This window comes from Polyangium sp. 15x6 (genome assembly GCF_029960785.1).
In the GTDB taxonomy this organism is placed as follows: domain Bacteria; phylum Myxococcota_A; class Polyangia; order Polyangiales; family Polyangiaceae; genus Polyangium.
The window spans coordinates 1-57361 of sequence record NZ_JASBQE010000076.1 but is presented as its reverse complement, the minus strand read 5'-3'; the positions used below and the strand labels follow the sequence as shown (position 1 = coordinate 57361).

37 protein-coding genes are annotated in these 57361 nt (G+C 69.5%); 25 read left to right on the top strand and 12 right to left on the bottom strand.

What is annotated here, in order from left to right:
- Window positions 1-255 precede the first annotated feature (255 nt).
- Window positions 256-1266, top strand: coding sequence for a hypothetical protein (locus tag QHF83_RS38240; RefSeq protein ID WP_282423000.1), 1011 nt, complete (start codon window positions 256-258; stop codon window positions 1264-1266).
- Window positions 1267-1279: 13 nt separating this feature from the next.
- On the opposite strand, the gene QHF83_RS38235 is transcribed toward QHF83_RS38240, so the two are convergent.
- Window positions 1280-1909: a hypothetical protein gene (locus QHF83_RS38235; protein WP_282423001.1), complete on the bottom strand. Its 630-nt coding sequence runs from the start codon at window positions 1907-1909 to the stop codon at window positions 1280-1282.
- Window positions 1910-2028: 119 nt separating this feature from the next.
- Complete coding sequence (locus QHF83_RS38230; protein ID WP_282422999.1) at window positions 2029-4410, bottom strand: exo-beta-N-acetylmuramidase NamZ domain-containing protein; 2382 nt, start codon at window positions 4408-4410, stop codon at window positions 2029-2031.
- A 52-nt stretch (window positions 4411-4462) separates the two neighbouring features.
- Between QHF83_RS38230 and QHF83_RS38225 the strand changes: the two genes are divergently transcribed.
- Both QHF83_RS38225 and QHF83_RS38220 read left to right on the top strand, forming a co-directional pair.
- A complete protein-coding gene (locus tag QHF83_RS38225; RefSeq protein WP_282422998.1) occupies window positions 4463-6013 on the top strand; it encodes an alkaline phosphatase D family protein in 1551 nt (516 codons plus the stop codon).
- A gap of 86 nt (window positions 6014-6099) precedes the next feature.
- Window positions 6100-6546: a hypothetical protein gene (locus QHF83_RS38220; protein ID WP_282422997.1), complete on the top strand. Its 447-nt coding sequence runs from the start codon at window positions 6100-6102 to the stop codon at window positions 6544-6546.
- A gap of 1 nt (window position 6547) precedes the next feature.
- Here QHF83_RS38220 and QHF83_RS38215 read toward each other — a convergent pair whose 3' ends face one another.
- Together QHF83_RS38215 and QHF83_RS38210 are read right to left on the bottom strand one after the other, a co-directional pair.
- Entirely contained in the window at window positions 6548-7540 is a 993-nt protein-coding gene (locus QHF83_RS38215; protein WP_282422996.1) for an OmpA family protein, read from the bottom strand.
- 65 nt (window positions 7541-7605) lie between these two features.
- Complete coding sequence (locus QHF83_RS38210) at window positions 7606-8457, bottom strand: hypothetical protein (protein ID WP_282422995.1); 852 nt, start codon at window positions 8455-8457, stop codon at window positions 7606-7608.
- Between the two features lie 211 nt (window positions 8458-8668).
- Here QHF83_RS38210 and QHF83_RS38205 point away from each other — a divergent pair, with 211 nt between their 5' ends.
- From QHF83_RS38205 to QHF83_RS38195, 3 genes are all read left to right on the top strand, one after another.
- Window positions 8669-9091, top strand: coding sequence for a hypothetical protein (locus QHF83_RS38205; RefSeq protein ID WP_282422994.1), 423 nt, complete (start codon window positions 8669-8671; stop codon window positions 9089-9091).
- A gap of 26 nt (window positions 9092-9117) precedes the next feature.
- The gene (locus tag QHF83_RS38200; protein WP_282422993.1) at window positions 9118-9963 is read left to right on the top strand and encodes a DnaJ C-terminal domain-containing protein; all 846 of its coding nucleotides are present in this window, start codon (window positions 9118-9120) and stop codon (window positions 9961-9963) included.
- A 214-nt stretch (window positions 9964-10177) separates the two neighbouring features.
- The gene (locus QHF83_RS38195) at window positions 10178-14608 is read left to right on the top strand and encodes a M36 family metallopeptidase (RefSeq protein ID WP_282422992.1); all 4431 of its coding nucleotides are present in this window, start codon (window positions 10178-10180) and stop codon (window positions 14606-14608) included.
- A gap of 110 nt (window positions 14609-14718) precedes the next feature.
- Here the strand turns inward: QHF83_RS38195 and QHF83_RS38190 are convergent, their stop codons facing one another.
- Entirely contained in the window at window positions 14719-16368 is a 1650-nt protein-coding gene (locus tag QHF83_RS38190) for a hypothetical protein (protein ID WP_282422991.1), read from the bottom strand.
- A gap of 167 nt (window positions 16369-16535) precedes the next feature.
- On the opposite strand from QHF83_RS38190, the gene QHF83_RS38185 reads away from it, so the two are divergent.
- Window positions 16536-17981, top strand: coding sequence for a haloacid dehalogenase-like hydrolase (locus tag QHF83_RS38185; protein WP_282422990.1), 1446 nt, complete (start codon window positions 16536-16538; stop codon window positions 17979-17981).
- A 50-nt stretch (window positions 17982-18031) separates the two neighbouring features.
- On the opposite strand, the gene QHF83_RS38180 is transcribed toward QHF83_RS38185, so the two are convergent.
- The 5 genes from QHF83_RS38180 to QHF83_RS38160 form a co-directional block, all read right to left on the bottom strand.
- Entirely contained in the window at window positions 18032-19027 is a 996-nt protein-coding gene (locus QHF83_RS38180) for a formylglycine-generating enzyme family protein (RefSeq protein WP_282422989.1), read from the bottom strand.
- Window positions 19028-19043: 16 nt separating this feature from the next.
- Window positions 19044-24041 (bottom strand): tetratricopeptide repeat protein, encoded by a 4998-nt coding sequence (locus QHF83_RS38175; protein WP_282422988.1) that lies wholly within the window; start codon window positions 24039-24041, stop codon window positions 19044-19046.
- 32 nt (window positions 24042-24073) lie between these two features.
- Window positions 24074-28816 carry a tetratricopeptide repeat protein gene (locus tag QHF83_RS38170; RefSeq protein ID WP_282422987.1) on the bottom strand — a complete coding sequence of 1581 codons (4743 nt, stop codon included), beginning with the start codon at window positions 28814-28816 and terminating at the stop codon, window positions 24074-24076.
- Window positions 28817-29071: 255 nt separating this feature from the next.
- Entirely contained in the window at window positions 29072-29368 is a 297-nt protein-coding gene (locus QHF83_RS38165) for a polyhydroxyalkanoic acid system family protein (protein WP_282422986.1), read from the bottom strand.
- Between the two features lie 25 nt (window positions 29369-29393).
- The gene (locus tag QHF83_RS38160; RefSeq protein WP_282422985.1) at window positions 29394-29981 is read right to left on the bottom strand and encodes a peptidylprolyl isomerase; all 588 of its coding nucleotides are present in this window, start codon (window positions 29979-29981) and stop codon (window positions 29394-29396) included.
- A 185-nt stretch (window positions 29982-30166) separates the two neighbouring features.
- Between QHF83_RS38160 and QHF83_RS38155 the strand changes: the two genes are divergently transcribed.
- Complete coding sequence (locus QHF83_RS38155) at window positions 30167-34537, top strand: tetratricopeptide repeat protein (protein WP_282422984.1); 4371 nt, start codon at window positions 30167-30169, stop codon at window positions 34535-34537.
- A gap of 13 nt (window positions 34538-34550) precedes the next feature.
- Here QHF83_RS38155 and QHF83_RS38150 read toward each other — a convergent pair whose 3' ends face one another.
- A complete protein-coding gene (locus QHF83_RS38150; RefSeq protein WP_282422983.1) occupies window positions 34551-35045 on the bottom strand; it encodes a DUF2085 domain-containing protein in 495 nt (164 codons plus the stop codon).
- Between the two features lie 214 nt (window positions 35046-35259).
- Between QHF83_RS38150 and QHF83_RS38145 the strand changes: the two genes are divergently transcribed.
- Both QHF83_RS38145 and QHF83_RS38140 read left to right on the top strand, forming a co-directional pair.
- On the top strand, window positions 35260-36351 hold the full coding sequence (locus QHF83_RS38145) for a hypothetical protein (RefSeq protein ID WP_282422982.1): 1092 nt from the start codon (window positions 35260-35262) through the stop codon (window positions 36349-36351).
- Entirely contained in the window at window positions 36351-37019 is a 669-nt protein-coding gene (locus tag QHF83_RS38140; RefSeq protein ID WP_282422981.1) for a hypothetical protein, read from the top strand. Before QHF83_RS38145 ends, QHF83_RS38140 begins: the two co-directional genes overlap by 1 nt.
- A gap of 24 nt (window positions 37020-37043) precedes the next feature.
- On the opposite strand, the gene QHF83_RS38135 is transcribed toward QHF83_RS38140, so the two are convergent.
- The gene (locus QHF83_RS38135) at window positions 37044-37874 is read right to left on the bottom strand and encodes a hypothetical protein (RefSeq protein ID WP_282422980.1); all 831 of its coding nucleotides are present in this window, start codon (window positions 37872-37874) and stop codon (window positions 37044-37046) included.
- Window positions 37875-37934: 60 nt separating this feature from the next.
- Here QHF83_RS38135 and QHF83_RS38130 point away from each other — a divergent pair, with 60 nt between their 5' ends.
- From QHF83_RS38130 to QHF83_RS38060, 15 genes are all read left to right on the top strand, one after another.
- On the top strand, window positions 37935-38336 hold the full coding sequence (locus tag QHF83_RS38130; RefSeq protein ID WP_282422979.1) for an HNH endonuclease: 402 nt from the start codon (window positions 37935-37937) through the stop codon (window positions 38334-38336).
- Between the two features lie 90 nt (window positions 38337-38426).
- Window positions 38427-39296 carry an SMI1/KNR4 family protein gene (locus QHF83_RS38125; protein ID WP_282422978.1) on the top strand — a complete coding sequence of 290 codons (870 nt, stop codon included), beginning with the start codon at window positions 38427-38429 and terminating at the stop codon, window positions 39294-39296.
- A gap of 444 nt (window positions 39297-39740) precedes the next feature.
- Entirely contained in the window at window positions 39741-40241 is a 501-nt protein-coding gene (locus QHF83_RS38120; RefSeq protein WP_282422977.1) for a hypothetical protein, read from the top strand.
- 182 nt (window positions 40242-40423) lie between these two features.
- A complete protein-coding gene (locus QHF83_RS38115) occupies window positions 40424-40888 on the top strand; it encodes a hypothetical protein (RefSeq protein WP_282422976.1) in 465 nt (154 codons plus the stop codon).
- Between the two features lies 1 nt (window position 40889).
- On the top strand, window positions 40890-42218 hold the full coding sequence (tssK, locus tag QHF83_RS38110; RefSeq protein WP_282422975.1) for a type VI secretion system baseplate subunit TssK: 1329 nt from the start codon (window positions 40890-40892) through the stop codon (window positions 42216-42218).
- A gap of 7 nt (window positions 42219-42225) precedes the next feature.
- A complete protein-coding gene (locus QHF83_RS38105; RefSeq protein ID WP_282422974.1) occupies window positions 42226-42981 on the top strand; it encodes a DotU family type IV/VI secretion system protein in 756 nt (251 codons plus the stop codon).
- Entirely contained in the window at window positions 42978-47024 is a 4047-nt protein-coding gene (locus tag QHF83_RS38100) for a type VI secretion system protein (RefSeq protein WP_282422973.1), read from the top strand. Before QHF83_RS38105 ends, QHF83_RS38100 begins: the two co-directional genes overlap by 4 nt.
- Window positions 47025-47038: 14 nt before the next feature.
- Complete coding sequence (gene tssA, locus QHF83_RS38095; protein ID WP_282422972.1) at window positions 47039-48118, top strand: type VI secretion system protein TssA; 1080 nt, start codon at window positions 47039-47041, stop codon at window positions 48116-48118.
- Window positions 48119-48291: 173 nt separating this feature from the next.
- Window positions 48292-48792, top strand: a complete 501-nt coding sequence (gene tssB, locus QHF83_RS38090; protein ID WP_282422971.1) for a type VI secretion system contractile sheath small subunit — start codon at window positions 48292-48294, stop codon at window positions 48790-48792.
- A gap of 20 nt (window positions 48793-48812) precedes the next feature.
- Window positions 48813-50315 (top strand): type VI secretion system contractile sheath large subunit, encoded by a 1503-nt coding sequence (gene tssC, locus QHF83_RS38085; protein WP_282422970.1) that lies wholly within the window; start codon window positions 48813-48815, stop codon window positions 50313-50315.
- Between the two features lie 103 nt (window positions 50316-50418).
- Window positions 50419-50913, top strand: a complete 495-nt coding sequence (locus QHF83_RS38080; RefSeq protein WP_282422969.1) for a type VI secretion system tube protein Hcp — start codon at window positions 50419-50421, stop codon at window positions 50911-50913.
- Between the two features lie 36 nt (window positions 50914-50949).
- The gene (gene tssE, locus QHF83_RS38075; RefSeq protein ID WP_282422968.1) at window positions 50950-51426 is read left to right on the top strand and encodes a type VI secretion system baseplate subunit TssE; all 477 of its coding nucleotides are present in this window, start codon (window positions 50950-50952) and stop codon (window positions 51424-51426) included.
- Window positions 51423-53231, top strand: a complete 1809-nt coding sequence (tssF, locus tag QHF83_RS38070; RefSeq protein WP_282422967.1) for a type VI secretion system baseplate subunit TssF — start codon at window positions 51423-51425, stop codon at window positions 53229-53231. The genes tssE and tssF overlap by 4 nt, the downstream gene beginning before the upstream one ends.
- Window positions 53195-54250 (top strand): type VI secretion system baseplate subunit TssG, encoded by a 1056-nt coding sequence (gene tssG / locus QHF83_RS38065; protein ID WP_282422966.1) that lies wholly within the window; start codon window positions 53195-53197, stop codon window positions 54248-54250. Before tssF ends, tssG begins: the two co-directional genes overlap by 37 nt.
- A gap of 398 nt (window positions 54251-54648) precedes the next feature.
- A partial coding sequence (locus QHF83_RS38060) for a hypothetical protein (protein ID WP_282422965.1) occupies window positions 54649-57361 on the top strand: 2713 nt, incomplete at its 3' end.

Genomic DNA, 57361 nt, shown 5'->3' with positions numbered 1-57361 from the left:
GGCGCGGTCTCGCTCGGCGCGGCAGCGCTCGGCGCGGGCGCGGCGGCGGGCGCGGCGCTCGCGGCTTCGGGCGCGGGGGGCGACGGGTCTTTGCTGCAAGCCGCGAGGAGCAGGAGGGCCGCGGGGCCGAGGAGGCGAGGGGAGAAGGTCGCGCGTCGCATGGTCGTGGGCATTGTCGCAGAGAGCGGGCGCACGTGTCGAGGTGTGCGATCGATGGTTTTCGGATGTCGCGATTCCGCGTATCTTGCCGGGCAAATGAAAACGATCGAAGCTCGAATCCACGAGGCCGCGTGGCGCCCGGCGCGCGCGCTCGCGCATCCCGCGTGGTGGGTCGCGCTCGCCGTGCTCGCGGTGAACGATCACGTTTTGAAGGGCAGCGGCCTGGTCCCCGGGCTCGTGACGGGCAAGCTGAGCGACGCGGCGGGGCTGTTCCTCGCGCCCGCGCTGCTCGCGACGCTCGTCCGCGCGCGCGGGCGGCGCGCCGTGATCGGCTGTCACGTGGCCGTGGCCGTGGTGTTCGCGGCGCTCGAGCTCTCGGGAGGCCTCGCCGCGGCGTGGGACGCGGCGCTCGGGGCGCTCGGTTTGCCTTTCCAAACCTGGGCGGATCCGACGGATCTCTTCGCGCTTCCTTTCGTGGCGCTCGGCTACCGGGTGCTCGCGCCGTCGATGCGGGAGGTTCGACCAGACAAACCGCGGCGTCCTCTGCGTCCGATCGAGCTCGTGGCGGCCGCCGTGGGGCTCGTGTTCTGCATGGCGACGTCGGTGGCGCGGCTCCCTCAGGTGCGGCTGACGGGTCCGCGGGGCATGGTCCTCGCGGACGTGTTCGTGCACGTGCCTTCGGAGGAGCCGGAGATGCACGTGATGGTCCGACGCCCGAAGGCCCCGCTCGATTGTGATGCCGTGCTCGCGGATCCGAGCCGGCTCCGGCCGGAGACGTTCGACGAGAAGCGCGGCGGCGTGGGGGTCGTGTTCGCGGGGGAAAACCAGGCGATCGCCCCGTCGGAGAAGTGGGGCGTCGAGCCCGAGCAGCGTTGCAACGCGGCGATGATCCGAGCGGAGAAGAGCGGGGTCTTCTCGTCGGCGGAGCTACCGTGGACCTACGTCTTCTGGGAGACGGGAAAGATTCCGATGCGGCCGATCCCCGCGACGCCCGAGAAAGGCGAGGCGCTGCTGGACGGGGCGCTCGTGCTGCGCGTGAAAAAGGGAGTGATCGAGCTCCGTCCGCAGGGGCCGGTGTGGATCCGGCGCGCGGACGGAGCTCTTTAGCAGCCTGCTGACGTCAAACGGAACCGTACATCGCGGCGAACGCCGCGGCTTCGCCCCGCAGCAGGATGTCGATGCGCGAGCTCGTGTTCGCGGAGGTGTGCAGCTTGCCATTGCGCACGTCGAGCACGGCGGGCACGTATTCGGGGTGGCCCTCGCAGAGACCGCGTGAAAGAAGCGCGAGGATCACCGCGGTGCGGCGCGGCGTGAGCGGCTCGCTGCGGAAATAGAGCTTGATCAGATGCGGTTTGCCCGAGATGACGAGCCCGAGCTCGGGGTTCACGTCGATCTCGAGCGCGCCGAGCGAGAGGCCCGCGCGCGGGGGCTCGAAGAAATTCATCGGGCCCTCGGCGAGGAACGCGCGATATCCGGCGACGACGAGCGGATAATGCTTCTGCCGCTTCTCGTCGTCCTGCGCGCGCGCGACGTCCGAAAGCGTGGAGGCCGGGAGGCCGCTTTTGTGCATCTCGACGATGGCTTCCCGGATCGGACGATAAAAGTCCGTGCTGAGCTCGTCCTTGCGCTCCTTGTACTCGCGCACGCCGGTGAGCTTGGGCGTCCCGGACTTCAGAACGAAATCGACGAAGTACGTCAGCGAGACCTTGTCCATCGGATCCTCCTCTGCCGCGGAGGCGCTCTCGGCCATCACCGTCACGCGCCGTCCGTGTCGTTTCCAGATGATAACACGGAACCTCCGTCCGTCACGGTTTTTCATCTTATGCCGTGATGAACAATGTCCGGGCCGTTCCGAGGACGAAAAATGTCCTACCGATTGTCCTTGTCGAACTCGGGGTAGAGCAGGTGGGGCCGGCGGCGCTCCGAAAAAGCCTTGAGATCCTGCTCATAGAGCGCGACGAGATGCGAGAGGTCCTCGCCGCGGACGAGCGCCTCGTGGACGCGGGCGCTGCCGAGCAAGGTGAGGACGCCGGCGGGCTTCCATTCCTCGGGATACAGCCTGCGCAAAGCGACCGCAATCGCGAGTCCCACGCGGACGGGCTCGATCTTCGCGGGATCGGTGACGTCGAGGGCGACGCCTTCGCAAGGCACGCCGGCGTGGGTGCTCGACGTGGGGGTGAAGCGGATCGGGGAGAATCGCACGCCGGGGAGGCCGAAACGCGCGAGCTCGGCGGCGAAGCGCGCGCCGGAGAGGAAGGGCGCGCCCACGCGCTCGAAGGGCTTTTCGGTGCCGCGCCCGACGCTGACGTTCGTCAATTCGAGCAGGCCCACGCCGGGATAGAGCAGGGCCTCGGTGATGCTGCGCAGATTGGGCGAGGGGTTGATCCAGGGGAGGCCCGTCTTGTCGAAGCGGAAGGAACGATCCCAGCCTTCGAGGGGCACGACGTGGAGATCGGCGCCGAGCTTCTTTTCGGCGTCGAAGAGCCGCGCGAGCTCGCCGACGGTCATGCCGTGGCGCACGGGGATCGAATGGTACGCGACGAACGAGGCGCGGCCGGGGTCGACGAGCGGGCCCTCCACGACGATTCCGCCGAGCGGATTCGGCCGATCGAGCACGACGAAGCGGAAGCGGCGTTTCGCGGCCTCTTCGAGCGCATATCCCATCGTGCTGATGTACGTGTAAAACCGGGTCCCCGCGTCCTGCAGGTCGAAGACGAGCGTGTCGAGTCCGGCGAGCATGGCGTCCGTGGGGCGGCGATCGGTGCCGTAGAGGCTATGGATGGGCAATCCCGTGCGGGCGTCTTTTCCGCCGGGGACGAGGGCATCCTTGTCGGCGCCGAGGCCGTGCTCGGGGCTGAAGATGGCTTTGAGCTCGAACGATTTCGAGGCGGCGAGGACGTCGATCGTGCGCTCGCCGCGCGCGTCCTTGCCCGTGTGATTCGTGATGAGGCCGATCTTGCGCCCGGCGAGGACGCCGAAACCGCGCGCTTCGAGGACGTCGATGCCGACGCGGACGCGGGCGGCGGGCGGGCCTTGGGGGATCGCGGCCGCGGCATTCGCGACGTCGCGGCGCAGGCGCGCGGCGTCGCCTTTGCCGTCCGGGTGGAGGCGGCTCGCGAGCAGGACGACGGCGTCGCCGCGGCGGACGTCGAGCCAGAAGGCCGTGCCCGTGAAGCCGGTATGCCCGACCCCGCCGAAGAGCGAGCCGAGGGCGAGGCTGCGGGACGAAGGTTTGTCGGGGCTGCCTTCGGGGAGCGGCAAGGGCTCGAGCGCGGTCATGGCCCGGACCGAAGTTTCCGCGAGGATCCGGCGTCCCTCGAATTCGCCGCCGCCGAGGAGCATCCGGACGAACCGGCCGAGATCGTCGGCGGTGGAGAAGAGCCCCGCATGCCCGGCCACGCCGCCGAGGGCGCGGGCGCGCGGGTCGTGGACCTCGCCGAGGAGCAGTTCGTCCGCGACGCGCTCGGTGGGCGCCGCGCGCGCGGCGAGCCGGGGCCCGGGGCGGAAGGTGGTGTCCATCATGCCGAGGGGCTCGAAGAGGTTTTTCCGGGCGAACTCGTCGAGGGGCTCACCCGAGGCGCGACGGATGATTTCGCCGAGGAGGATGTAGCCGAGGTCGCTGTAGACGTGGGCCTCGCCGGGAGGGTGGAGGAGCTTGGTTTTCTGGATGCGGGCGAGGGCGCGGGCTTCGCCGTCGGCGTACGAGGTGATCGCGTCGCCGGCGGGGAGGCCGGAGGTATGGAGCAGGAGGTGGCGGATGGTGACGCGCTCGCGATCGTCGTCGGTGAAATCGGGGAGCCATTTCTGCGCGGGATCGTCGAGGCGCAGGGAATTGCGTTCGACGAGGAGGAGGATGGAGCTCGCCGTGGCAATGGGCTTCGTGAGGCTGGCGAGGTCGAAGACGGTGCCGAGGGCCATCGGCGAGGGGGAAGGTTCCTTCGCGCGGAGGCCGTAAGCTTTGCGGAGGACGACGTGGTGCGCTTTGACGACGAGGAGAACGGCGCCCGGGACTTCGCCGCGATCGACGGCGCCGCGGATGGCTGCGTCGAGGCGAGCTTCGGCGTCGGGGGGGAAGGTGGGAAGGGCGGGGGCGGATGCGGAGGCGGGAATGGTGGCGGAAGCGGGAGCGGATGCGGATGCGGGAGCGGTTGTGGCCGTTCGGTTCTCTTCGGGGCGCGGAGGTTCGGTGCAGGCGGCGCACAGGGTGAGCGCGAGGGTCAGAGCTTCGAGGTTGCGGGCCGCGCTACCCATGTTCGGATGTTAGCATGGTGCCCCCGCCTCGGTTTATCCTCGCGAACACACCATGCCGACCCCTCCTCGCACGCTCCTCCTCCCCCGACGCGATTTCCTCCTCGGCTCCCTCTCCGCCCTCGCGCTCCCCTCCTGCGCCGGGCAGTGTGGCTCGCCCGGCGTGGTGACGCCCGAGTCCGCGCGGCCGACGCTTCCGTTTGGCGTGCAGACCGGCGATCCCACGGCGTCGGGCGTCGTGCTCTGGAGCAAGACGGATCGGCCGGCGCGACTTTTCGTGGAATGGGGGACCGACGAGCGGCTCAGCGACGCGCGGAAGCTCGAAGGGCCCGTGGCCACGGCGGAGAACGATTTCACGGCGCGCGTGGAGCTCACGGGGCTGCCGGCCGGGAAACGGATCCATTATCGCGTGGTCTTCGAGGCGGACGACGCGGGGCACGCGCGGAGCGAGCCGGCCGTGGGGTCGCTCCGCGCGCCGCCGGGGCCAGGGGAGGATGTGAAGATCGTGTGGTCGGGGGATACGGCGGGGCAAGGGTTCGGGATCGACGTGGACCGCGGCGGCATGAAGACGTACGCGTCGATCGCGCGGCTCGCGCCGGATCTGTTCATTCATTCGGGGGACCGGATCTACGCGGACAATCCCTTGCCGGAGGTGATCGAGCTCGACGATGGGTCCGTCTGGAAAAACCTCGTGACGCCGGCGAAATCGAAGGTGGCCGAGACGCTGGAGGAGTTCCGGGGGAATTTCGCGTACAACTTCCTCGACGAGCACGTGCGGCGGCTGCACGCGGCCGTGCCGACGATCGTGCAATGGGACGATCACGAGGTGCGCAACAACTGGTTCCCGGGGCAGGTCCTTTCGGATCCGAGGTACAAGGAGCGGCGGGCGTCGGTGCTCGCGGCGTTCGCGAAGCAGGCCATGTTCGAGTATGCGCCGATGCGGCAAGGGCACGTTCATCGGGTGCTGTCGTACGGGCCGCGCGTGGATGTTTTCGTGCTCGACGCGCGGAGCTTTCGAGGATCGAATGGGCCGAATCGCGAGGAGAAGGAGCCCGCCGTCATCCTCGGGCAAGAGCAGGTCGCGTGGCTCGAGGAGGCGCTCGCGCGGTCCCGGGCGACGTGGAAGATCATCGCCTGCGACCAGCCGATCGGGCTCGTGATCCCGGATGGCCCCACGGCGCAGGAGGGGTTCGCGAACGGGGAGGGGCCGCCGCTCGGGCGGGAGCTGGAGATTGCTTCGATTCTGTCGTTCCTTCAGGAGAAACGGATCCGGAACGTCCTGTGGATCACGGCGGACGTGCATTACGCAGCGGCGCACCATTACGATCCTTCGCGGGCGAAGTTCGCGAAGTTCGATCCGTTCTGGGAGCTCGTCGCCGGGCCTTTGCATGCAGGTACGTTCGGGCCGGCGCCGCTCGACGAGACGTTCGGGCCAGAGGTGAAATTCCAGAATCGAAAGCAGGGGGATCCGCCGATCGGACCCGCCGGGGGAAAACAGTCGTTCGGGGTGCTCGCGATCGACGGGAAAAGCGGGCGGCTCCGCGCGTCGCTGCACGACGGCGACGGAAACGAGATGTGGAGCGTGGAGATCGAGGCGGAGAGCTGACGCGGTTCCTCCCCTACGCATTTTCTCCACCCGCGTCGGGCAGCCTCTGATCGACGAATGCGCGCGACGATCTAGCCTCGGCTGCCATGCAGAAAATCTTGGCCGGATTGGTCATCGCGCTCGGAATCGGATCCGTCGCGGCTTGCGACGACGTCGACGTGAGCGGCGAGGGCGGAACCGACGGACGAGGCGAGAGCGCGAATTCGATCGTAGCGCCGCCCGAGACGGGCGAAGGTGGAGGCTGCGGATCCGGTGAACCCGGCGGATCCGGTGAGCCAGGCGGTGAAGGCGGGGGCGAAGCGGGTTCGCTTTCGTGCGTCGTCGACGACTTTTGCCACGAATCGTCCGGCGGCAATTGCTCCTGCAGTGGCACGTGCAACGGCCAATCCGTCAGGATCGTTTGTGGATGGGCGACGGGCGAGGCGAGATGCTATTGCTTCGTCGATGGGGTCGAGATCGGGATGTGCACGCACCCGAACGGCGGGTATTCGTGTGGGCTCGACACCACGTGCTGCAACCCGTTCTTCGATTAGGCTAGAGCGCCTTCCACCCGAATGTGACCGCGCCTTGCGGCAATCGCGGCGGGTCGAGGGCGAGGATGTAATCGACGCGGCGGTTTTTCGCCTCGGCGACCTCGTCCCCCGTCTTGACGATCGGGCTGTGCTCGCCGAACCCTTCCCACGCGACCGGGATCTTCAGGCCGCGGCCGCGGAACCAGGCGGCGATCGCGCGCGCGCGCTTGCGCGAGAGCGTGAGGTTGTGCTCGGGGCTGCCCACCGTGTCCGTGTGACCCGCGATGAAGAGCGAGATGCCCTTCAAATCCTGGTGCTTCGTGAGCGCGGCCTTGACCTTGTCGAGGCTCGCTTCGAGCTTCGGCACCTCGGAGTCGCGGATCTTGTCCGAGTCGGTCTCGAAATTGACCTCCTCGTGGTCGATCTTCACGTTCCACGGCGTGATCGCCACCCCGACGTAGCTGCCCTCGGTGTCGTGGCCCCAGACCTCGATGCGCGAGACCGTCTCGGCACGGATCGGGCTCCAGTCGATCGCGAGCACCGTGCCCGGCGCCGCGCCGTCGAAGGCCTTCGCCGCGTTCGCGAGGATCTTGCCGGATTCGCCGATGACCTGGAGCTCGACCTTGCACGCGGCCCGCGTGAGCTTGACCTCGAGCTTGTGGCCTTCGAGGTCGACGCGGGAGCGATCCACGCTGATCTCGAGCTTCTTTTTCGGGCCCGCGGCCGCGCCGGCCTTGGGCTCGCACGTGATCGACGGCGCCTTCGGGGCCTCCGCGAGCTCCGTCGGCGCGGGTTTGTCCGGGGCAGGCTCGGTCTTCGCCTCCTCGGGTGGAGGCGGCTTCGGGGCCTCGTCCGTGTTCGCGGGCGGCGAAGCGGGGGGCGTGGAGGAGGGGGCCTCGGCGGTGGGGGCCTCGGTCGGGGTCTCGGGGGTCGTCTGGGCGCCCGCGCCGCCGCAGCCGCAGGCGAGCGCCAGCAGCAAAAGGGGCGCGATCGACGAGGTTCGGAAGATCGCCATGGAGAACGTCTACCAAAACCCGGAGGGCGACTCCAGGCTTTCGTGGACGTCCCCGGCGGCGCGGATCACCTGGGCCAGCGGACGTCGAGGACGACCCGGCGGCCATTGCGGAAGAGCTCGAAGACGGCGCCGCCCTTTTCGCGGGAGGACGCGTAGCCGCTCAGCGCGCGGTCGGGGCTATCGATGCCGAATCCATTGATGGAGACGAGGACGTCGCCCGGCTGGACGCCCGCGAGGGATTCGATCGCGTCGGGGCCGAGGCGAGAGTAGCGCACGCCGACGGTCTTTCCGCCCTTCTGGACCGGGCTGATGCGCGTGCGGAGGTCGCTGCCGCCGTCGAAGACGTTCTTGCCGAGGTTCGTCCGGACGAGGAAGATGTCGAGGCCCGCCTCGCGGAGCTTCTGGACCCGCGCGAGCAAGGCGTCCGGATCGTGGACCTCGGGGTGGAGCGCGGCAAGGACGCTCGTGAACGCCGGGACGTTCGTGTCGTCGAAGGAGTTCTCTTCGCGCGGCGGAGGCGGGGCCGGGAGCGCGGCGGTTTGCTTGGGCGGCGCGGGCGTCCTGGGTTTGCCCCTGGACTTCGCGCGGTGCTGTTCGGCGAGGAACGACCCGAGCATGGCGAGGTGCTGGCTCGTCTCGACGACGACGAGCGTATTGAACGACAGAATGCCCACGGAGAGGACGGCGAGCGCGACGGGCAGCCAGCGGAGGACGGCCTTGGCGCGCCGCGGGGCGGGTTTTTCGGCGCTGGCGCGCGCGACGACGCGGCAAGCTTTGCGGAGGCAAGGGTCGCAGGCTTCGACGCCCGCGCCGCTGGGGACGAACGGCTCTTCGCAGAGCGCGCAGATGTGTGTTTGCTCGACGTGAGGGCCAGCGCAGGTGGGGCACGAGGGGGTGCGGTAAGGCTCGGTCGACATGGAGCGGGGGGATATCAAGTTCGGTGCCAGGCCGGGACGAGCGCGTTTTGCAGAGAAACACGCGCCCGGTGCGTCGGGATCGCGACAATCCGGCGTGAGGCGCGGCAGGGCGCTGCCAAAATGACAAGCGTTTCCGGAGCGGCAGGATTCCGACCATGGCGGGCGTTCCGACGGAATTGACGCGTTGTGCCCCGCGCGGTAGTCGTTCGGGATGGAGCTTCTCCCGGTCGACAAGGCCGAAACCACGACGACGGCGCGAGCGACGGTGCGGCTGTGGCGGCCCGCACGGCGGGTGCTGGTGACGCAGGTGACGGGTTATCTCGACGATCAGTGCGCGACGTTGATCGAGGCGGTGGCGCGCAGGGTCGCCGCCGAGGGGGGGCGCCTCATGGGCTTTCACGACTGGGAGGAGATGACCGATTACGATGCGCGGGCCCGCGCGCGCCTGACCGAGATGGCGCGCGACATGGGGAAAGGGAACGAGGGGGCCCATTTTCTCGTGCGGTCGAAGCTCGTGGCGCTCGGCATCGAGGCGGCGAGCGTGGTGATGTCGGGCGTGCGCGTGCACCATACCCGCGCAGACTTCGAGGCCGCGCTGCGCGAATGCATTCAGCAGCGAGGCCGCACGGCGTGAGCTTCGCAAAGGCTTCGTGAGTCGATATGGGGGCCGAGGACGGTAAAAAGGGGGAGCCCGAGGGCTTCGGGCCGATCGAGGATCAATTCCAGGCGATCTTCGAAGATTTCTTCCGCCATCCGGCGGTGGGTTCAGGGCGGGATCGTCGCATTCCGATGCTCGTGTCGCTGGAGGAGGCGGCCTCGGGCGCGAGCAAGGTGATCAAGGCGACGTTCGAGGCGCGTTGCGCGGCCTGCAAAGGGAGCGGCGTTTTTCAGGGCGATCCGCCCGGCTTTTCGTGCCCCGTATGTCTGGGCAAACAGCGTGTATTGCAGGAACGGACGCTGACGGTGAAGGTGCCGGCGGGGATCGACGAGGGGCAGGTCCTCAGGCTCGCGGGGCAAGGTGACGAGGCGCCGCTCGGCGTCGGGCGACCCGGGGATTTGATGGTCGAGGTGATCGTGGCGCCGCACCCGCGCCTGCGTCGCCATGGCGTGGACCTGTTCGTCGAGGTGCAGATCGACGCGGAGACCGCGCGGCGCGGGGGGCGCGTGAAGGTGCCGGTGCTCGACGGCGAGCGCACGGTCGGGGTGCCCGCGGGGACGGTGACCGGGGCCGAGCTGCGGCTCGCGGGGTTTGGCGCCGTGCGCCTCGGCGCCGAGGCCGTGCCCATTCCCGCGGAGGTAACGGCCGATCCATATCGTTCACGGAGCGTCGGGGACCACCGCGGTGACCAGATTGTCACGTTCGTCGTGGGTGAATCTTTCGTGGACGGGAACGACGAGGCGGTCGAGGTGCGACGCGCCGCGCGGAATCAGGGGATCGTTCGCACCGTGATGCTCGCGGCGGCGCTGATCGCGGCGGTGATCGGGGCGCTCGTCCTCGGGCGCTAGCGTCACCGGGGATCCAGGCGCGCGAGCACGGAAACGGCGGGGCGGGATACGCGCTCGGGCGAGCCTGGAACGGCTTCCCTTCCGTGCGGGAACGGGGTACAGGGGTGTACGCGGCGCGACGAGCGCCCAATCCTTGTCCGATATCACCAAAACCGTACATCGCTCGCGGCGCCTGCCTGCGGGATCACCACGAAGATTCTGGCGTGGAGGAATCATGAAGCGCTCTGCTCGATATGCCACGGCTCTGATCACGCTGCTCGCCGGCTCCGCGGCGCGCGCGGGTGACCTGGATCTGCCGAATTACCATGCGTACGACGACGCCCCGGCCGTCGAGGTGAGCCCGCTGCAAAGCCTGCACGAGACCGGCGTCGGCGGCGTGACGGGCGTGGACGAGAAGCGCGGCGTGCCGACGTTCTTCTGGGCCCCGAAGGGCGGCTGGAAGGCGCCGGGCGCGCAGACGGCGACGCCGGCGGCGTCGGCGCGGCTCTACCTCGAGCACTACGCGTACCTCTACGGCGTCGGCAAGAGGGCGATCGACGCGGCCGTGCCCGTGGTGGTGAACGACGTGACGGGCGGGGGCATCATCGTGGTGTTCCGCCAGAACGTCGACGGGATCGAGGTCTTCCAGAACGACGTGAAGGTGCTGATGACGCGGAGCCGCGAGCTCGTGGCGATCGGCGGCAACCTGCACCCGTCGGCGACGCCGGGCATGAAGCGCGGCAAGAACTTCAAGCTCGACGCCGCCACGGCCGTCTCCCGCGCGTTCAACGATTTCTTCGCGACGAAGGTGCCCGCGAGCTCGTTCAGGGACAAGAAGAAGCCCGAGCACGGGTATGCCTTCTACGACCTCGTCGATTCGGCCGAGACGGCGCACATCGAGCTGACGCGGCCGGCGCGCATCAAGAAGGTCTATTTCCCGATGCCGGATCGGCTGGTGTCGGCGTATTACGTCGAGATCTGGGGCGGCCAGAAGGGCCTGCACAACGACGAGCTCTACGCCTACGTGATCGCCGCGGACGACGGGCGGCTGCTCATGCGCGCGGACCGGACGCACGACGCGGCGTTCTCGTACCGCGTCTGGTCGGACGGCGCGCCGAAGTACACGCCGACCGAGGGCCCGATGGCCGACTACGCGCCGCACCCGACGGGCGTGCCCGACGGCTCGGCGCCTGCGTTCATCTCGCCGATCCTGGTCACGATCGACGGCTTCAACACGAACCCGCAAGGGACGTTCGATCCGTGGCTGCCCGCGGGCGCGACGGAGACGTCGGGCAACAACGTCGACGCGTACGCCGATCACCAGGATCCGCAGGGCCTCTCCGCCGGTGAATATCGCGCGAACGTGACGGCGCCGGGCGTCTTCGATCGCGTCTACGACACGGCGCAGAACCCCGACGTCACGCAGGATCAGGTGAAGGCGGCGATCACGCAGCTCTTCTTCCTGAACAACTACCTGCACGATTACTGGTACGACTCGGGGTTCAACGAGGCCGCGGGCAACGCGCAGGTGAACAACTACGGCCGCGGCGGCTTCGGCAACGACGCGATCCTGGCCGAGGCGCAGGACGGATATCACAACGCGACGCCTTCGCTCGACAACGCGAACATGAGCACGCCGTCCGACGGCACCCAGCCGCGGATGCAGATGTTCGTCTGGAGCGGCCCGCCGAACGCGAGCCTGACGGTGAACCCGGGCGGCGCGACGTACCCGACCGGCGTCGCGAGCTTCGGTCTGCAGACGTTCAACACGACGGCGGAGGTCGCGCTCGCGGTCGACAACTCCACGGACACGACGAATGACACGCCGGGCACGTTCAACGACGCCTGCCAGGCGCTCGTGGGCAACTACGCCGGGAAGATCGTGCTCGCGGACCGCGGCTCGTGCGATTTCAACGTGAAGGCGGACAACGCCGAGAACGCCGGCGCGGCGGGCATCATCATCGCGAACCACCTGACGCCCGGCCTGCCGCCGAGCCCGATGGGCGAATCGAACCCGCCCATCCCGGTCGGCATCGGGGCGCTCGGCGTCACGAAGGACGTGGGCGCGGCCCTGAAGGAGGCCCTCCAGAGCGGTCCGGTCACGGCCACGATGTTCCGCGCCGACAACACGAAGCGCGACGGGACGATCGACAACGGCGTCGCCGCGCACGAGTGGGGTCACTACATCCACAATCGCCTCGTCGCGGTGAACTCGATCCAGGCCCGCGGCATGGGCGAGGGCTGGGGCGATACCGTGGCGCTCCACACGCTCATTCGCGAGGGCGATGATCCGAATGGCGTGTACGCGACGGCGGTGTACGGCGGCGCGACGTTCGGCGACAGCGCGTACTTCGGGATCCGGCGGTATCCGTACACGACCGACTTCACGAAGAACGCGCTCACGTTCAAGCACATCCAGGCCGGTGAGGCGCTCCCGACCGGCATGCCGACGCAGCCGCTCGCCGCCGAGAACGAAGAGGTGCACAACACCGGCGAGATCTGGGCGACGATGGTGCTCGAGGGGTACGCGAAGCTCCTCGAGGACGCATACACGGCGACGCCGCGCCACACGTTCGACGAGGCCAAGCGCAAGATGGCCAATTACCTGACCGGCGGCATGCAGCTCGCCCCGGCGAACCCGACGTTCACCGAGCAGCGCGACGGCATCCTGGCGACGGCGATCGCGGCGAACGTGGACGACTTCGCGGATCTCGCGGCCGGCTTCACCATCCGCGGCGCCGGTTCCTGCGCGGTCTCGCCGCCGCGCAACTCGACCGACAACGTGGGCGTGATCGAGAGCTACGAGGCGGCGCCGCAGCCGGTGCTCGTCTCGGTGGACTTCGACGACAGCGTGCTGTCCTGCGATAACGACGGCATCCTCGACAACAGCGAGATCGGCAAGGTCACCGTCGAGGTGCGCAATCAGGGCTGGGGGCCGCTCGTCGGCGGTACGGTCACGGTGAGCTCGACGAACCCGAACGTGTCGTTCCCGAACGGCGCGTCCGCGGTGCTGCCGTCGACGAACATCCTCGCGTCGAGCACGACGACGGTGCAGATCGCGCTCGCGGACTCGGTCGCGTCGGTCACGGACCTGCAGCTCAAGGTCGACGTGGCCGCGCCCGGGTCCTGCTCGCCGACGATCAGCGACACGAGCGTGCGCAAGGCCCATTTCGACAGCATCCCGAACGCGGCGACGCAGGAGCTCTGGGAGAGCAACATCGAGACCTGGACGGCGAAGAACGCGTCGGGCCCGAGCGACAAGTGGGCGCGGATCCGGCCGCTCACGACGTCGTCGAACGTGCTCGCCCACGGCGAGGCGAACGCGGGCGTCTCCGACGAGCGTTACGAGTCGCCCGACTTCGTGGTGGGCAGCGGCAACCTGACGATGTCGCTCGTGCACCGCTACCAGTTCGAGCGGAGCGGGACGCCGGCCACGAACTGGGACGGCGGCATCATCGAGCTGAGCCAGGACGGCGGCCAGACGTGGGTCAACATCAACACGTACGCGAACCTCGGCACGGTCTACAACGGCAACATCGGCACCGCGGCCGCCGGTAATCCGCTCTTCGGCCAGAAGGGTTTCACCGGGCAGAGCACGGGTTTCGCGAACGGCACGAACATCACGACGAGCATCAACCTCGGCAATCAGTTCGTCGGCAAGACCATCAAGATCCGCTTCCGCATCGGCACGGACGAGGAGGTCGGCACCCAGGGCTGGTTCATCGAGAGCCTGACCGTCAACGGTCTCGCGAACAAGCCGTTCTCGAGCATCGTGTCGGATCAGGGGTCCTGCGGCGAACCGAACGAGCCGCCGGTCGCGGACGCCGGTCCGGATCAGATCGTGGCGAACGGTGAGACCGTGATGCTCGACGCGTCGGGGAGCTCGGATCCCGATAACGATCCGCTGACGTACACCTGGAAGCAGACGGGCGGGACTGCCGTGACGCTGGACACGCCGAACAGCGTCAGCACCCAGTTTGTCGCGATAAACCAAGGCATCAATCTTCATGCGCTCATGTTCGAGCTGACCGTGAGCGACGGCCAGGCGTCGGCGACGGATAAGGTCACCGTGATCGTGCAGCCGTCGGGCGGGACGAGCAGCAGCTCGACCGGTGTCGGCGGTATGGGCGGCGCTGGTGGTGCCGGTGGAATGGGCGGCGCCGGCGGTGAAGGCGGCATGGGCACCGGCGGTATGGGCGGTGCTGGTGGCGCTGGTGGAATGGGCGGTGCCGGTGGCGCCGGCGGTGAAGGCGGCATGGGCACCGGCGGCATGGGCGGTGCTGGTGGCGCTGGCGGAATGGGCGGTGCCGGCGGCGAAGGTGGCATCGGCGGTGCCGGTGGCGTCGGCGGCGAAGGTGGTTTCGGCGGCGAAGGTGGCATCGGCGGCGCCGGTGGCATGGGCGGCGAGGGTGGTGCCGGCGGTGGCATCAGCGCCGGCGGCGCTGGCGGCGAGGGCGGCGAGGGTGGCTCCGGCTCCACCGTCACCACCGTCACCACGGGCGCCGGTGGCGCCGGTGGCGACGATGAGCCGATCGTCGTCGGCGGTTGCGGTTGCTCGGTGCCGGGCGACGAGGCGCCGGCGCGCGGCGTGGGCGCCGTGGGCGGCTTCCTCGCGATGGTGGGCGCCTTCCTGGCCAAGCGCCGCCGCAGCAGCAAGCGGTCCTGAGACCCCGAAAGGCCGAGGCGCGAGCTCCTCGCGCCCCGGAAAACCCGCCCGCGTCGTCCTCGCGACGGCGCGGGCGGCGTCTTTTTGTGGTTTGCGATCTCAGGGTTGCATCAATGCGAGGCCGGTCGGCGCGCGACGACCTCCAGCGCGCCCTCGAACGGCGCGCGCTGGGCCGCGAGGGCGCGGACGAGGTCGTTCATCGAGGGCAGGTCGTCGGCGACGAAGACGAATCGATACACGCCGGGGCTTTTTTGCGTCGAATAGACGAAGGCGCGCGTGCGCCGGGCCTCGGCGGTGATGGCGGCGACCGCGGCGGCGCCGATCGGGCCCTCGAAGCGGGCGAGGTCGGCGATCTCGGCGTGTGTCACGAAAAACGCGCCGCCCCAGTGGGGGCGCGAGGCGAAGAGGTTCAGGGTCTCGGGGGCGCGCATGGCGTCGGAGGCGGTGGATCCGCCGAGCGAGGAGGCCATCGCGGCGCCGTCGAAGGCGTGGAAGGCCGGCCACAGGCCGGGCGCGACGACGGCGACGAGGGGGCGGGCGTGCGCGAGGGGCGGCAGGCCGTCGGGGAAGGCTTCGTGGACGGCGGCGAGGAAGCCGGGGGCGAAGCCGGGGTCGTGCAAGCTCTTTCCTTCGGCGAGGCGGGCGTCGAGGAAGGGGAGCACGGCCTTGGCGACGCGGTCGATCGTGGGCTCGGCATAAAGGCCCATCGGCGCTTCGAGCTTTTTCGACAAACCGGGCGGATCGAGGCGCCCCATGGCCTTCGCGGTGCCGAGCGCGGTGGCGAGGGCCTCGTCGAGGACCGCATAAGAAGCCGGGGCGAGCGGGTCGTTCGTCTCGACGAACGATCGGGAGAGGGCGGCGAGCCGCTCGTCGGTGGCGGCGGCGTGCAGGTGGTGGAGCATTTCGTGGACGACGACGGGGGCGCGGTCCTCGGGTTTGGCGCCGGCCGGCATCTCGATGACGGCGTGGCCGCCGATCTGGCGGGCGGCGTCGACGGAGCGGTGGGCCGGCCGGGCCATGAGGTGGAAATGGAGCGGGGCGCCCTCGGGGAGATCGGCCTTGTAAAACCCGACGAGCGCCTCGACGTGGCCCGTGATGCCCTCGCGCTGGAAGAGGGCGGCGAGGTTCTCGGCGGACTCTTCGCAATGGGCACGGCCCTCGCGCTCCCAGTATCGATCGAATCGAGGGCGGAAATGGTCGATGAGGGCCTGGGCGCGCTGGGCGTCGGCGGGCGTGGTGACGAGGCCGAGGAAACGGACGTGCTCGTCGGGCGTGCGAGCGACGAGGCCGGCGATGGAGAGGCGCGCGGCGACGGTGCGATCGGCGTGGGGCAAGGGGAGGGGCGCGGCGGGGGCCTTCGGATGGAGCTCGATGCGGCCTCTCCAGGATTCGCGGCTCTTGCGAAAAGCTTCGAGGGTGCGGCGGTCCTCGTCGTCCCAGCCGAGCTCGTCCTGCCAGAGAGCCTCGTACGCGGCGCGGGAGCAGGGGTGCCGGCCGGCCATGCAATCGAGCTGGTAGACGAGGTTCGGGAGGGGATCGGCGTGGAAGACGAGGCGGAGCTTCGTGCCGCGGGCTTCACGCTCGAACGAGGAGCTTTGCGTGGCCGCGGGCTTCATGGCGTCCGCGGCGGGCGCGGGCTCGAGGAGCGGGGCGCTCGTTTGCGAAACGGGCTTCGGCGAGGCGGAGCACGCGGCGAAGCCGAGGAGCGCGAAGCGGACGAGGGATCGGGGCGCGAATCGAGGGGCCGGGGGCAAGGCCATGGAGGTCGGAGCGTGGATCGAATCGAGCAGACGCGCTCGCGCCTCGGAGCGGCTTTTGCGTGTGGAAATGGCGAATGGATCACCGTGTTACCATGATGTCGTGAAAATGGTGTTCGCGGGATTCGAGCTTTCCGTGGTAGGGTGATCTCAGAAAGGGGATCCTTGCCATGATCAAGATTCGATCTTTTCTTCCCGTCGCGCTCCTCGTGGGGATGGCGACGCTCTCGGCGGCTTGCACGGACGAGGGAGAGAACGGCTCCGGAGGCAACGGGGGAGCAGGCGCGACCGGCGGCACGGGCGGTACGGGCGGCACCGGTGGAATGGGCGGCGCGGGTGGAATGGGCGGCATCGGTGGAATGGGCGGCGCCGGCGGGATGGGCGGCGCGGGTGGCGCGGGTGGCTCGATGGCCGCGCCCGACCTGGATCCGAATCTGATGTGGTACGGGCAGAATCGCGAGGCGCTCGACAAGATGATCGACGAGGTCGGGGTGAACAGCGCGTCGTACGATCCGGCGCAGAAGCCCGTCGCGATTTTCGACTGGGACAACACGGTCATCAAGAACGACGTGGGGGATCTCGTGTTCTTCTGGCTCGTGAAGAACGACAAGATCATGCAGCCGCCGAACAAGGACTGGCGCACGACGAGCCGTTTCCTGACGAATGAAGCGCAAAACGCGCTGGACAAGGCGTGCGGAGCGCTGGTCGACGCGGGGATGCCGCTGCCGACGAGCACGAACGCGGAATGCGCGGACGAGATCCTCGCGGTGTATACGACGGGGAAGACGGTGGGCGCGAAGGCGGCGTTCGAGGCGTGGAACTATCGCACGATGGAGCCCGCGTACGCCTGGGCTGCGCAGGTGCAGGCGGGATACACGCCGGCCGAGATGAAGGCATTCGCGAACACGGCGATCGAAGAGGGGCTCGCCGCGGCGGAGGGGACGAAGCAGACGATCGGGACGACGTCGGTCAATGCTTACGTGCGGATCTACGAGCAGATCAGCGATCTGATCGACGTGATGCAGAAGAACGGGCTCGACGTGTGGGTGATTTCAGCGTCGGCGCAGCCGAACGTGGAGGCGTTCGCGGAGCGCGTGAACATTGGCGCGGAGCACGTGATCGCCATCCGGAACCTGCTCGACGGGGCCGGAAAGCTGACGTACGACTTCGAAGGCTGCGGGTCGGTGGTGGATGGATCGGGGAACGGCGCGAATCCCGTCGGCAATACGATGATCACGTACATCGAGGGCAAACGCTGCTGGATGAACAAGGTGATCTACGGGGTGACCGGGGCCGACGCGGAGAAGCCGAACGCGGACATGAAGAAGCGGCCGGTGTTCGGCGCGGGCGATTCGGATACGGATATCTCGTTCCTGCACGACGCGACGGTGCTGAAGCTCGCGATCAACCGGAACAAGAACGAGATCATGTGCAACGCGTACGCGAACTACATGAACAAGTGGCTCGTGAACCCGATGTTCATCCTGCCAAACCCGCAGAAGGCCGCGCCGTACCCGTGTGCGACGACGGGCTGCAAGGATGCGGCGGGCGCCTCCGTTTCGTGCATGAGCGAGGTGGGTGAGGTGATCCCGGATCAGATGGATACGGTGTTCTGATCGCGGAAACGTGAAGGGGAGGGCTCCGCGCGGGGCCCTCCCCCAGGCGTTCACGGGTTCCGGACGCAACGAAAGCCGAGCCCGGGGACCTCGTAGGTGTGAATGGCGGCGCCGCGGAAGGCGGTCTGGATGCCGAGGTTCGAGCGATTCCAGCCGCCTCCGCGCACGACGTGGACGAGCACGCCGCGCTTTTGCACGTGGGGATCCGTGACAGGGCCTTCGCCATATTTGGCGTAGGTGTCGTCGCACCACTCCCAGACGTTGCCCGCGAGGTCGTGGAGCGTGCCGGTGGGCCAGCTTCGCGCGCCCTTCGGATGCGAACGGACGGGCGAGGTGCCGCCGCCGTGGCAGCCGGAGTCGCCGCCGGGCGAGACGAGGACGCCAATCGTGAAATCGGCGTGCTCGCAGGTGGGGTCGTCGTTGCCCCAGGGCCATTTGCGTCCGTCGCCGCCGGTCGCCGCCCATTCCCATTGCGCTTCGGTGGGGAGGTCTTTGCCTTGGGCCTTGCAATACTTCTTCGCCTTGTCCCAGGAGACCTCGTTGGCGGGGTGATCGGGGCGGCGAGGGTAGTTCGCAAAGACTTCGAGGCTCTTCGGCGGGTCGCAGGCCTTCGCGTCGACGCATGGTTTCATGGCGCCGACGGTGACCTCGGTCTCGTCCATGCAAAATGGGCGGGTGAGGACGACGCGGTGCGGGCGATCGGAGTCGGGCTGGTGTCCCTTGCGGAGGCGGCGCGCGCCGCCATTCAAGGTGAAACCTTTGCCCATGACGAACCCGTCGGGGCCGGTTTTCGGGATGTAAACCTCGCCCGCCGGGCAATGCGGGACGCACGCGCCCGTGGCCTCGTCGCAGCGCTCGATCGATGCGCAGGTGATGCCGGCGCAGCGGGAAGGTTCAGGCGGGGGCGCAGCCGAGGGGAGGGGAGAGGGCGCCGGCGGCGGAACGGCCGCAGACGCGGACGGGGTGGGCGCGGGAGAGGCGTCCGGGGAGGAGCAGGCGGCGGCCCCGAGGAGGGCCGCCGCGGCGAGGAGCAGGCGCGAGGCCAAGCGCGGCCGGATGGGATCAGTCGAGGCCGAGGCGCGCGCGGGCGTCGGCGTACGCGTCGCTCACCGAGAAGACGATGAGCTCGCGGGCCTCGGCGTTGCGGCCGATCCAGGTGAGGCGCTCCTTGCCGGACGCCGGAGGCTGGTTCGTGTGGCCGCCGGCCCAGGCAATGCCCGTGAGCGCGATGTTGGGATCACCGACCGCGAGCAAGCCCGCGCGCGCACCCCAGCCGTTCACCGCGGTGTTGAGGGTCGAGGCGCGGTTGCCGATGTTGGCGATGACGTCCGTCGCGAGCGTGCGCACCTGCGGGTCGAGGCTCGCCGGGAGCGCCTTGGCGACGCGCGCCGAAGCATCGTTGAGCTTGGCCGGGTCGACACCTTGCGGGGCAAACCCAGGGCTCAGCGCCTTGAGGTACGCGGCGAGCAGCGGCCAGAGGTCGATCGGCGCGGTGCGCGCGAAGGCCGTGGCATTCGCCTGGACGACCTTGAGCGCGCGGTGAACGAGGAACGTGCGGACCGCCTCGTTCGGCGAGGCCACGAGCGGCGCGCCGAGCACGATCGTCGGCGGATGCGCGCTCGCGGCGACGCACACCGCGCCGAGCGTGGACGATTGCAGCACCTTGAGGTCCTCGATCCCGTAGGCGCGCGCGAGCTCCTTGATCTCCTCGGCGAGGTGCGCCTGCGGGGGCGGGAAGGGCGTCGCGCGGACCGACGTGACGTCGAACGGCACGGCGGTGTCGAGCATCGGCCCGGTGCGCTGCAGGAGGTCGCGGAACGCAGGCGTCATCACGTCGGGCGCGACGAGCTCGTCGAGCGAGAGGTCGCCGGCCGCCGCGCCCGCGCCCGGTAGATCGACCGCGCCGCCGTCGAGGGCCGACACGCTGCCACGCGCGATGCGCGCGACCTCGGGACGGCCGCGAAGATCGGCGACGGTGGCGACGGTGCTGAAGAGGTACGGCTCGAAGCGGCCGGTGCCGAGCGCGCGGCGCGCGTCGGCGACGGCACGATCGAGCAGGACGTTCGCAGCCTGCGCCTGATCGGTGCGCTGGTAGAAGCTCGCGAGCGCGCCGAGCGCGACGTCGTCCTTGGGCCAGGTCTTGCGCGCCTGGAGCAAGGTCTGCTCGGCCTTCTTGAGGTCGCCCATCGCCTCGTAGATCTCGGCGAGCTGCGTCGTGCGACGGCACTTCGCCTCGGGCTCCTCGACGTTGTTGATGAGGATCGTCTGCTGCTCGAGGGCCTTCGCCGTGTCGCCGAGGTTCTTGTAGAGGTCGACGAGGCGCTCGCGTGCGGGCTCGTTGCTCGCGAAGCGCTTCAAGACCTCCTGGTAGGAGAGCTCGGCGCGCTCGGCGTTCGGCAAGGGGCCGTTGTAGAGGTCGCCGAGGCGCATGTAGAGCTCGGCCTGACGCTCGGGCTCCGCGACGAGGCGCGCGAGTCGGATCCAGGCCTGCTCCGCGCCGCCCCAGTCGTCTTCCTTCGCGCAGACGTCGGCAAACGCCGTCAGAGCCTCGACGTGGTCGGGGTTCTGATCGAGCGCCGCCGCGAGGGCCTGCTTCGCCGCCGCCGCATCGCCGACGTCGGCGAGCGCGCGGCCACGCAGGACCTCCATCTCGACACGCTCGGCCGGATCGGTGACGGCGTCGAGGCGACGTTCGAGGAGCGCGGCGAGCTCGGCCCGCGCGCCGCTCGCGACGTAGATCGCCTGCAAGCGCTGGAAGACGTCGAGGTACGAGGGATCGACCGCGAAGACGCTCTCGAAGGCGCCGCGCGCGCGCTCGGTCTCGCTCGTCTTGTCGGCCCAGAGGACCGCGGCGAGGTAGAGGTTGCGCACGCGCTCCTCGGCCGTCGCGCTGGTCTGCGCGGCAGCTTCGAGCGCGGTCGCGGCCCCGACGAAGTCTCCGCTCTCCTCGAGGGCGCGGGCGCGCTCGAGGTGCACCACGAGGTGACCAGGCACGAGCTCGATCGCCTTCTCGAGGAGCTCGCGGGCCTTCTCGGTTTGCCCCGCGCGCGTCGCGGACTCGGCGGCGCGCAGCGAGAGCGTGGCGATCTCGGAGGCGCGCTCGGTCCGGTTCGCGAGCTCGAGGTCGGCTTCGAGCGCCGTCGCCTCGTCGCCGCGCGCGCGGGCATGCGCCGCCGTCTGGCGGAGCGCCCAGAGCCCGCGAGGCTCGTTGCGATAGGCGATCTCGACCGGCTCGCGCGTCTCGTCCCAGCCGTGGATGCGGAGGCGGAGGCGCGCGGAGAGGTGCGCGTGCGCGATGGCCTCGGGGCCTTCGAGCGTCCTCGCGAGCGTGAAGACGACCGGCTCGAGCTCCTCGTCGCGGCCGCCCGCGATGAGGGCGCTCGCGACGCGGCGGAGCGTCGGCAGGTGCGTGGGCGTCTCTTCGAGGATCGTGCGGCGCCAGAGCAGGCCGCTCGCCGCGTCGCCGCGACCGACCTCGTCGAGCTCGGCGAGGCGCTCGTACGCCTGGAGCCGCTCGACGGAATCCTCCGTCGCGCGGGCGTACTGCAGGAGGCCGTCGACGAGATCACTCGTGCCATGGCCCGCGAGCGCAGCGCGGTACGCGCAGAGCGGCGCGAGGAGCGTCTCGCCCGCGGCGATGGCTTGCCGCGAGAGGGCCGCGGCCTTCTCGAGGTCGCCGTCGCGCTCGTACTCGAGCGCGGCTTCGAGCGAGAAGCGCGCGGCGTCGGAGCCCGTGGAGGCGGCCGCTCGCTCGGCGCGCCACGCCGCGCGATCCGCGGGGCGCTCCGGTGAGAGGCGCTCGTAGAGCTCCCGCAGGCCGATGTCGTCGGGCCGCGCCGTGAGCGCCTGCGCGAGCAGGCCCGCCGCGTGCGCGGCGCCTTCCGGCGTGATGAGGGCTTCGCGCACGAAGTCGCGGGCTTGCTCGATCGGATCCTCGCTCGCCTGACGGCGGAGGTGGAGCCACTCGATGAGGCCGTCGCGATCACCCACGCCGCGCGCCGTGCGCTCGCCGAGGTGCACGGAGAGCGGGAGGCGCGCGTCGATCTCGGCCGCGCCGCGGAGGAGTTTGTCGCGCTCGTCGTCGATCGAGGTGTCGGGGACCTCGACCTCGAGCAAGCGGATCGCCGCCTCCGTGAGCAAGAGCGCGGCGCGCGTGCCCGGCTCGATCGACTGCGCGAGGCCGGCGAGGACGCTCGACGCGGTGGCAGCATCGGCGCCCGTCGCGCGAGCGCGCGCGGCGCCTTCGTGGGCCGGATCGGACTGACGCGCGCGATCGTACCCTTCGGCCGCGAGCTCGGCGTCGCCCGCGAGCTCGGCGAGGAGCGCGCTCGCCAGCGCGCTGTCGCGATCCCCGTCCTGCTCACCACGCCACGCGGCGACGGCACGGGCGACATTCGCGCCGGCCTTCGACTCGAGGTCGAGCTCGAGCTTGAGCGCGCGGCCCGTGCCGCTGCCTTCGGCGTGCTCGGTGTAGCCGAGGATCGCCGCCGCGAGGGCTTCGCTCTCGCCGAGGGGCTTGCCGTCGGGGCGTGCGTCGGCGAGGGCGCGGCCAAGCGCCGCGGAAGTACGCGCGCTCGGGCTGCCTGCGCTGATGACGCTGCTCGAAGGCGCGTCGGCTTCGCGGGAGGCCGCGCTCGCCGCCGCGAGCAGCGGCGAGAGCTCGTCGTCGCCCGCGGCCGCGTCGACGGCCTGCTCGAAGAGCTCGCGCGAGCCTCCGGTGAGCGCCGTCAAGGAGAGGCGGTCGGCGGCCGAGAACGCGATCGTGTCGCTGCCCTCGACGGCCGCGCGCGCCGCGGCGGCGTCGCCGAGCTCGATCGCGCGGGCCGCGAGGGCGCGCCGCGCGTCGGCGTCGTGCGTGCCGTCGAGCGCGCCGCGCAGGGCCTCGATCGAGCCCGGGCGCGTGTCCTTGCGCGCGGCCGCGAGCATGCCCGCGAGCCAGCCCGCGCCGCCCTTGAGGGAGGCGGTGCTGCGCAGGCGCCCGAGGCTCGACACCGCGAGGGACACGTCGCCCGCTTCGAGTGCGGCGCGCGCGCGGAGGAGCGCGTCGTACGCGGAGACGACACCGCGGACGCTGCGCGGCACCACGCCGCGGTGGATCGCGACCTGCGTGAATGCGTCGCGCAGCGCCGAGAGCTCGCTCGTCTCCGGCGCGCGGACCTTCGTGAAGGCGTCATCGGCGCTGCCGAGCGCCTCGCAGAAGCGCTGCACGTGCGGGCGCGGATCCGTGTGCAGCGAACGCTGCGCGAGATCCATGCGCTTCTGCGCGCCTTCCTCGTCCTCCTGGCGGATGCGCAGGACCTCGGCGCCGAGCACGGCGGCGTGTGCACGCGCGGCCGGCGTCGGCGCGATGCGCGCCTCGGTGTCGAGCACCTCGATCGTGCCTTGCCAGTCCTGATCACGCGCGAGGAGGCCGCGGATCTGGCGATGCGCGAGCGGAGAGCTCGGCGCGAGCTCGCGCGCCTCGGCCGCGATCGCGCGCGCCGTCTGCTCCTCGCCCGCCATCACGTAGATCTCGGACACCGCCACGAGCGCTCGCGCGCGCGCGGCCTTGTCCTCCATCGCCTCGGCTTCGGCGCGCAGCCACGCGGCCCGCTCGGCCCACGCGTCACGCTGCTGCGTGCGCACGAGGTGCGCGCTCGCGTCCTGCTCGTCGTCGAACTTGGGCGCTCCCGCGACGGGCGCGCGCTCGCGTCGCGACGGCGCGATCGGGACGTCGTCCTGGGCTTCCACCTCGGCCACGACCCCGGCCACCGGCGTCTCCACGACGGAAGGTCCTGCGGGCGTCACCGCGTCGTGGGCGCTCGCGTCCGCGGCCGGCGGCGTCGTCGTCTCGTCGACGAGGGCCTCCACGAGCCCATCGTCCTCGGGCCTCGTGGGCATCTCGTGCCGCACGTCCTCCTTCATGCGCGCGGTCACCTCGCCGATCTCGGGCTCGCTGCTGGAGTTCCGCAGCGACGCCATCAGCTCGTCGGGCACGTGCGCCATGATGGTCGCAGCGTCGTCGTCGTCGTCGTCGATCGCGTCCTCTACGAGGTCGATCTCGTCTTGGGGCTCGCTCACGGGATCTTGATCCTTTGCTCCAGAGTCGTGGCTCACCGGACACCCATGCCGAGCTTCTTGCGCAGCTCGAGGTAGCTGGGGGAAAGCACGAACGAGAGAAGGCGACGCGAGCGCTCGCTCTCGGTGACCACCGAGCCGAGCTGATCACGCGGCACGCTCAAGATGTCGCTCAGAACGATCGAGACGTCGCCGGCGGCGATCACCGCCATGCGATCCAGGCTGCGCCGCGCCGCGTTCGTCCACGCGCGCGCGTCCTGCTTGCTCGACACGACCTTCTGGCAGACCTCGCCGATGCTCTTGCGGATCTTGCGCGAGATCTCCTTGTGCACCGCGCGCTGGATCTCGCCGTAGACCGCGTAGCCGGGGTTAGCGACCTTGATGTCCACCTCGTTGCACGCCGCGATGACCACGGACGCGACCGTGGCCTCGTCGCGCGTGCGGAGCGAGGTGATCCCGCGCCGCAGGGCGAAGACCGTGCGCGCGATGGCCGAGCGGGCCGCCGCGTCGAGCGGCGTCGTGATCCCGGACCCGACGACGATCGCGGGCACCTCGCCGGCGACGCCGTGCACGCCCTTCGGCTCGGGGCCGCCCACGTAGAGCTCGAAGTCGCCCTCGAAGCCCACCGCGCCCATCCACTCGGCGACCGCCACGCGCAGCGGGTGGCCGCCGCGCGAGTCGACGCGCTCCTTCTTGCCGACGTTCAGCGAGCCGAGCGTCGGGCCGAGCGCGAGCGTCACCGTCTCGGCCATGAGCACGAAGAGCTCCGCGATCGGGCCGTTGTCCTCCGGATCGGCGACCTCGGCCATGGCCTTCGCGTCGAGCACGATCTGCGGCCGCGTCGCGACGCGACCGTCGATCCGTTTGAGCTCCGTCGAGATCGCGTCGTCGTCGCGACCGAGCGAGACGAGGCAGCCGAGCGTCGCCTGGCGGAGCGCCGCGTCCTGCCCGGCCTGCGCGATCTTCGCGAGCCGCTCGACGCGGTCTGCGTCGCACGGATCCTCCGAGAGCTTCTGCACGAGCACGCTCTTCGCGCGGCCGAGCAGGCGCTGGCGGAGCGACGCCTCGTAGCTCGTGGTGAGCACGAGATCGAGCGCCTCGCCGTCGTCCGGCGACTCGTCGAGCAGCTTCACGACCGCGCTCTCGGCCTTGAGCGGATCGTTCAGCTTGTCGCGCCAGATGGCCATCGCGAGCCGCGAGGCCTCCATGCGCCCCTCGCGCTTGTCGCGCTCTTGCATGAGCTGCTCGAGGATCGACGTCGCGCGCGACCACGCGCCCGTCTTCGCCGCGACGCGCGCGAGGCGCTCGCGCACGGGCGGCGTGGACAGGCCCGCCTCGTGCAGACCCACGAGCACCTTGAGCGCCTTCTCCGGGGCGTTCAGCTTGTTCTCGTAGATGTCCACCGCCGCGACGCCGGACATCAGCCGCTGCTGCGCCGGCGCCTCGCCGATGCCCGAGAGCCGGCCGAGCAGGTCCGCCGCCTCGGCGAACTTGCCCATCGTGATCGAGATCTCGCCGGCGAGCGCGAGCGCGCCGACGTGATCGGGCTCGAGCATCGTGACGTTCTCGAGCGCCGAGAGCGCGCCCTCGCGATCGCCCTTCTTGCGGAGCACGCGCGCGCGCTCCCAGAAGAGCTTGCCGATCTCCGCCTCGTCGTCAGCCACGTCGAGGCGCCGCCCGATGATGTCGAGCAGCTTGTCGTCCTCGTTGCGCGAACGCACGCGGCGGAAGAGTTTGTCGAAGGCGATCGAACGGCTCGGATCCCGATCGAACGCGCGGGCGAACGAGATCTCCGCGTCGTCGTGCGCGTCGGTGTGCTCGAGCAGGATGATGCCCGCGGACTCCCAGAACGCCGCGCCGCGCGTGTCGTCCTTGCTGAGTGCGCCGAGCTGCGCGAGCGCGAGCGCCGTGGAGACGTGGTCGCCGAGCGCCTCGCTCGCCGCGCGCACGCCTTCCCACGACACGATGTCGTCCTGACGGTGCTCGACGGCCGCGCGGAAGGTGGCGAGCGCCGCCTCCACGTTGCCCGCCGCGAGCTCCGACCAGCCGGAGAGCGCCGACGCATCGCTGCCCGCCTCCTCGCCGAGCGCCCCGCCCACGTTCTGCAGGGCGAAGGCGCGGCGGCGCGGATCGCAGCCGGGCATCGCGAGCTCCAGGTTCGCGAGGCGCGTCGCGTCCGACGTGCCGGCGAGCAAGGGCTGCGGCGTGCTCGGCTGATCCAGCATCGCCACGAGCGCGGCCGATGCTTCCATCGCCGACCACGGCTCGTCGTCGAGGAACGATCCCACCGCGCTGCGCGCGGCCACCTCGGCCTCGCGATCCTTCGCGGCGAGCGACGCCCCGAGCCACTCGAGCGCGGCGTAGAGCTTCGGCTCCGCGTCCGCCCAGGCCGCCGCGCGCGACACCGCCGCGCCCGGGTCCTGATCGACCGCGCGCGCGAGGCGATACCGCTCCGCGCGGGCGATCGCCGTCGCCTCGTCGCCCTGGTCTTCCAGACGATCGAGCGCGCGATCGATCGCCCCCCGATCGCTCTGCGCCTCGGGCCACGTGAGCCGCGCGAGCCCTGCTGCGACCGTGATGTCGCCCGAGCCCTCGGCCTCCGCCGTCTCCAGCGCCGTGAGCGCCTCGGCGCGATCACCTGCCTCGCCCTGGCCAACCTCCAGGCCGAAGCGCTCGATCGCGATGCTCGCCGGATCCGCGCCCGCCTCCGCTGCCGTGAGCAGCGCGCGGCGACGACCGTCGAGGCTGTCGGGATCGGCCCCGCGCAGCGCCCACGCGAGCAGCGCCGCGGCCGCCTTCGAAGCGCTGTCGCGCGCCTGCTCGATGAGCTTGATCGTCTTCTGCCGATCGCCGATCCGCCACGTGAGAAGCGCGGCTTCCAGGTAGAGCGCGGCGCCGAGATCGATGTCCTCGGTCGCCGTCGCGCACGCCGACAGGATGTTCGACGCGGACGCGAGGTCCCCCGCGCGGCGCTCGAGGTCCGCGAGGAAGAGCGCGACCACCTCGTCCGACGGCTGCGCCTCGTGCAGCTCGCGCAGACGCGCGCGCGCCGCATCCAGGTCACCCGCGCGCGTGCTGCGCAGCGCAGCGACCACCCAGAGGCCCCGCGCGAGGCTCGGGTCCGTCTCGACCTTCGCGAGCTCCTCGATCGTCGCCGCGATCGGGCGGAACACGCTCACCTCGCCCGGCGCTGCCTGCTTCGCGCCGAGCGCGTAGGCCGCGAGCACGCGGCCGAGCCACGTCGAGGCATCGCCGTCGAGCGTCGCGAGCTTCGAGAACGCCTCGGCCGCGCCGTCCGCGTCGCCCCGCAGCGCGCGGCTCCGGCCGAGCTCGAACCAGAGGCTCGCCTCTTCGCCCGGCTCCGCGCCGCTCGCCACGAGCTCCGCCGTCACCTGCTCGTACCACGCCGCGTCGCCTCGAACCGAGGCGAGCGTGCGCGCGATCCGCGCGAGCAGCGGCGCCGGCGTGCCGAGCGCCGCGGCCCGACCGAGCGCCGCCTTCGCGGCGTCCGAGTCTCCGGCCTGGCAAGCCCACACGTAGGCCGCGATGATCTCCGCGCGCGCCTTCGCCTCGTTCGTCGGGCACGACGCGCCAGAGGCTTCGAGCGATCGCGCGAGCGCCGCCGGATCCTGCGCGTCGCTCAAGAGGTCGAGCTCGAGCGCGCGCGCCATGATCGACGCCGGGTCCGCTTCGAGCCCGCTGCGCAACGCGGCGAGCGCGCCGTCCCGGTCGTTGTCGAGCATCGCCGCCTCGGCGATGCGCAGCCAGAGCGCCGCCGCGGCCGGGCCCGGCGTGCCGCGCGCGAGCTCGGCCCGCGCGAGATCGGCTGCGCCCTTCGCGTCGCCGTTCGTCTCCAGCGATGCGAGCCGCGAGCGCGCGATGAGCGACGACTGCGGCAGCTGCTCGGCGGCCCGCGCGAGCAGCTTCACCCAGCCTTCTTGATCACCCGCGCGCCGCTTCAGCTCTGCCGCGCGCAGCCACGCGTCGGCCGCGTACTCGGCGCGCCGCGCGTAGCGGGGCACGCCGCTCGCGTCGCCGCGCTCCGTGTCTTCGAGCGCCTCCTCGATGAGCTGCGCTTGACCTTCGAGGGCCCGCGCGAGCGCCGTCGGGTTGTCCTCCCGCGCTGCGATCGCTTCGAGCGTCACCTGCGACCGGAAACGGCCCTGACCATCCAGCGCGGCGGCGGCGTCGATCAGATCGTAGGCGCGCTGCGTGTCGCCGGCCTTCGCCGACAGCTCCGCGAGCTCGATGAACAGAAACGCCTTCCACGTCGGGTCGGACGCGAGCTCGGCGCGCGCCTCGATGGCGCGCATGCGGCCGGGCAGATCGCCGTCCTTCGCTGCGATGAGCTCGAGCTCGAGCCACGGCGTCGGGTCCTCGGGGCTCGCGCCGACGGCCTCTTCGAGCGCTTCTTTTGCGCCCGGAAGATTCTGCTCGTAGTCCTGCAGGAACGCGGCGCGCTCCCAGAACGCGCGGGCGCGCTCCTCCGGGGTCACGGAGGCGCGCGTCAGCGCTTCGAGCAGCTTCCCGAGGTTCTTGATGGACTTGCGTCGGGTCAAGATCCGGACGAGAGCCTCGAGCGACTCGCGGTTCTGCGGATCCGCGTTGAAGGCGGCGAGGTAGTCCCGCGCGGCGGACGGCTCCTCCCCGTGCTTCTCTTCGAGGACGCCGCACTCGTGCAGGAGCAGCGCTTGGAGCGCGTTGTCCTCCTGCGAGGCGTGCTCGGACCGTAAACGATTGAGGAAGGCCGCCGCATCCTCGGCCTGCCCCGTGGGCATGGGTGTCTCTACCGTCATTGGGCTCGACGCGCCTCCCGCGGAGACGGGTTTCTGGTCCATTGCATGCTGCGTGGGGAGACTAGCCAAACGGTGCGTCGGGAGTAAAGCGTGCTCGCGACGGATCGCGACGATCGCGCGCCCTGCCGCGATGCGGGGGTATTCCCGTGCGGCACGGGTTCGACGCGGCCGGCCCCGATCGTGGGCGAGAGCCCCGCCCGCGGACCCCGGTCCTCCCGGCCTTGCCTGCTCGCTCGCTCAGGCCTTGCCGAGCATCGCGTCGAGCTTCTCGTGCAGCTTCGACTCGACCACGGGGCGCATCGCGCGGAGCAGGAGCGGCAGCTCCACCCGGATCCGCACGGCCTCCGCGGTCACGCGCACCGACCCCCGCGTCCCCTTCGCCGGCCCGCTCGGTGCGTCGAGCCGGAGCTCGTCGCCCTCCCAGCGCCAGCGCACCCCGCGGCGTTGCTCCAGCCGCCGCGCCAGATCCTCGGCGCGCCGTCGCGCCGCGTCCTCGCTCATGCCGTGGGGCCTCAGGATGTCGATCTGCGCCATCGCGTCCGTCCCCTTCGTCTCGTGCCTACTCGATCCGCGTCACGATCCAGTAGCCGCGCGGCGTGTCGACGACCTCGCTCACCGCGCCCTTGGCCAGGCTGAAGAGAACATACTCCGGCGCGGGCTCCAAAATTCCGCGCGGCAGCCGCCCCGCGTTCTCCATCGAACCCTTGTCGCCCTTCGCCACCGCCGCCTTGAAGTCCGTCTTCGCCTCCTCGGCGAGCTGCTTCGCGAGCGTCAGCGCCTCCTCACGCGGCCGCGCGTTCGGCAATGCGCCCTGCGCGCCCTTGTACTGCACGAGGATCACCCCGAACACGACCGACTTCGGCGCCTCGCCCGCGAGCGCCGGCGGCGCCTCGCCCGTGAGGAGCAACGTCCCGCCCGCGTCGACCGGACCTCCCGGCTCCACCTCGCTGCCGGGCTCGCCGCTCGCGCCTGCGTCCGACGGCTCCGCGCCTGCGTCCGCCGTCGCCGCGCCCGCGTCGCTCGGCGCGCCTGCGTCGGCCGTCGCCGTCTCGGTGGACGAGCTTCCGCCGCGACCGCGCGGGACGACGACGAGCGCGATGGCCCCGAGGACCAACACGGCGAAGAGGAAGGCGGTCGCTTTCTGCATGAGGCGAGCGCGTTAGCACATTTCCCCGGCCCAGCGGAAGCGAGAGGACGAATCCGCGCCGCTCGGCCGCCCGCTCGACCCTTGCTCGCCGCCCACCGCGTTGTCGCAAAAGAGCCGCGAAGCCTCAAACCCTGGTAGAAGTGAGCAACGCGGAACCATCGCGCGCCCCAGGGCCCCTCGAAGGCATGAGCATGGTCAAGGTCGAGTGCGACTCGTGTAAGTCGCCGTACCAGGTGGAGGAACGACGGATCCCGGCGACGGGGCTCAAGATGCGCTGCTCGAAGTGCGGCACGAGCCTCTTGGTTCGCAAGCCCGCGGAGCCGGCGGAGGGCGAAGAGATCGATCTCCCCTCGCCGGTCGCGCCGCGCGCGAAAGCCGGCTCGGAGCCGCTGCTCCCTCGACCCGTGGCGGGCAAGGCGCCGGCCGCTCCGCTCGCGCCGAAGCCGCCCGTGCTCCCCGCCCAGCCGAAGCCCGCCGCGCCCGCGAAGCCTGCCGCGCCCGCGAAGCCCATCGCGCCCGCTCGGAAGCCCGCTGAAGCCACGGAGCTCGATCTGTGGGGTGAAGTCGACGATCCTGGGTTCGGCGAGATCGATCTTCCCTCGCCCGCGAAGCCCACGGTCCGGCAGATGCCGGTCGCCTCGCCCGCGGCCGAAGAGGAAGAGCTCGCGGATCTGCCGGTGCCCGCGAAGCCCACGGTCCGGCAGATGCCCGCGGCGGCCGTGAACGAGTTCCCCCTCGATGATGAAGAGGAGGAGGACGCGGCGCTCGCGGCGATCGAGCTGCCCCCCGGGATACCCTCGACCAAGCCGACGGTCCGGCAGATGAAGGCCGTCGCGGCGCCGGCGTCGTCGCTCGAAGTGGATCTGCCGTCACCGTCGCCCTCGCCCACGCGCTCGGCCGCGGCCAAGCCCGGCCCTCCGAAGCCGGAAGACAAACCGACCGCACCCGCGCGCCCCGCGGCCAAGGGCTTCGGCGAGATCGACCTGCCCTCGCCCGCGCGCCCCGCCGCGCCGAAGCCGCCGCCGCCGAAGCCGGACGAAAAGCTCGCCGCGCCCACGCGTCCCGTCGCGAAGAGCGCGCCCGAACCGGAGATCGATCTGCCGAGCCCGGCGGCGCGCCCCGTGAAGAAGAGCACGCCCGAGCTCGATCTGCCGGCCCCCGCGCGCCCCGCGCCCGCGGCGAAGGGCTTCGGCGAGATCGATCTCCCCGCGCCGGCGCGGCCCGCCGCCGCGCGCCCCGCGCCGCCCGCGGCAAAGGGCTTCGGCGAGATCGATCTCCCCGCGCCGGCCCGTGCTCCCGCGAAGAACGAGCCCGCTGCTCCCCCCGCGCCGGCCTCGCCCGGCCCGAAGCACCGCTCCTCCGGCGCGATGACGGCGCTGCGCGGAAAACCCTTGAGCAGCTTCGACCTGCCCGCCGTCTCCGCCGACGCCGACCTCGGCAACTTCGGCGAAATCGAGCTCCCCGCGCCCGATCTCGTCGGCTTCGGCGAGCTCGACCTGCCAGCGCCCGAAGGCCCGCCGTTCGGCGACCTCGAGCTCCCCCTGCCGCCGCCCGCGGCCTCCGCGACCCGGAACGACACGACCCGCCGGATGGATCCTGGCGCGACCGTCCCGTCCGCCGCGATCGCGGCCTTTGATCCGGGCGACCTCGGCGAGCTCGAGTTTCCCCTCGCGAGCGACCCTCCACCTCCGCCCGCCGCCGCGCCCGCACCACCGCCGCGCGCCATTCAGCCCTCGACGCCCAGCTTCGAGCTCGACGACGCGGCCTTCGACGCCGCGTTCGCCGATCCCCCGCCGAACAAAACCGCGGCCGCGCCCAAGGCCACGCCGCAGCCGCCGAACAGCACGCGCGCCGCGGCCCCCGTCTCCAAGCCGGGCGAGGAGTTTTCCCTCGAGCCGGCCATCGACCTCGCGGCGAGCGCGCCGATCAGCGTGGGCGCGCCGACCCAGCGCGCCGAGGTCCCCGCCGCCGCCGCGCCCCGCGCGCCCCAGCCGCCTCCGGATGACAGCGCGGGCATCGGGGACGAGGTCGACCTCGCGCCGGGCGAGTCCGACGGGGCCGACGCGCTCGCCAAGCGCGACAAGGCCCCGAAGAGCATCGCGAGACCCCCGAGTGAACAGCGTCCCCGCGGCCGTGGCCGCGTCTACGGCGTCGGCGCGGCCGTCCTCATCGCCATCGGCGGCGGCGCGCTCGCCCTCCTGCCCGACATCGGCCCGTTCGGCGTGCACGCCGTGAGTGATCTCGTGAACGCCTCCGCGCATGCCGAGGCGCTCACCGGGCTCGAAAAGAACACGCAGGCCACGCTCGACGAGGACACCGCCGCAGCCGCCGCGCGCGCGCTCGACGCCGCCAAGGCCGCGCAGGCCTCGCGCCCGCGCCACCGCGCGACGGCCGCGTACGCCGCATACGTCGCCTTCTCGCGGAGCCTCCGCCATGGCCGCCGCGGCGACGACGAGACCCTCGGCAAGCAGCTCCTCGGACAGACCGAGAGCCCGAGCCGCGAGCGCACCCTCGCGGTCGCCGCGCAACACGCGCTCGCCGGCCGCCTCGATCCGGCCCGCCGCCTCGCCAAGGACGCGCTCGATGCCGACGCGAACGACATCGACGCCGCCGTCCTGATCGGCGAGATCGAGCTCGCCTCCGGCGCGACTGCCGACGCGCTCGTCGCGTGGAAGCGCGCCGCCTCCATCCGCAAGGGCGCCCGCTCCCTTCATGGCCTCGCCCGCGCCGAGCTCGCCAAAGGCGACGCCGCGAGCGCCGAAAAGACCGCCCGCGCCGCGCTCGAAGCCTCCCCCAAGCATGCCGGCGCGCGCACCTTGCTCGCCTCGATCCTCGGCCGCGACCCTGCAAAAGAAACCGAGGCCCTCGACCTCCTCGGCAAGGTCACCGCCGACGGCGACATTCGCGCCTCTGCCAGCGAACGCGAGCTCGTCGACGCCTACCTCGAAATCGGCCGCATCCACCTCGGCCGCTCCCGCATCACCGCGGCCGAGCAGGCCTTCGCCGCGGCGCTCAAGATCGACCCGCGCAGCGCGGCCGCGCTCATCGGCGACGGCGAGCTGTTTTATCGATCGAGCCGCTTCTCCCAGGCCCTCCTCCGCTTCGAGGAGGCCATGCGTGTCGACGAGACCAGCCTCCCGGCCCGCGTCGGCGCCACGAAGACCCTCCTCGCGCTCGAGCGCCTCAAGGACGCCAAGACCCTCGCCGAAAAGCTCCGCGCCGACAAACCCGACATCGCCGCCTCCGCTTATTGGCTCGGCCGCGTCGAGGATGCGCTCGGGAGCAAGAAGGAAGCCGAGGCCCTCTACGCCGAGGCCATCAAGCTCGGCGGCGTGCAGACCGAGGCCGTCGAGGCCTACGTCGCGCTCGCCTCGCTCCTCTCGGCGGCCGGCCGCAATGACGAGGCGCAGGCCAAGCTCGCCGACGCCAGCGCCAAGTTCCCTGATCTCCCGGCGCTCCACCGCGCCAAGGGCGAGGTCTTCTCGCAGGCGGGCCGTTATGCCGAGGCGCGCACCGAATTCGAGGCCGCGCTCGCCAAGGCGGACGACCTCGGCACGCGCTTTCGCCTCGGCGTCACGCTCCGTCGCATGGGCTCGTTCGAGGAATCGCAGAAGGTCTTCGACCAGATCGCGACCATCGACAAGGAATTCCCGGGCCTCTCGCTGGAGCGCGGCCTGCTGTACGAGGAGACGGGCCAGAGCGAGCGCGCGCTCGAGATGTATGCGGCGGCGCTCGAGAAGGCGCCGAACGACATCGACCTCAAGATGCGCGTCGGCTCGGCGCAGGTCATGGCGGGCCACGCGGCGCAGGCCGAGCCCATTCTGCGCGACGTGTTGAAGGAGCGCGCGAGCTCCTCGGATGCGAACCATTTCCTCGGCCGAGCCCTCCTCTTGAAGGGCGGCACGACGGCGGCGGCCGATGCGATCCGCTTCCTCGAGCGGGCCACGGAGATCGACGGCAATCGCGCCGAATATTACCTTTACGTCGGCTGGGCGGCGAACGTCCTCGGCCAGTTCCCGAAGGCCGAGGCGGCCTTGAAGCGCGCGCTCGAGCTCGACCGCGAGCTCGCGGACGCCTACTGGCAACGCGGCGTCTTGCTCCACAAGCAAGGCCGCACGATCGACGCCCTCGCGGACCTGGAAATCGCCTTGCAGAAGCGCCCCTCCCGGCACGAGGCGCACGCCACGATGGCGCTTTGTTACCAGGAGCTCGGCCGCTGGCCGGAGGCGCAGACGGCGTGGCAAAAGGCGATCACCGGCAATGGCTCGGTCGCCGAGTGGCATTACCGGCTCGGGAAGATCTTCGAATCGAACGGGAACAAGCTCGCGGCGACGCCGGAGCTCGACAAGGCCGTGGAGCTGCTCTTGCAGAAGGGCGGGCCGGCGGAGAGCTGGCACGCCGACGCGTATTTCCTCCACGGCGAGGCGATGCGCACCACGGGGCAAAAGGACAAGGCCGTGAAGAGCTATCTCAAATTCAAGGAGGTGGCGGCGATGGATCACGCGTACCGCATCGACGTGGATCGGGCGCTTCTGTCGCTGGGGCACGGGCCGTAGAGAACGGAGCTGCCTACGCAGAAGGCTGGCCACGCTCGCGCCGCAGCATGTCCACACACGCGGCGGCGATCGTGTATCCGAAGGAAAAGCCGGTCGCGAGCCGCGCCGCGTGGCATCCCGGGTACAGCCCGGCGCCCCGAGCCACCACATCGGCCAGCATGGCCAGGCTGGCCGCGATCATCCAGAGCCGCCACGCGCCTGGGGAGAGCGCTGGCCGCGCGACGAGCGCGCCCGCGGCGGCGCCGGCGAAGATCCCGGCGCATCGGCTGCAGACGGGCATTGCCACGCCCGCCAGCGTGAGCGTGCGCTCGGGGATTCGATGGCATATCGCCCCGAACGCCGCGTCGAGCAGGGCGCCCGCCTCGCCGAGCGGCAGCCACGCGCGTGCGGGCGAAAGGAGCCACGGCGAGAGGCCCACCACGACGAAAGCGGCCCGGGGGATGCTCCATCTGCGCATGGCATTCTCGCCGATCTCCTTCTCGAAGGAGGTCGTTTTTTCGCGTATCACGCCCATCCTCCCCGCGCGATACGGCGGCGCATGGCTCCTGCGTCGGGCGGCAATGCATCCATGCAGGGATGCATCGATCGCCGAAGCAACTGCTCTGGACGGCCGGCTTGCGGCCCTAGGCGCGCGGCTCAACGTTCGGTCGTGACGGAATGGGGCGGCGGCGGGGCAAATCGCCCTTCGTGGCTCCATGGGACAGCACACGAGGAGGATCACGATGACAATCCAATCGAGAAAGCCGTCGTTGCCGCGCGTGGCCGAAGCACGCCCGAGCGCGGACCGGGAGCATCGATGGACGATCTCGCTGGGCTTGATGCTCGCGGGGCTGTCGCTCGTGGCCTGCAAGTATGGGGAGCGAGCGGCTGCGAAGGGCCAGTGCCCGCCCGGGGAGATCTGCTCGGATCAGACGCCGAACGGCCTGGCATTCGCGGGCGCGGGCACATTCAACAATGCGGAAAAGGAGACCCTCCTCCCCACGGCCCTCGGGGGCATACAGACGGTGAACGTCTACTACCCGGAGTCGCCCTATGCGCACTACGTGTCCGCCTTCGAGCCGAAGCTCGTCGATTCCAGGGTCGTCGCGTTCGAATCGAGTGGTCCCGCCACGATCGTCCTACGAGGTGTCGCCGAGGGGAATACCTTGCTGCGGCTCCTCGAACCGGGGACGACGAAGCTGCTCGACAGGGTCTTGGTCTCGGCCATGCCGGTCGCGCGTGTCGCCCTGCTCCCGCGGGAGCTCGAGAACGAGGACCCGGACAACGCGAATTGGGCGGTGCTCGTCGGAAACACGGCGGCGATCGGCATTCTGCTCTTCGACGCGAACGACCGCCAGGTCGTCGACGAGGCGCTCGAGGTGCGCGCCCATGCGGCCGACGTCTCGCGGCATGCGTGGGACATCTACGGGGTCCGGGTGGCCTCCGAGGAAAGGGTGACGCTCGCGGTACGGTCAGGCGGCCGTTTCTATTCGGCCGACGTTCGGGGCGCCAAGTCGATCGATGATATCGTCGAGCAAACCCAGGAGACTTCGGAGAGGCCCATCACGGTCTGGCCCGGATCGACCGGCACGATGCTCTGCTTCCGTGCAAAATCGGGAGACACCACCGTCGTTGGGGCGACGTGGAGGTTTTGGCCGTCCGAGCTCGTCACGATCGAGCGCCCGGATGCGTCGGAACCGCCCTCCTGGCAGTCGCCGAGCTGCGTGAAGCTCGTTGCGAAGGAGGCCGGGCGCGCGTCGCTCCGTGTCAAGGCGGGCGACCACGAAGAGACGTTCGCCCTCGAGGTCCCCGAAACAGGCGCGGAGACGCGGTGATGAAGACATTTCTCCCGGTGCTCGTCGTGCTCGGCGCGACGACGACGACCTCGCTCGCGCTGGCGCAATTGAACCTGCAGTTCTGGTGCGCCGACCGGCAGCACGGGAACACCGGCTATCACGCCACCTTCTCCGCCGACGGCTCGTTCGGGCTGAACATCGAGGGCCGCGAGCCTGTCCGCCGTGGGACCTATTCGTTCACGGGAGATCGCGTGAGCATGACGGTCCCGTATGCGGATTCATCGAGGCCTCCATGGTCGGAGACCTCGGAGGCGCTGGAAATGCATTGGGGGATCCCCATCGCGTTCCGGACGCCGAGCCTGTCGTGCCATGTGGTGAGGCACCACCACGGCCCGGGGATGGGGACACGCTCCCTCGAATGCGAGAGCACCTACTTTTCCCATTCAGGTGTCTCCTTCTTGCGCGAGAACACCTTCAGCTTCTTCGATCACCACCACGTTCGGCGCTTCAGCTCGTCGTATGTGAGCACGTCATCGGCCCCGGGTACGGACATCTCCAGCACGAGCACGGGGATCTACTTCATCGAAGGCGACCGGATCTTCATGGCCTTCGGGAGAGAGGAGGACGCGGAGGACCGCTACCTGACCGGCACGATCAACGCCGATGGCAGCATCACCGTCGATCAGCCCAGCACCACGTGCAGATGACGCGGCCCTTCCGTTCGAACGGGGTCATTGCACCACGAGCGTGACCGCCCGGTTCGGGCCCCGGCGTGTGCCCACGCCGAGCACGTACGTCCGACCCGCGTCCACGCCGCCTTTCCACTGGGAGCCGCAGCTCTGCGAGACCAGCTCCCATCCCGACGGCGTCCGCTCGTACAATCCGATGGTGGGCTCGAACTCGGCGTCGGCGAAAGCCGCGACGAAGATCTGGTCCGATTCCGTGGGCGTGAACGAATACCAGATGGTGCCATAGACCTCGCATAGGGGCGGCTCGTCGAGGCTGATCGTGGTGCGTGACATCTCGACGGCATCGACGAACGGCAAGCCCTCGATCACGGTCGCGTCGCGGAGAGCGTCATTGCTCGCGGCACGGGCTCGTTCGACGCCGAGCTGCAGGTCGCCGCCGGGCGCCCTGCCGCTCGACCCGACCATGATGTAATACGTCTGCCCCGCCTCCGCGGTGAACATCGCGACCGACGTGGGGTGGACGGCGTTGTCGTCGCACCGGATCTCCGTGAGGCGCCCCTCCGTCATCGTGTAAATCGACACCACCGTGTCGAAGTCGCTGCCGATCGTATGCACGGTGAGCGGGAGGCTCGCGCTCGTCGGCGCGGTGACGCGGAACCAGACTGAATGTCCCACGAAGCCCCAGCATTCCGGGTCGCCCGGGGCCGTCGTCGCGTCGCGCGTATCGAGCCTCCTGTGAGATGGGAAGTCCCTGATTTCGGTGGCGTTGCGGATGTCGTCGTTCGGCGGCGCCGCGGCGCGCGCCTCCCGCGGGCCGAAGGACAGGACCATCGAAGCGAGCAGAGCGATCAGGCTGTACATCATCCGATTCATCGAGCATCCCTCCCTGCGTCCTCGCGCGGTGGCAAAGGGCGTTCCTTCAGGGCGAACCCGATGAGGCCGCTCGAGGCGCCGTCACGCTTGCCCCAGGTACAGGCGTATTTCCTCCACGGCGAGGCGATGCGCACGACGGGGCACAAGGACAAAGCCGTGAAGAGCTACCTCCGATTCAAGGAGGTGGCGGCGATGGCCCCCAAGACCGGCGTGCCCTTCGATGCCGAGGGGTATCCCGACTTCAAGGCTGCCGGGGTCGTGAAGAGGGAGGTAAAGATCACCCAGACGGGGGACAGGCGTGAGGATATCAAACGCGCGAACCAGGCAGCGAACTACAAATTGACGCCGAAAGACCATACGTGGCACCATCACCAGGACGGGAAGACGATGCAGCTCGTGCACAGGGACATTCATGGGGCCACGGGCCACACCGGCGGGGTCGCCACGCAAGGAAGACCATGACATCGTAGTCAAAGACCGCGGAAAACCCCGCGCGAGCAGTCCGGTCCCGCACGTATTCAGCGATTCCCGCAGATATAGTGAGGGCTCCCAATGACCACACCGTCCATCGATATACCAGAGCGTCTTTTCGAGGTTCCCGTCTATTTGCCCTATCTTCAGCCGACGCTCACGCCGCGCGCGATCGAGAAAGCCGAGGCCCAGCTCGGCGTGAAGCTGCCGGCCGCCTACCTCGCGGCGCTCCGCGTACAGAACGGGGGCTACTTGCGCCTGTCGGACCACCCTTCGCGCCTCGCGCCTTTCGACTGGCTCGCCGGCATCGGCCCGCGCTTCCCGTCGATTCTCGAACACGACTGGGAGGAGTTGAAGGCATTCATGCGCGAGAACAAGATCAAGAAGCCGCGCCGCCTCGACGACCTCGTGTCGTTCTGCGGAGACGGGCACTACCATTATTGCTTCGACGATCGGAAGCGCGGGCGCGAGAGCGAACCATGCATCACGTACATTGATGTGGAATGCTTCGATGTCGACAAGGTCCTCGCCCCCGACTTCCTTACGTTCCTGCACGAGCTACGGGCTGAGCAGGAGCCTGCTTACGGTATCAGCACATCCCAGCCGATCGAAGCGGTGGCGGCGGCGTTGGCGGACGCGAGCGGATGCCCACTCGAAGATCAGGGCGATCAGTCATATGGCTATCGTGCATTCTATTTCGACCTCCCGGTGGCTGATGACAAACAGGGGGCGTGGCTCACCCCGAACCGCGTCAAACGAGGCTTCGTGCGGCAGGAGGATCCCGAATACGCCAAGCTCGCCGCGCGGATGACCGGGGTTGCGCTTCGCTATCCTGAGCACGCCGACTGCGATTATTTCATTTCGACGAAGGTCGACACGGAGGCTTGGCGAGGTTTCACTCGTGCGCTCTCGTCGTTGCCCTATGAATCACGAGCCATCGTACTCGAATGACCATGCCTTGCCCCAGGGCAAGCGGCGAGATCGGCGGGCTTTGGCTCACGTGCCTGCTCCGCATCGGTTGCACACCTCAGCTACCCAGCGGGTCGTCCTCAGCGAGCCGGCAGGCCGCCCTCGTCCTTCCGCAGGCCGTCGTCATCTACGCGGCAAGCCGTCCTCGTCCTTCCGTAGGCCGTTCTCATCTACGCAGCAGGCCGTCCTCGTCCTTCCGCAGGCCGTCGTCACCTACGCAGCAGGCCGTCCTCGTCCTTCCGTAGGCTGTCATCACCTACGCGGCAGGCCATTCTCAGCCTCCGAGAGCCTGTCCTCATGCTCCGAGAGCCCATCCTCGTCCTCCCGCAGGCTGCCCTCAGCCTCCGCCCATGACGAGATCGTGCTGCCTCTGAAGGAAATATTCATCGCCGGCGTCTCTCGCGCACCCCTAACCGGAGGTGCTCGATGACGACTGCTACGTATCACCCTTATGCAGGCCCCCTCGACGTGACCCTTGCCGACGTGAAGGACGACCTCGTCGACCTCACCGCTGGAGCCTCCAAGGGCTTCCGTGGCGTCCAGCCCGGGATCGAGGGCGTCTGCGACGAGCTCGCGGGCTCCGTCGCCGCGTTCGGCGACGCCGTCGGCATCTCCCCCAAGCTCTACGAGCGGTTCGTCGCCGAGACGATGAGCATCGATGCCCTCGCCCAGAAGGAGGCCATCCTCGAAAAGATGCTCGAGGCCACCCGCGAGTCCCGCCGCCTCAAGACCCACCAGCGCGAGAACACCATCGCCCAGATCGTCGACGTCGCGAAATCCACCGCCCAGCGCACCCGTGACAAGGCCATCCTCGCCCCCTTCGAGAAGACCATCCGCTACAACGCCCAGACCGCGCTCAAGGGCGCGAAGACCCGCCGCAAGAACCAGGCTGCGAAATCGGAAGCCCCGTCAAGCTCCGAGACGTGAGTCCCGCCCATCCTCCCTCTGCCTGCCCCGTCCCCCCTCGGCCATCCCACAGCCGTCCCGCCTAACCCATCGATTCCGTTCTCGTCTGTAGCCAGCCTTCGCGAGTTTGTAGACCCGTCCCGCACGATCGCTCTACCCTTACGGGACTCATGGGCTCGTGTAGGCACGCTCGGGGCGGAGCGATGGGCAGGGCGCGATGGATCGCGGCGCTCCTCCTTGCCTTGCCCTTGGGCCTCGGGTGCTCGTCGGGGCCTCCGGCGACTCGGTTTCTCGTCGAGGTCGCAATCACCGCCAAGGCGAACCGGAATTCGCCCGTCCCCCTGACCCTCGTCGCGGTGCAGGACGCGAAGCTCTTCGACCAGATCATCAAGCTCACCGCCAAGCAGTGGTACGAGCAGCGCGAGCAGATGCGCCGGGATTTCCCGAGCGGCACCGCGTTCACCGAGTGGGATTGGGAATTCGTCCCGGGCCAGGCCCCCCCGCCCATGGTCGTCGAGGTCTCGGGCCAGGCCGTCGGCGCCGTCATCTTTGCAAACTACCGCTCGCCCGGCGATCATCGCTTTCGTATTGGCCCGCAACGCCGGATGCGGGTCGACCTCGGCGACGACGACCTCGTCGTGAGCCCCCTCGATGCTCCGGAGGAATGACATGCGCGCCGACGAGATTCCGCTCGCGATTCAATGGCACGACGGGATGCTCCTGTCGCCGCAGCACTTCCAGGAGGCCGATCGCAGGTCCGAACGCCTGCTCGCCTATCACCTCCAGCAAGCCTCGCCGTACCACCACGGCATCGTCACGCTGAAGCTCGCCGAAGGCACGCTCGGCAGCGGCCTTCTCCGCGTCCAGCAGATCGAAGCCATCATGCCCGATGGCACCCTCGTCCATCACGCCGGGGGCAAACACGACCTCTCCGTCGACCTCCGCCCCCAGGCCGCGCTCGTCCGCGACGCACCCGCCACCGTCTTCCTCGCCGTCCCGCGCGCGCAGGCCGCCGTCTCCGCCTCCGCCGCCGACCTCGCGCGCAACCGCTCCGCTGAAGGCGCGCCCGTCGTCGACGAGCACACCGGCGAAGATCCCCTCGAGATCCCGCGCATCGCGCCGAGCGTCCGCCTCCTCGTCGCGGCCGAACCTCCGCCGCGCCTCGTCTGTTTGCCCATCGCGCAGGTCCGCCTCGAAGGCGAGGCGTTCGTCGCGACCGACTACATCCCGCCCACCCTCGGCGTCGCCCCGGGCTCGCCCCTCGACGAGATGTGTCAACGCCTTGCCGGTCGCCTGCGCGAGAAGGCCATGCGCCTCGCCGAGAAGGCGAACTTCCTCTCACGCACCACCGATCGCGAGCTCATCGGCGAGATCCGCCGACAGATCCAGTGCCTCGTCGCTGCGCTCCCTCCGTTCGAGGCCGTCCTCTACTCCGAGCGCCCGCATCCGTTCTCCCTGTTCGTCACGCTCACCGGCCTCGTCGGCCAGATCTCCTCGCTCGCGCGCACGCCCGTGCCGCCGCTCCTGCCGAAGTACCGGCACGACGACCTCCGCGCGACCTTCGAGAATGCCCGCGATCACATCTTCCGCATGGTCGACGAGGGCATCATCGAGTCGTTCACGGCCTACCCGTTCGACCTCAAGGAAGGCAAGTACAACGTCCTCTTCCAGCGCGAGTTCCGCACGCGCGCCGTCGTCCTCGCCGTCCGCGCCCAGCGCGGCGTGCGCGAGGACCAGCTCCTCAACTGGATGAACGGCGCGCTCATCGGCGCCCCGGGGCGCCTGCGCACCATGCAGGAGAGCCGCATCCTCGGCGCGGGCCGAAAGCGCGTCGAGCGCCACGGCGACCTCGTGGCCACGCCCGGCACCTTGCTCTTCGAGCTCGAAGAGCAGAGCGTCTACCTCGACCCGGGCGAGCCGCTCACCTTGTGCAACACGGCCGATCCGACGGGCCAGAGCGGCCCGTCCGAGGCGGTCCTCTACGTGAAGAGCGGGTAGGGGCGCGATGGCTGCTTCTCCGGGACGTTCTGCCCTCGGCCCCAAGCAGGCCGCCCTGCGTGACAACCGCGTCCTCGTCGACGCGTTCTGCAATTTCCACGCGGACGTCGTCACGCAGAAGCGCGTCGTCGTCGCCTCGGGCGGCGTCCTGCCGCACGACGCCGTCCAGCAGCGCCTCCTCGACGCCTTCGAACAGCAGGCCGGCAAGATCCAGAGCTCGCTCCCCGAGCACGAGCGCCGCCTCTTCGAGGAGACCCGCTACATCATGATCGCCATGGCCGACGAGGTCTTCCTCCACCTCGACTGGTTCGGCAAGGAGTACTGGGCAGACAAACCGCTCGAGTCGATCGTCTTTCAGACCCGCGACTCGGGGGATCGTTTCTTCAACCGCATCGACGACGCCCTCAACGGACGAACCATGGCGTCGTCGCAGCTCCTCACGGTCTACCTCACGGCCCTCGCCCTCGGCTTCCGCGGCCGATACGCGCCCCTCGGCACCGGCGAGCCCGAGACCTACCGCGCGCGCATCGTCGACTTCCTCGCCCGCACCGATCCCGAGATCGTCCGCGGCGAAGACCTCTGCCCCCAGGCGCACGAGTACACCGCGGCCGACACACCCCAGAAGCGTTTGCCCTCCCTCTCCCGAGGCATCCTGCCGTTCCTCGTCGTCATCCTCGGCTGGATCATCATCGGTGAGATCCTCTGGCTCTATCGCACGGCCGAGCTCGACACGGTGCTCGACCGCATCGAGGACGCCACGTGACCGTCGGCACCCTCCTCAAGATCCTCGGCGGCCTGATCGCGCTCGCGGTCGTTGGCGTCGGCATCTACGCGTTCGTCCTCGCGCAGAAGAAAAAAGCGCAGAAGGCCGCGGAGCTCGCCAAGCGCGACGGCAGCCCCGATCCCATCGCCGAGATCCGCGCCTCCGTAGCCAAGGCCAAAGCGGCGCTCGTCAAGAAGGTCCAGGACAAGACCGCGCGCGAGGAGATGCCGCGGTACCTCGTCCTCGGCGAACCCTCGTCCGGAAAAACCACGCTCCTCGGCGGCACCGGCCTCAGCGTCCAGCTCACCGAGGGCGGCGATCCCGCGCCCGGCGACACCGCGGCCGTCAACCTCTGGATGCTCGGCAAGGCCCTCGTCGTCGACGTCGCCGGCCGCCTCCTCTTCGGCGAAGGCGGCACACCCGCGCCCGATCCGCCGTATCGCGCCCTGCTCCAGGAGCTCAAGCGCCTCCACCCCGATCGCCCCATCGACGGCATCCTCCTCGCGGTCCCGTGCGCCGAGATCATGCAGACCGCGCGCTCCACGCCCGCCGAGCGCAAGCGCAAGGCCACGACCCTGCGCGCCGCCATCTCCTTGGCGCAGCAGACCCTCGGCATGAACGTCCCGGTCTACGTGATCGTCACGCAGACCGATCGCCTCGCCGGCTTCCGCAGCCTCGGCACGGAGGTCGCGCCGACCCGCCGCGACGACATCCTCGGTTGGTCGAGCCCGCACCCGCCCTTCACCGACGGCTCCGAGGACTGGGCCGCCGAAGCGCTCGGCACGGTCCGCGATGCGCTCCTCCGTTACCAGGCGCGGCGCTTCGCCGGCCCCTCCGCCGTCCGCGCGCCCGACGACTTTTTCCTTTTCCCGAGCGAGATCGAGTCGCTCACCGACGGCCTGCACACCTACGTCGACCCCGTCTTCCTCGAAGGCGCCGGCCAGGACACGCTCACCCTGCGCGGCATCTACTTCTGCGGCCTCGCCGATCCGCCCGGCCCCCCGCAGCTCACGGCCCCGGGCGCCACGCCCGCCGCGCTCGCGCCTCCGCCCGCGGCCGCGGGTGCGTCGGGCAAGGTCCTCTTCTCGAAGGATCTCTTCGAGCACAAAGTGTTCGCCGAGCGAAACCTCGGCCAGCCCGCGGCCGCCGCGCTCCGGAGCCGCCGGCGTATCAACCTCGCGCTCCAGATCGTGGCGTGTTGCCTCGGCGGCGCCTTCCTCGCGGCCCTCTGGATCGACGCCTCGCGCCTCGAGCGCCACACGAACGCGCTGATGCCGTTCCTCCGCGAGGTGCAGAGCAGCGTCCTTTCGGCGAAGAGCGAGGCCCCGGGCACCGAGGCGAGCTTCGACGCCAAGAAGCTCCGCGCCAAGGCCCTGATCGAAAAACTCGAGACGATCGAAGAGCCGCGCCGCCTGCGCTCCCCGCTGAACCCCTCCTCCTGGTGGGGACGCCTCGACCGCCGCGTCGACCAGGCGTTCGTCGTCGCCCTCGAGAGTGTCCTCGTCGACACCTTCCGCGCCGGCCTCGACGCGGAGGCCGTGCACCTCTTGCGCCCGCTCCCGCCGCAGCCCCCGCCCGACGCGTTTTTCCCCCTCAGCGTCGAGAAGAGCCAGGAGTACATCCAGCTCGAGACGTGGCTGCGCGAGCTCACCGCGTTCGAGGCCCACGTCGCGCGCCACGACGGCCTGCTCGGCGAGCTGCCCAAGGACGCCACGCCCGACGCGCGCATGCAGAGCGTCGCCGACCTCTCGGATTACCTCCTCGGCTACAAGACCTCGCCCACGATCGCGGTCGACTATTACCGCACCGCCCTCGCCCGCGGCGCGCGCCGCCAGCCCATTGACATCGCCCCGCGCCGCGATCCGGCCCGCGAGAAGGCGACGGCGCTCTTCAAGGGCCTGCAGGATCGTGTCCTCGAAGCCTACAGCGACGCCGTCGTCCGCGCCGACGTCGAGCAGCTCGTGCAGAGCTTGAAGGACCTCGAGACGAAGGGCGCCGACTACACCGTGCAGGACCTCTGGACGCTCCGCGACGCGATCGCGCGCGTCGAAGCGCACCTCGGCGCGCCCACGCTCTCCTGGGTCTCGGGCGAGGCGCTCCCGCCGAACGAGGGCATCGCGAACCTGCTCAAGACCGTCAAGAACTCGCGCCTGCTCGGCCCCGACGTCGAGGCGTCCTTGCGCGGCGGCGTCGACGCGCGCCTGCTCGACCTCAAGACCTACGTCGCGAGCGCGGGCGCGCCCCTCTCCGGGCCCATCCTGGAGCGCAAGGGCGGCGTCCTCTTGATGCGCCTGTCGCCCTTCATCCTCGGGCTCAAGGCGCCCATCGACGCGCTCCGCCAGCAGACGTTCATGACGGCCGAGGAGGAGAAGACCCTCACGCCCGACGTCGATCGATCCCGCGTCGACTGGGACGCCGAGGTCCTCAAGGAGGCCGCGCGCCTGCCCAAGGACTACGAGGCCTTCCTCCAGGGCGGCGTCCTCAAGACGGTCGACTCCCGCATCCGCAACACCATCTCGGACCTCACGCTCCGCCAGGTCAAGGCGAACACCCTCGGCGCCGTCGCCCGCGCCGCGCGCCCGGCCACGCCGCTGTCCGGCAACAACAATCGCCAGTTCGAGAACGTCCGCGCCGACGCCGGCAACCTCGGCCAGGCGATGGCGCCCATTCGCGAGATGATCAGCGCGTTCGTGCGCCTGCGCATGGACGACGCCCGCGATCGCCTGCGCGAGCTCTTGCGTGGCCAGGGCTCCGAGGTCCTCGGCCGCGCGGCGGACGTCCTGCGCGCCGAGAACCTCTACGGCCTCAAGAAGGGCGGCTTCACCTGGTGGGACGGCAAATCGACGCCGGCCTTCGAGGCGTTCAGCGTCCCGGACGCCGGGCGTTTGTCCGAGTATGCCGCGGCCCAGCGCACCCGCGCGGCCACGCTGCACAAGGAGCTCGCCGAGCCGCTGCTCGCGGCCATGGAGAGCCCCGAGGTCGCGGCCGACGCGAGCGGGGACCCGAACGTCTCGCTCTGGCAGAACGTCGCCTGGCCGCTCAAGGATTACGAGACCAAGAAGGCGGGCAACGGGGTCTCGAACCTGGAGACCTTCATGCTCTCCGACCTGCCGCTCATCACGGCGAAGAACTGCATCGCCGAGCTCGACAAACGCGCCGGCGTCGACGGCTCGGGCGGCTTCTTCGCGGGCAAGCAGAAGTACATCGTCGAGGAGCTGCGCGAGCGGTGCCGCGTCCTCGCCGGCGAGGAGATGCGTGATCGTTATGCCGCGCTCCGCCGCACGTTCAACCGCGAGCTCTCGGGCAAGTTCCCCTTCGTGAAGATCGAGCCGGGCATCCGCGTCGAGGACGCGCGGCCCGAGACCGTGCGGCGTTTCCTCCAGGACGCCGCCGATTTCCGCTCCGATTTCGGCTACGTCCTCGGCAAGGACACGAAGGCCTCGGCCGGCGAGGTCGGGCGATTCCTCGAAAAGATCGAGGCCGTCCGCGCCTTCATGATGCCCATGTGGGCGCAGGTCGAGTCGGCCGAGGACGGCATCTACGACGTCAAGGTCGAGTTCCGCGTCAATCCGGGCCTCGAGGTCGGCGGCAACCGCATCGCCGAGTGGGCCGTGCGCCTCGCGGACGAGCGCCTCTTTCGCGACGGCCCCAAGGCCGAGGCGAGCTGGCGCGTGAACGACTCGGTCCGCGTCGATCTGCGCTGGGCGAAGAGCAGCCTCGACGTCCCCTTGCCGACGCAGGGCCCCAATGTCTTGGTCAATGATCGGACCGTCACGTTCGAGGAGCGCGGCCCGTGGGCGCTCCTGCGCATGATCGCGTTCCACCAGTCCTCCGCGCGTGACGGCTCGCAGAAGACCGAGGGCGGATCCCACGTGCTCGGCTTCGTCGTGCAATCGTCGCCCGATCCCACGGGCGGCTTCATCGAGCGCGTCGGCACCGACGAAAGCACCGTCCGTGTCTTCATCCGCGTCGCGCTCACCGGCGTCGAGAAGGACCGGCTCCTCCGATACCCCGAGTTTCCGGCGATCGCCCCGAACCTTTAGGAGACAGAGCCTCGATGTCGACGAAGGCCCCGCTCATCGATCTGGAGACCCTGCTCCAGCCCATCTCCGAGGATGCGCCAAGTGGTTCGTCTCTCCGGTACGAAGGCACGTACGATCGGGTCCGCGAGGCGCGCCGCGAGGACGATCCCTCGCTGCCGATGGGCGAATGGGAGACGAAGCTCAAGGTCTCCGACCTCGCGCTCGTGGACAAACTTTGCCAGGAAGCGCTGCGCAAGAAATCGAAGGACCTCCAGATCGCGGCCTGGCTCGTGGAGGCGTGGCTCCGGCGTTACCGCGTGAAGGGCCTCGGCCATGGTTTGTCCCTCGTCGCCGGGCTCTGCGAGCGATTCTGGGACGGCCTCTTCCCCGAGGCCTTTGACGACCCGGACGCCGCGGCGCGCGCCGCGCTTTACGAGTGGATGGACGACGTCCTCTCGGATCGCCTGCGCCGCACGCCTTTCACGGACGGCGACGGAGCTTTTTCGCTGCTCGATTGGGAGCTCGGCGGAGCGTCCGGGCCCGCCGACGGGGAAGGCGAGGGCGCGCGGCCCACGCGAGAATCGCTGCTCGCCAAGATCTCGCTCGGCGGCGCGGGCACGCGCTGGACCGACATCGCGCTCGACGCGGGCACGGCCATCATGGCGGCCGAGGCGGCCGAGGCGGCGATCGCCGCGCAGATCTCGCGCCCGCCCACGCTCCGCCGCGTGCGGGAGGTCCTCACGCAGATCGAGCTGCTCGCGCGGGATACGGCGCGCATCAACGGCGAGAGCGCGCCTGTGGCGAGCGCGCCCGCGGCGAGCCCCCCGCCGCTCGGATCGGCGGCTGCGGCTGCCGCGGCCTTCACGGCGCCTTCCGGGGGAGGAGCGGGCGGCTCGTTTGCGATCACGAGCCGCGCCGACGCTTATTATCGGCTCGCCGAGGCGGCCGAGTACCTCATGCGGACCGAACCGCACAGCCCTGTGCCGTACCTGGTCAAACGTGCGGTGCAGTGGGGCAACATGTCGCTCGCCCAGCTCCTCTACGAGTTCGTGGGAAACCCCGATGATCTCGTGGCGATACAGCGCTTGCTCGGGATGCGCGGGAGGGAGGATTGACGCCGGGGGGAAAAAGGGGGGGTGCGAGAGGCCGCCCCTACGAGGGTGTTGTGTTGACGAGCCTGGGCACGGTAAAAGGGTAATGCGCCAGCCTTACGCGCCGTGCGCGGGCGGGTTTTCGGAGAGTTCGCAAGCCGCGGCGCCGCCGCGAGAGCCGAGGAAGGGAGCCATCGATGGCAGAGAGCAAGCAGCACTGGCTGGACCGGAACCGTCCGCCGCGTGTGCAGATCACCTATGACGTCGAGACGGGCAACGCAATCGAGAAGAAAGAGATCCCGTTCGTGGTCGGCGTGCTCAGCGACCTGGGGAGGAACGAGGCGAACCCGCTGCCCAAGCTGAAGGATCGCAAGTTCGTCGAGATCGACCGCGACAATTTCAACGACGTCCTCGCCTCGACGAAGCCCGAGATCAAGGTGACGGTCGACGACGTCATCAAGGGCACGGGGAAGATCGGGATTCCGCTGACGTTCACGCACCTCGACGATTTCCGGCCCGAGCGCCTCGTCGAGCGAATCCCGGAGCTCCGCAAGCTGCTCCGCGCGCGTGAGCGCCTGAACGATCTCCTCGCCAAGCTCGAGGGCAACGACGAGCTCTCGGCGGCGCTGCGTGAGGTCATGGAGAGCTCCGATGCTCTCCAGAAGATCACGGCGGAAGTCTCCAAGGATCAGAGCTAGGCCGCGCGGAGGGTACGAACATGCCGGACACAGTGAGCGTCAAGCAACTCATCGCCTCGAGCGCGGACGGCGCTTCCATCATCGATCAGATCCTCGCCGAGGGCGCGATGGTCCGCGGGGACAACCCCGTCCAGAAGAAGCACGCGCGCGACATCATCGGGGAGTTCTGCCAGCAGATCCTCGACGAGCGCGATCCGAACGACAAGCAGCGGGCCCTCGATCTCGGCGCGGTCGCGGCCATTCAGGATCGCATCAACGAGATCGACGAGATCATCGGCAAGCAGCTCGACGCGATCCTGCACGCGCCCGAGTTCCAGGTTCTCGAGTCGCGGTGGCGGGGGCTGCACTACCTCGTCATGAACACGGAGACGAGCACGCGCCTCAAGATTCGCGTGATGAACGTCCGCAAGGACGAGCTCCGCAAGGATTTCGAGGCCTCGCCCGAGTTCGATCGCAGCTCGCTCTTCAAGAAGGTTTACGAGGAGGAGTACGGCACGTTCGGCGGCGCGCCCTACGGCCTGCTCCTCGGCGACTACGAGTTCGACGGTTCGAACCCGGACGTCGGCCTCTTGACCGAGCTTTCGAAGGTCGCGGCGGCGGCGCACGCGCCCTTCATCTCGGCGGCGAGCCCGCACCTCTTCGACATGGAGAACTTCGGCCAGATCGGCGTGCCCGGTGATCTCGCGAAGCTCTTCGAGAGCACGCAGCTCATCAAGTGGAAGGAGTTCCGCGAGAGCGAGGACAGCCGTTATGTCGGCCTCGTCCTGCCGCACGTCCTCATGCGCCTGCCGTATGGCCCGAAGGGCGTGCCCGTGGACGGGTTCGTCTACGAGGAGAACGTCGGCGCGGAGGACAAGAACTTCCTCTGGGGCAACGCGGCGTACGCGCTCGGCCAGCGGATCACGAACGCGTTCGCGCATTATGGCTGGTGCGCGGCGATCCGCGGCGTCGAGGGCGGCGGCCTCGTCGAGAACCTCCCGGTGCACGTCTTCAAGACGAGCGAGGGTGATCTCGCGGTGAAGACGCCGACCGAGGTGGCGATCACCGATCGCCGCGAGAACGAGCTCTCCGAGCTCGGCTTCATTGGTCTCTGCTATCGCAAGAACAGCGGCCAGGCCGCGTTCTTCGGCGGCTCGACCGCGAACAAGCCCAAGGTGTACAACCTGCCCTCGGCGACGGCGAACGCGCGCCTGTCGGCGCAGCTGCCGTACATCCTCGCGACGAGCCGGTTCGCCCATTACATCAAGGTCATGATGCGCGACAAGATCGGCAGCTTCATGACGAAGGACAACGTGTCGTCGTACCTCAACAACTGGATCGCGGACTACGTGCTCCTGAACGACGACGCGGGGCAGGACACGAAGGCGCGGCTGCCTTTGCGTGAGGCGCGGATCGACGTGACGGACGTGCCCGGCAAACCCGGCGCGTACCGTGCCGTCGTTTTCTTGAAGCCGCACTTCCAGCTGAACGAGCTCACGGTCTCGATGCGACTCGTGGCGGATCTTCCGCCGCCGGCTGCGTGACGGGCCTCGCGAATCGGTGTAGGGTATATCAGGATGTTGCCGCCCCGCGTTCGAACGGAGCGCGCGGGTGGCGACCGTCCACGGGGACGCGGAGGATTGCACGATGGAAACGAGTTTTTTGGAGATTGACGGTATCAAGGGCGAGAGCACGGCGAGCCAGGGGAAGGACAAGATCGAGATCCTCTCCTTCGCCCACGGCGTCGCGATGCCCCTCACGGCGGGCGCCTCGGCGAACGCGCGCGCGCACGGCCGCTGCGTGCATCAGGACTTCACGTTCAGCAAGTTCCTCGACATCGCCTCGCCCACGCTGAACCTCAAGTGCAGCGGCGGCGACAACATCAAGAAGGCCGAGCTCACCGTCTTCCAGGCCGACAAGAACGACGGCGACATGGTCCTTTATTACAAGATCACGTTCGAGGACGTGATCTTGACGAACGTCTCGGTGAGCGGCGGCAGCGGCGGTCGTCCCGTCGAGACGGTCACGTTCAACTATCGCAAGATCAAGTGGTCGTACGCCCAGCAGGGCCAACCTTCGCCGGCCGGCAAGAAGGGCACGGCGGAGGCGGGCTGGGACAACGAGCAGAACAAGAAGCTCTAACCCGAGGGCGGCTCATCGTCCCAGGGGAACGACAGAATGGCGAAAGCGTGGGGATCCACGAGCGCGGGCAGGGTTCCCCTGTTCGACCGGCTGGTCGACGAGAACCCTGCTCAAAAACAGGAAGCGGTCCCCTATTGCACCCTCGATCGAGACGGGCTGCGCGCCTCGGTGGCCCGCGAGCTCGGTCGAATCCTCGGCACCCGCAGCCCCATCTCCGGCGACGAGGCGCTCTCCCGGCAGCGCACGACCATCGATTACGGTTTGCCCGACCTCGAGCTCGGCGGCCGTGCGCTCGTCCCGGAGGAGCTTCGCCGCCTCGTGCGCCTCGTGCAAAAGACGATCGAGGCGTACGAGCCGAGGCTCCAGAACGTACGCGTGGAAATCAAGCGACGCGAGGACGCGCCGCCGCACGCGCGCCTCGTGGTCGCGCTCTCGGCGACGCTCGTCACCGACGAGGTGCGTGAGCCTCTCTCGTTCGAGGCGCCGCTCGAAGCGGGCCCGGGAGCCGCATGAGCAAGGGAGATCCGGATCGGGAAATGCTCGAGCTCTACGCGCGCGAGCTCGCGTATCTGCGCGAGCGCGGCGCCGAGTTCGCCAAGGACTACCCGAAGATCGCGGCGCGCCTCGGCACCTCGAACCAGGCCTCGTCCGATCCGCACGTCGAGCGCCTGGTCGAGGCCTTTGCATTCCTCTCGGCGCGCCTCACGCGGGACATCGAGGCCGAGCTCCCGATTTACACGACCTCGCTGCTCGGCGCCCTTTATCCGCAGCTCGCGTGTCCCGTGCCGGCGATGGCGATTGCCGGGTTCGAGATCGACCCGAAGGAGGCCAAGCTCGGCTCCGGGTACACGGTCGACAAGCACACGCCGCTCTTCGCGGCCTCGGCGACCGGGCCGGTCTGTCATTTCCGCACCGCGTATCCGGTCACGCTCTGGCCGATCGAGATCGTCAATGCGGGCATGGTCCCGCCCGAGAACCTCGACGTCCCCTCGTGGCTGCTCACGAACGCGGCGGCGGCGCTGGAGATCGAGATCTCGACGGGCGGCCTCCCGCTCGACAAACTCGGCATGCGCTCGCTGCGCTTCCACATCGCGGGCGGGGGCATGGGCGCGGCGCGCCTCTACGATCTGCTCGCGGCGCACGCCGTGCAGGTCCTCGTGGTCGGGGAAAAACCCTCGGAGGACTGGGCGTACGGCAAGATCCGGCCCGTCGGCTTCGAGGCGAACGAGGACGTGCTTCCGTATCCGCCGCACGCGCACCGCGGCCATCGCCTCGTGCAGGAGTATTTCGCGTTCCCGGAGAAGTTCCATTTCTTCGACATCGAGCTGCCGAAGCTCCCGCCGCGCAAGAACGCGAAGATCCTCGTCCTCTTCGATCAGAAGCCGCCGGCCGGCGTCGCGGTCCGCAAGACGACGTTGCAGCTCGGCTGCACCCCGATCATCAACCTCTTCCCGCGCAGCGCCGAGCCGATCCGCGTCGATCACACCCGGCCCGAGTATCGCCTCGTCGCGGACGCGCGCCGCGAGCGGACCACGGAGGTCCATTCGATCACCCGCGTCGCGGCGACGGCGCCCGGCGAGCCCAAGCAGATCGATTACGCGCCCTTCTTCTCCTTCGTGCACCACCGCGCGGGCGAGAGACCCCGCGCGTTCTGGCACGCGCGCCGCGTCGCCACGGGCCGCAAGGACCTGCCGGGCACCGACGTCTGGCTCACGTTCGTCGACACCGACTTCAAGCTCGCGCGTCCCCCGTCGGAGACCGTCTACGCCGGCGTCCTCTGCACGAACCGCGACCTCGCGAACGAGATCGCCAAGGACACGCAGCTCTCCCCCGAGCGCCCCGTCCCGGCCAAGAAAATCGTTTGTCTCACGAAACCGACCCCCCAGCGCGCGGCCCCGATGGGCGGCGAAGCGCTCTGGCGGCTCGTCTCGAACCTCTCGCAGAACCACCTCTCGATCACGGACGGCAAGACCGGCGTCGCCGCGCTCCGCGAGATCCTGCGCGCCTACGTCTTCGGCGACGCGCCCGACGCCGAGCGCCAGATCGACGCGCTCCTCGAAATCTCGAGCCGCGTGGTCACGCGCCGCCTCGGCAGCGACGCGTGGCGGGGATATTGCCGGGGCCTCGAAATCACGCTCACGCTCGCGGACGAACAGTTCGCCGGGTCGAGCCCGGTCCTCCTGGCCTCGGTCCTGAGCCGATTCTTCGCCTTGCAGGCGCACATCAATGCGTTCACCGAGCTCGTCCTGAAGCGCGCCTCGCGCGCGGAGGTCTGGAAACGATGGCCGCCCACGGCTGGCGAAAGAGCCCTTCTGTAGAGGCCTGGCTCTTCGACGAGGGACACGCCTTCGATTTTTATCAGGCCGTCTCCCTCCTCGAACGCTTTCGGGAAGGCGACGCCGTCCCCGTCGGCGAGGGCTCCGATCCCTCGCGCGAGTCCGTGCGATTCGCCGGGAACATCGCGCTCGCCTTCCCCGAGACCGACGTCGCGCGCATTCGCTCGCCGCACCGCGAGGGCGAGCCCGCGAAGATGCAAGTGAACTTCCTCGGCCTCGGCGGCGCCCTCGGCCCGCTGCCGCCGCCGATCGTCGAGTCGATTTACATGCGCGCCGTCCGCGGCGACACCGCAGCGCGCGATTTCCTCGACATCTTCAACCACCGTCTCGTCTCGTTCGCCTATCGCATCCGCAAGGGCCATCGCGTCGGCCTGGGCGTCTCCTCGCCCGAGAAAGACGGCGCCGCGCGGCACCTCTTCGCGCTCCTCGGCCTCGGCTTTCAGGCGCTCGAAGGCCGCCTCGCCGTCCAGGATCGCGCCCTGCTCGAACACGCCGCGAACCTCTCGAACGAGTCACGCTCGCTCGAAGGTCTGGTCGCCATTCTCCGCCGGCATTTCGGCGTCCCCATCGAGCCCATCCCGCTGACGGGCGCCTTTCACCCCATCGAGGAGACGGATCGCACGGCGATCGGCCGATCCGGCCAGAACCGCGCGCTCGGCCGCAACGCATGCCTCGGAGGGCGCTTCTGGGATCAGGAATCCACGTTCGATCTGCGCATCGGCCCCATGAAGCTCGATGAATTCCTGCGATTCCTCCCCGACGGCGACGCGCTCCGCCCCCTCTGCTCCCTCGTCCGTTTTTATGCAGGCGCACGCTTCCACTTCAGCCTCATCCTCGTGCTGGCCGAAGGCGAGGCGCCGCGGATCGAGCTCGGCCGCGCCACGTGCGCGCTCCTCGGCCAGATCGCCTGGCTCGGGAATGTGAACAAGCACGGCGGCAGGGTGCGCGAGGTACGTTTGTCGCGTGCGGCCATTCGGAAAGGCCTCGGCGAGGCCACGTAGGCGAAGCCGCGGGCGCCTCGCTGGGGCTTCGCCCCAGGCCCCACCGGGGCTATCCGCCCCTGGACCCGGACCAGCGCAAGCGCTGGACCCGGGCTCGATGAACTGCGCTCCGCGCAGTTCATCGAACAGGCCGAGTCAAGACCAGGAACGACCCTGCCAACCAAGACAGCCACGTTGCCATTTCGACTGGCAACGCTGCCCGTGGTCTTGCACCGGCCCGTTGGAAGAACTGCGCATCGCGCAGTTCTTCCACCACGAGTCCAGGGCTTGCCCTGGTTCGGGTCGAGGGGCGAATAGCCCCCGCGGGGTCCGGGGCGGCGCCCCGGCGCGGCGGCCCAAGCCAAGGAGTGATGCTTGTCAAGCGTCTGCGCGCCGGGATATCGTTCTGCTGAGGCCTTATGACGACTGCAGAAGAGAGCCAGGGCGCCACGGAGAGCATTCCGAGCAAGCTCGGGAAGTTCGCCACGGAGCAGATCGACAAGGCCGAGGTCACGGTCACGAAGGGCGTCTCTACCGTCCGTGACTCCACGAACCAGATCATCAGCAAGGCCGAAGAGCAGATCCTCAAGCTCAACAAGGCCCTCTACGAGACCAAGAACGGCATCTCCTCCGGCATCGACACGGCCATCAAGGAGACCGAGGGCAAGCTCAAAGGGATCACGCCCGAGCTCAAGAAGATGGGCGAGGACGCGATCAAGACGGCCAAGGACAAACTCGACGGACTCGTCGACGAGGTCGAGGGCAAGCTCGAATCGCAAAAAGACGCGCTCGTCAAGACGGCCCAGGATCAGATTCAAAACGCGGCTGACCAGGCGAAGGGCAAGATCGACGAGATCGGACAGCTCGGCGAGGACCAGGCCAAGAAGGTCCTCGATGCGGTCAAGACGCAGGCTGACACCGTCGACCAGAAGCTCGGGGATCTCGAAGGCCAGATCGACGGCAAGATCCAGGCGATTGGCGACGACGTGCGCGGCAAGTTCGAGGCCGCGCTCGCGAAGGTGCCCGATCACGACGGCGCCAAGATCGAGATGTCGGCGAACATCGACGCCGTCGTCGACGAGCTTCGCAGTGCCACGAAGGACTCCATCGAGCAGGCGCGCGAGACGCTCAAGTCGCTGGTCAAGCAGACCGACGACACGATCATGCAGACGATCGGCGACGTGCGCGCCGCGATCGGCGAAGTCCCCGCGCGCATCAACCAGTGCGCGCAGGACATCCTCGCGAAGGTCAATGACGCGATCCAGAAGACCATCGACGAGATCTCGAACCTCGCGCATGGGCTCGTCGCGCGCACCGCGGAGCTGCTCAACCAGGCGCTCCTCACGATCACCAGCACCGTCGACAAACTCCTCGCCGACGGCTTCGCGCTCGTGCGGGGGATCAAGGCCGACCTCGATCGCCTCCTCGACAAGCTGCTCGAACAGATCCGCGACCTGACCCTCGGCACGCTCGAGGACGTCCGCAAGGCGGCGAACGAGCTGCTCGGCACGTTCGAGACCGAATGCAAGAAGATCCTCCAGACCATGGAGGAGTCCGTCATCGGCTCGGTCGAGGAGCTCGGCGGCAAGATGAACGCCTCGATCAAGGCGCTCCAGGCCGACTTGAACCTCGACGCCGACAAGATTGTCCGGGACCTCGTGGCCGAGGGCGCGAAGGGCCACGACGACGCGCTCGCCGACTTCATCAACGCTGGTTATTCCGAGGACACCTCGGTCATCCCCAAGATCCGGGCCAAGGGCGAGGCCGCGATCAAGCAGATCGAGACCAAGACGAAGGCCCAAGGGGAGAAGCTGATCAAGGACTTCGAGATGCAGGCGACCCTGCTGAAGCCCAAGATCCAGGCGCAGGGCATCAAGGTCGTCGCGCAGATCGCCGCGCTCGGGCCGAAGCTCGCGATGCAGGCCGTCCAGATCGCGACGAGCATCGCGTCGTCCATCAAGGACAAGGGCGAGGCGGTCAAGAAGACGTTCGAGGAGCTGCAAAAGACGCTCGTCGACGCGATCACGAAGAAGATCCCCGATTACCTCGAGAACTGCAAGAAGCAGATCAAGGCCGCGGCCGACGCGCTCGCCCTTGCGGGCAAGACGTTCTACGAGAAGACGCTCGCCGACATCATGGGGGCGATCAAGGCGGCCGAGGCGCGGTTCAAGCAGCTCGCCTCGGAGATGAAGGACCTCATCGAGACCCAGGTCCTCGAGCTCGTCGCCTCCATTCGCAGGACGGTGGAGACCTCGATCCAGCGCTTCAAGGATCTCGGCGCCGCGTTCGAGGAGAAGACGAACGCGCTCGTCAACGACATCCCGGCGCGGCTCATCAAGCTCGAAGAGGTCGCGCGGATGGCCGTCGAGCGTGAAATCACGCTGGCCAAGGGGCTCGCCAATGCGACGAAGGACGACATCCTCCTGAAGGCGCGGACGACGCTGTCGGAGATCAAAAAAGCGGCGTACGGGGTCCTCGGCGGCATCCGCGGCGATTTCGGCGCGGTGCAGGGCTCGCTCGCGCTCATCGTCCCTGCGGGCGCGGGGCTCGACGCGGCCGGCGCGATCAATCTGGCGGTGTCGGGCGGCCTCGAAGGGATGATCGCGTCGGCGGCGAATGCGGCGCAGGCCGCGGTGACGGCGGGCGTGAATGCGGCCGAGGCCGTGAACAATGCGGCGGAGCAGGCGGCGGCCGCGATGAGCGCGGCCGGGTTCGACGGCGCGGCGAAGACATTGACGGACGTCCTCAACCAGCAGATGGGCGAGGTGCGGACGGAGGGCGAGAAGGCCAAGAACGTCATTGCCGCGGCGAAGGAGAAGATGACGGCGGTCGCCAAGGAGGCGACGGACACCTGCACGCAGGCGGCGCAGGCCGCGCAGGCCGCGGCCGCGGAGGTCGTGGAGGCCGCGAATTCGACGGGCGACGCGATCAAGGCGTCGGCGGAGAACCTGACGAAGAGCCTCGAAAAGGCGAAGGAGATCGTCAAGGACGCCGGCAAGACCGCGATGCAATCGATGAAAGAGGCCCAGGACGTGCGCAAGGGCGGCGACGGCGCGCAAGCCGGCGCGGGCGCGCAGGCCAAGGCCGGCGGGGCGGACGGCGCGGCGGCGGGCGCGGACGGCGCGGCGGCGC

Coding starts and splice junctions, on each gene's coding strand:
- QHF83_RS38125 (WP_282422978.1), top strand. CDS start 38,427: ATGACCACACCGTCCATCGATATACCAGAGCGTCTTTTCGAGGTTCCC.
- QHF83_RS38140 (WP_282422981.1), top strand. CDS start 36,351: ATGAAGACATTTCTCCCGGTGCTCGTCGTGCTCGGCGCGACGACGACG.
- QHF83_RS38190 (WP_282422991.1), bottom strand. CDS start 16,368: ATGGCCTTGCCCCCGGCCCCTCGATTCGCGCCCCGATCCCTCGTCCGC.
- QHF83_RS38195 (WP_282422992.1), top strand. CDS start 10,178: ATGAAGCGCTCTGCTCGATATGCCACGGCTCTGATCACGCTGCTCGCC.
- QHF83_RS38240 (WP_282423000.1), top strand. CDS start 256: ATGAAAACGATCGAAGCTCGAATCCACGAGGCCGCGTGGCGCCCGGCG.
- QHF83_RS38200 (WP_282422993.1), top strand. CDS start 9,118: ATGGGGGCCGAGGACGGTAAAAAGGGGGAGCCCGAGGGCTTCGGGCCG.
- QHF83_RS38105 (WP_282422974.1), top strand. CDS start 42,226: ATGGCTGCTTCTCCGGGACGTTCTGCCCTCGGCCCCAAGCAGGCCGCC.
- QHF83_RS38155 (WP_282422984.1), top strand. CDS start 30,167: ATGAGCATGGTCAAGGTCGAGTGCGACTCGTGTAAGTCGCCGTACCAG.
- tssC (WP_282422970.1), top strand. CDS start 48,813: ATGCCGGACACAGTGAGCGTCAAGCAACTCATCGCCTCGAGCGCGGAC.
- tssG (WP_282422966.1), top strand. CDS start 53,195: ATGGCCGCCCACGGCTGGCGAAAGAGCCCTTCTGTAGAGGCCTGGCTC.
- QHF83_RS38115 (WP_282422976.1), top strand. CDS start 40,424: ATGGGCAGGGCGCGATGGATCGCGGCGCTCCTCCTTGCCTTGCCCTTG.
- tssF (WP_282422967.1), top strand. CDS start 51,423: ATGAGCAAGGGAGATCCGGATCGGGAAATGCTCGAGCTCTACGCGCGC.
- QHF83_RS38225 (WP_282422998.1), top strand. CDS start 4,463: ATGCCGACCCCTCCTCGCACGCTCCTCCTCCCCCGACGCGATTTCCTC.
- QHF83_RS38220 (WP_282422997.1), top strand. CDS start 6,100: ATGCAGAAAATCTTGGCCGGATTGGTCATCGCGCTCGGAATCGGATCC.
- QHF83_RS38235 (WP_282423001.1), bottom strand. CDS start 1,909: ATGGCCGAGAGCGCCTCCGCGGCAGAGGAGGATCCGATGGACAAGGTC.
- QHF83_RS38210 (WP_282422995.1), bottom strand. CDS start 8,457: ATGTCGACCGAGCCTTACCGCACCCCCTCGTGCCCCACCTGCGCTGGC.
- tssE (WP_282422968.1), top strand. CDS start 50,950: ATGGCGAAAGCGTGGGGATCCACGAGCGCGGGCAGGGTTCCCCTGTTC.
- QHF83_RS38165 (WP_282422986.1), bottom strand. CDS start 29,368: ATGGCGCAGATCGACATCCTGAGGCCCCACGGCATGAGCGAGGACGCG.
- QHF83_RS38135 (WP_282422980.1), bottom strand. CDS start 37,874: ATGAATCGGATGATGTACAGCCTGATCGCTCTGCTCGCTTCGATGGTC.
- tssB (WP_282422971.1), top strand. CDS start 48,292: ATGGCAGAGAGCAAGCAGCACTGGCTGGACCGGAACCGTCCGCCGCGT.
- QHF83_RS38120 (WP_282422977.1), top strand. CDS start 39,741: ATGACGACTGCTACGTATCACCCTTATGCAGGCCCCCTCGACGTGACC.
- tssK (WP_282422975.1), top strand. CDS start 40,890: ATGCGCGCCGACGAGATTCCGCTCGCGATTCAATGGCACGACGGGATG.
- QHF83_RS38230 (WP_282422999.1), bottom strand. CDS start 4,410: ATGGGTAGCGCGGCCCGCAACCTCGAAGCTCTGACCCTCGCGCTCACC.
- QHF83_RS38145 (WP_282422982.1), top strand. CDS start 35,260: ATGACAATCCAATCGAGAAAGCCGTCGTTGCCGCGCGTGGCCGAAGCA.
- QHF83_RS38080 (WP_282422969.1), top strand. CDS start 50,419: ATGGAAACGAGTTTTTTGGAGATTGACGGTATCAAGGGCGAGAGCACG.
- QHF83_RS38205 (WP_282422994.1), top strand. CDS start 8,669: ATGGAGCTTCTCCCGGTCGACAAGGCCGAAACCACGACGACGGCGCGA.
- QHF83_RS38170 (WP_282422987.1), bottom strand. CDS start 28,816: ATGCCCACGGGGCAGGCCGAGGATGCGGCGGCCTTCCTCAATCGTTTA.
- QHF83_RS38185 (WP_282422990.1), top strand. CDS start 16,536: ATGATCAAGATTCGATCTTTTCTTCCCGTCGCGCTCCTCGTGGGGATG.
- QHF83_RS38160 (WP_282422985.1), bottom strand. CDS start 29,981: ATGCAGAAAGCGACCGCCTTCCTCTTCGCCGTGTTGGTCCTCGGGGCC.
- tssA (WP_282422972.1), top strand. CDS start 47,039: ATGTCGACGAAGGCCCCGCTCATCGATCTGGAGACCCTGCTCCAGCCC.
- QHF83_RS38215 (WP_282422996.1), bottom strand. CDS start 7,540: ATGGCGATCTTCCGAACCTCGTCGATCGCGCCCCTTTTGCTGCTGGCG.
- QHF83_RS38130 (WP_282422979.1), top strand. CDS start 37,935: ATGAGGCCGCTCGAGGCGCCGTCACGCTTGCCCCAGGTACAGGCGTAT.